The sequence below is a fragment of the Leptolyngbya sp. Heron Island J genome (assembly GCF_000482245.1).
Taxonomy (GTDB): domain Bacteria; phylum Cyanobacteriota; class Cyanobacteriia; order Phormidesmidales; family Phormidesmidaceae; genus Leptothoe.
In genome coordinates, this window is sequence record NZ_AWNH01000047.1 from 57672 (window position 1) to 102956 (window position 45285).

General features: G+C 48.6%; 41 protein-coding genes and 1 pseudogene (1 of these 42 cut by a window edge). 21 read left to right on the forward strand and 21 right to left on the reverse strand.

The window, feature by feature from the left end:
• Positions 1-3349: the 3' portion of a methionine synthase gene (metH, locus tag N836_RS53790; RefSeq protein ID WP_023073132.1), read on the forward strand. The gene continues 317 nt to the left of window position 1, outside the view; only the last 3349 of its 3666 coding nucleotides appear in the window; its start codon lies off the left edge, out of view; its stop codon occupies positions 3347-3349.
• Positions 3350-3515: 166 nt separating this feature from the next.
• Positions 3516-4610 carry a YihY/virulence factor BrkB family protein gene (locus N836_RS53795; protein WP_023073133.1) on the forward strand — a complete coding sequence of 365 codons (1095 nt, stop codon included), beginning with the start codon at positions 3516-3518 and terminating at the stop codon, positions 4608-4610.
• Positions 4611-4666: 56 nt separating this feature from the next.
• On the opposite strand, the gene N836_RS53800 is transcribed toward N836_RS53795, so the two are convergent.
• Positions 4667-5461 (reverse strand): MOSC domain-containing protein, encoded by a 795-nt coding sequence (locus N836_RS53800; RefSeq protein WP_023073134.1) that lies wholly within the window; start codon positions 5459-5461, stop codon positions 4667-4669.
• Between the two features lie 153 nt (positions 5462-5614).
• Between N836_RS53800 and N836_RS53805 the strand changes: the two genes are divergently transcribed.
• From N836_RS53805 to cysK, 4 genes are all read left to right on the forward strand, one after another.
• Positions 5615-6100: a 2TM domain-containing protein gene (locus N836_RS53805; protein ID WP_023073135.1), complete on the forward strand. Its 486-nt coding sequence runs from the start codon at positions 5615-5617 to the stop codon at positions 6098-6100.
• A gap of 410 nt (positions 6101-6510) precedes the next feature.
• Positions 6511-6879, forward strand: coding sequence for a (2Fe-2S) ferredoxin domain-containing protein (locus N836_RS53810; RefSeq protein ID WP_023073136.1), 369 nt, complete (start codon positions 6511-6513; stop codon positions 6877-6879).
• A 99-nt stretch (positions 6880-6978) separates the two neighbouring features.
• Complete coding sequence (locus N836_RS53815; protein WP_023073137.1) at positions 6979-7413, forward strand: RrF2 family transcriptional regulator; 435 nt, start codon at positions 6979-6981, stop codon at positions 7411-7413.
• Positions 7414-7434: 21 nt separating this feature from the next.
• A complete protein-coding gene (gene cysK / locus N836_RS53820) occupies positions 7435-8400 on the forward strand; it encodes a cysteine synthase A (protein ID WP_023073138.1) in 966 nt (321 codons plus the stop codon).
• On the opposite strand, the gene cobS is transcribed toward cysK, so the two are convergent.
• Complete coding sequence (gene cobS, locus N836_RS53825; protein ID WP_235071098.1) at positions 8383-9192, reverse strand: adenosylcobinamide-GDP ribazoletransferase; 810 nt, start codon at positions 9190-9192, stop codon at positions 8383-8385. The genes cysK and cobS overlap by 18 nt on opposite strands.
• Positions 9193-9541: 349 nt before the next feature.
• On the opposite strand from cobS, the gene N836_RS53830 reads away from it, so the two are divergent.
• From N836_RS53830 to N836_RS74180, 3 genes are all read left to right on the forward strand, one after another.
• Positions 9542-9919 carry a hypothetical protein gene (locus N836_RS53830; protein WP_327058706.1) on the forward strand — a complete coding sequence of 126 codons (378 nt, stop codon included), beginning with the start codon at positions 9542-9544 and terminating at the stop codon, positions 9917-9919.
• Positions 9920-9984: 65 nt separating this feature from the next.
• The gene (gene tgt / locus N836_RS53835) at positions 9985-11109 is read left to right on the forward strand and encodes a tRNA guanosine(34) transglycosylase Tgt (protein WP_031292873.1); all 1125 of its coding nucleotides are present in this window, start codon (positions 9985-9987) and stop codon (positions 11107-11109) included.
• A gap of 92 nt (positions 11110-11201) precedes the next feature.
• On the forward strand, positions 11202-11339 hold the full coding sequence (locus tag N836_RS74180) for a photosystem II reaction center protein K (RefSeq protein ID WP_023073142.1): 138 nt from the start codon (positions 11202-11204) through the stop codon (positions 11337-11339).
• A gap of 184 nt (positions 11340-11523) precedes the next feature.
• Here N836_RS74180 and N836_RS53840 read toward each other — a convergent pair whose 3' ends face one another.
• A complete protein-coding gene (locus N836_RS53840) occupies positions 11524-11985 on the reverse strand; it encodes a hypothetical protein (RefSeq protein WP_023073143.1) in 462 nt (153 codons plus the stop codon).
• Positions 11986-12350: 365 nt separating this feature from the next.
• Here N836_RS53840 and N836_RS53845 point away from each other — a divergent pair, with 365 nt between their 5' ends.
• Positions 12351-12989 (forward strand): tetratricopeptide repeat protein, encoded by a 639-nt coding sequence (locus N836_RS53845; protein WP_023073144.1) that lies wholly within the window; start codon positions 12351-12353, stop codon positions 12987-12989.
• Here the strand turns inward: N836_RS53845 and N836_RS53850 are convergent.
• Positions 12979-13191: a hypothetical protein gene (locus N836_RS53850; protein WP_023073145.1), complete on the reverse strand. Its 213-nt coding sequence runs from the start codon at positions 13189-13191 to the stop codon at positions 12979-12981. The genes N836_RS53845 and N836_RS53850 overlap by 11 nt on opposite strands.
• 92 nt (positions 13192-13283) lie before the next feature.
• Complete coding sequence (locus N836_RS53855) at positions 13284-14897, reverse strand: serine/threonine-protein kinase (protein ID WP_023073146.1); 1614 nt, start codon at positions 14895-14897, stop codon at positions 13284-13286.
• A gap of 542 nt (positions 14898-15439) precedes the next feature.
• Here N836_RS53855 and pheT point away from each other — a divergent pair.
• Positions 15440-17863, forward strand: a complete 2424-nt coding sequence (gene pheT / locus N836_RS53860) for a phenylalanine--tRNA ligase subunit beta (RefSeq protein ID WP_023073147.1) — start codon at positions 15440-15442, stop codon at positions 17861-17863.
• 42 nt (positions 17864-17905) lie between these two features.
• Here pheT and mrdA read toward each other — a convergent pair whose 3' ends face one another.
• Positions 17906-19720, reverse strand: coding sequence for a penicillin-binding protein 2 (gene mrdA / locus N836_RS53865; RefSeq protein ID WP_023073148.1), 1815 nt, complete (start codon positions 19718-19720; stop codon positions 17906-17908).
• A 384-nt stretch (positions 19721-20104) separates the two neighbouring features.
• Between mrdA and N836_RS53870 the strand changes: the two genes are divergently transcribed.
• The 5 genes from N836_RS53870 (at position 20105) to N836_RS75860 (ending at position 24690) form a co-directional block, all read left to right on the forward strand.
• Positions 20105-21226, forward strand: coding sequence for an ABC transporter ATP-binding protein (locus N836_RS53870; protein ID WP_023073149.1), 1122 nt, complete (start codon positions 20105-20107; stop codon positions 21224-21226).
• A 164-nt stretch (positions 21227-21390) separates the two neighbouring features.
• Positions 21391-22539: an ABC transporter substrate-binding protein gene (locus N836_RS53875; protein ID WP_023073150.1), complete on the forward strand. Its 1149-nt coding sequence runs from the start codon at positions 21391-21393 to the stop codon at positions 22537-22539.
• A 5-nt stretch (positions 22540-22544) separates the two neighbouring features.
• Entirely contained in the window at positions 22545-23462 is a 918-nt protein-coding gene (locus tag N836_RS53880) for an ABC transporter permease (protein ID WP_023073151.1), read from the forward strand.
• Entirely contained in the window at positions 23459-24268 is an 810-nt protein-coding gene (locus tag N836_RS53885) for an ABC transporter permease (protein ID WP_023073152.1), read from the forward strand. Before N836_RS53880 ends, N836_RS53885 begins: the two co-directional genes overlap by 4 nt.
• A 221-nt stretch (positions 24269-24489) precedes the next feature.
• Positions 24490-24690 carry a hypothetical protein gene (locus tag N836_RS75860; protein ID WP_152532143.1) on the forward strand — a complete coding sequence of 67 codons (201 nt, stop codon included), beginning with the start codon at positions 24490-24492 and terminating at the stop codon, positions 24688-24690.
• Between the two features lie 8 nt (positions 24691-24698).
• Here the strand turns inward: N836_RS75860 and psb35 are convergent, their stop codons facing one another.
• The 5 genes from psb35 to petP form a co-directional block, all read right to left on the reverse strand.
• The gene (psb35, locus tag N836_RS53890) at positions 24699-24914 is read right to left on the reverse strand and encodes a photosystem II assembly protein Psb35 (protein WP_023073154.1); all 216 of its coding nucleotides are present in this window, start codon (positions 24912-24914) and stop codon (positions 24699-24701) included.
• A 68-nt stretch (positions 24915-24982) separates the two neighbouring features.
• Positions 24983-27334 carry a PBP1A family penicillin-binding protein gene (locus tag N836_RS53895; protein WP_023073155.1) on the reverse strand — a complete coding sequence of 784 codons (2352 nt, stop codon included), beginning with the start codon at positions 27332-27334 and terminating at the stop codon, positions 24983-24985.
• Between the two features lie 154 nt (positions 27335-27488).
• Positions 27489-28505 (reverse strand): chlorophyll synthase ChlG, encoded by a 1017-nt coding sequence (gene chlG, locus N836_RS53900; protein ID WP_023073156.1) that lies wholly within the window; start codon positions 28503-28505, stop codon positions 27489-27491.
• A 51-nt stretch (positions 28506-28556) separates the two neighbouring features.
• Entirely contained in the window at positions 28557-29636 is a 1080-nt protein-coding gene (locus N836_RS53905) for a Get3/ArsA fold putative tail anchor-mediating ATPase NosAFP (RefSeq protein WP_023073157.1), read from the reverse strand.
• 102 nt (positions 29637-29738) lie between these two features.
• Entirely contained in the window at positions 29739-29939 is a 201-nt protein-coding gene (gene petP / locus N836_RS53910) for a cytochrome b6f subunit PetP (protein WP_023073158.1), read from the reverse strand.
• A gap of 160 nt (positions 29940-30099) precedes the next feature.
• Here petP and hisF point away from each other — a divergent pair, with 160 nt between their 5' ends.
• A complete protein-coding gene (hisF, locus tag N836_RS53915; protein WP_031292879.1) occupies positions 30100-30861 on the forward strand; it encodes an imidazole glycerol phosphate synthase subunit HisF in 762 nt (253 codons plus the stop codon).
• A gap of 157 nt (positions 30862-31018) precedes the next feature.
• Positions 31019-31324: a hypothetical protein gene (locus N836_RS77565; protein ID WP_152532144.1), complete on the forward strand. Its 306-nt coding sequence runs from the start codon at positions 31019-31021 to the stop codon at positions 31322-31324.
• Between the two features lie 88 nt (positions 31325-31412).
• On the opposite strand, the gene N836_RS53925 is transcribed toward N836_RS77565, so the two are convergent.
• Entirely contained in the window at positions 31413-32102 is a 690-nt protein-coding gene (locus N836_RS53925; RefSeq protein WP_161634973.1) for a peptidoglycan-binding domain-containing protein, read from the reverse strand.
• 232 nt (positions 32103-32334) lie between these two features.
• Here N836_RS53925 and N836_RS75870 point away from each other — a divergent pair, with 232 nt between their 5' ends.
• Both N836_RS75870 and N836_RS53935 read left to right on the forward strand, forming a co-directional pair.
• Positions 32335-33132: an ADP-ribosylglycohydrolase family protein gene (locus N836_RS75870; protein ID WP_152532145.1), complete on the forward strand. Its 798-nt coding sequence runs from the start codon at positions 32335-32337 to the stop codon at positions 33130-33132.
• Positions 33133-33610: 478 nt separating this feature from the next.
• On the forward strand, positions 33611-36127 hold the full coding sequence (locus N836_RS53935; protein WP_235071099.1) for an HD family phosphohydrolase: 2517 nt from the start codon (positions 33611-33613) through the stop codon (positions 36125-36127).
• A gap of 62 nt (positions 36128-36189) precedes the next feature.
• Here N836_RS53935 and N836_RS53940 read toward each other — a convergent pair whose 3' ends face one another.
• The 3 genes from N836_RS53940 to N836_RS53950 form a co-directional block, all read right to left on the reverse strand.
• A complete protein-coding gene (locus N836_RS53940) occupies positions 36190-37092 on the reverse strand; it encodes a metal ABC transporter permease (RefSeq protein ID WP_023073164.1) in 903 nt (300 codons plus the stop codon).
• Positions 37085-37864 (reverse strand): metal ABC transporter ATP-binding protein, encoded by a 780-nt coding sequence (locus N836_RS53945; RefSeq protein ID WP_031292881.1) that lies wholly within the window; start codon positions 37862-37864, stop codon positions 37085-37087. Before N836_RS53945 ends, N836_RS53940 begins: the two co-directional genes overlap by 8 nt.
• Positions 37865-37949: 85 nt before the next feature.
• A complete protein-coding gene (locus tag N836_RS53950) occupies positions 37950-38915 on the reverse strand; it encodes a metal ABC transporter substrate-binding protein (protein ID WP_023073166.1) in 966 nt (321 codons plus the stop codon).
• Between the two features lie 127 nt (positions 38916-39042).
• Here N836_RS53950 and N836_RS53955 point away from each other — a divergent pair, with 127 nt between their 5' ends.
• On the forward strand, positions 39043-39927 hold the full coding sequence (locus N836_RS53955; protein ID WP_031292882.1) for a Uma2 family endonuclease: 885 nt from the start codon (positions 39043-39045) through the stop codon (positions 39925-39927).
• 16 nt (positions 39928-39943) lie between these two features.
• Here N836_RS53955 and amt read toward each other — a convergent pair whose 3' ends face one another.
• The 6 genes and pseudogenes from amt to N836_RS53985 all read right to left on the reverse strand — a co-directional run.
• Positions 39944-42595 (reverse strand): ammonium transporter, encoded by a 2652-nt coding sequence (gene amt, locus N836_RS53960; RefSeq protein WP_023073168.1) that lies wholly within the window; start codon positions 42593-42595, stop codon positions 39944-39946.
• A gap of 187 nt (positions 42596-42782) precedes the next feature.
• A complete protein-coding gene (locus N836_RS53965) occupies positions 42783-43109 on the reverse strand; it encodes a low molecular weight protein tyrosine phosphatase family protein (protein WP_023073169.1) in 327 nt (108 codons plus the stop codon).
• 483 nt (positions 43110-43592) lie between these two features.
• A pseudogene (locus N836_RS77570) lies at positions 43593-43952 on the reverse strand (type II toxin-antitoxin system PemK/MazF family toxin).
• Positions 43942-44271 carry a hypothetical protein gene (locus N836_RS53975; RefSeq protein ID WP_023073171.1) on the reverse strand — a complete coding sequence of 110 codons (330 nt, stop codon included), beginning with the start codon at positions 44269-44271 and terminating at the stop codon, positions 43942-43944. Before N836_RS53975 ends, N836_RS77570 begins: the two are co-directional and overlap by 11 nt.
• A gap of 173 nt (positions 44272-44444) precedes the next feature.
• Positions 44445-44675 (reverse strand): hypothetical protein, encoded by a 231-nt coding sequence (locus N836_RS53980; RefSeq protein WP_152532146.1) that lies wholly within the window; start codon positions 44673-44675, stop codon positions 44445-44447.
• 34 nt (positions 44676-44709) lie between these two features.
• The coding region (locus N836_RS53985) for a transposase (protein WP_023073173.1) at positions 44710-45285 on the reverse strand (576 nt) is incomplete at its 5' end.

A 45285-nucleotide genomic window follows, 5' to 3' on the forward strand; every position in this document is an offset into this window, starting at 1 on the left:
CTGCACGGCTGAATTTTCTACACCTGAAAAGCCTCGTTTTGTGGCTGGTTCCATGGGGCCAGGGACAAAGTTACCTACTCTGGGACACATTAGCTACGATGAATTGCTGGCAGCATTTATGGTCCAGGCAGAGGGGCTATACGACGGCGGCGTTGATCTATTTATCGTCGAGACCTGTCAGGATGTGTTGCAAATTAAGGCGGCCCTGAATGCGATTGAGGCAGTCTTTGAAAAGAGAGGCGCTCGGTTACCACTGATGGTATCGGTGACCATGGAAACCACCGGGACTATGCTGGTAGGCTCTGATATTACGGCAGTGGTCAGTATTCTAGAGCCCTACCCCATTGATATTTTGGGTCTCAACTGTGCAACAGGCCCAGATCTGATGACCGAGCATGTGAAATATTTGTCGGAAACGTCTCCCTTTGTGGTTTCCTGTGTACCAAATGCGGGACTACCGGAGAATATTGGTGGTCATGCTCACTATAAGCTGACGCCGATGGAGCTGCGGATGGCGTTGCATCGGTTTGTGGAAGATTTGGGTGTGCAGGTGATTGGTGGTTGCTGTGGTACGCGGCCTGAACACATTGCCGCACTAGCGGAGATTTCGCAAGAACTGTCTCCGAAGACGCGAGAGATTAGAATATCGCCATATTTGACTGGGACAGACGCTTTCCTAACTTCATCTGCGGCAGGGCAGAGTCCACAACAAGTTCGCCCAGCGTTAAACTATACGCCTGCAGCGGCTTCGATTTATGGGGCACAACCCTATGAGCAGGATAATTCGTTCTTGATTGTAGGCGAGCGCTTGAATGCCAGCGGTTCGCGGAAGGTGCGGGAGCTGCTGAATGAGGATGATTGGGATGGGTTAATTGCGATCGCAAAACGCCAGGTTAAAGAAGGAGCCCACATCCTTGACGTTAACGTAGACTACGTCGGCCGCAACGGAGAAGCTGACATGCACGAGATTGTGTCTCGCCTCGTGACCAATGTCACCTTGCCACTCATGCTCGACTCCACCGAGTGGACCAAAATGGAAGCTGGTCTCAAGGTGGCTGGAGGTAAGTGTATCCTCAACTCCACGAACTATGAAGACGGTGATGAGAGATTTTTCAAGGTCCTGGAGTTAGCCAAAACCTATGGTGCAGGTGTCGTCATTGGCTGCATTGATGAGGACGGCATGGCTCGTACTGCCGAGAAGAAATTTCAAATTGCTCAGCGTGCCTATCGCGATGCTCTCGAATATGGGTTACCGCCCCATGAATTGTTCTTTGATACTCTGGCGCTTCCCATTTCAACGGGCATTGAAGAGGATCGAGAGAATGCTAAAGCAACTATTGAAGCGATTAACCAGATTAAGGAGAATCTGCCCGGTGCACATTTCATGTTGGGGGTATCTAATATCTCCTTTGGTCTCAGTCCAGCTGCCCGTATCACCCTGAACTCAATGTTTTTACATGAAGCAATGCAGGTGGGCATGGATGGTGCCATTGTTTCAGCCGCCAAAATCTTACCCCTGATCAAGATTGACCCAGACCATCAGAAGATCTGTAAAGATCTGATCTATGACAGACGAGCATTTGATGGCGATATTTGTACTTATGATCCCTTAGGAGAGCTGACAACACTCTTTGAAGGAGTCACCACTAAAGACGCCCGCTCGTCTGCATCGCTGGCAGACTTACCGATTGAAGAACGTCTAAAGCAGCACATCATTGACGGTGAACGCATTGGGCTTGAAGATGCATTGCAGTTAGCTTTAGACAGTGACTACGAGCCCCTGAAAATCATTAATACTTTCTTGCTCGATGGCATGAAAGTTGTGGGCGAACTCTTTGGTTCTGGGCAAATGCAGCTACCGTTTGTGCTGCAATCAGCTCAAACAATGAAGGCGGCGGTGGCATTTCTAGAGCCGCTGATGGAAAAAGAAGACGGCCAAGATGACAGCGGCAAGGGTAAGTTTCTGATTGCTACGGTCAAAGGGGATGTGCACGATATTGGTAAAAATCTGGTGGATATTATCCTCACCAATAATGGCTATAAAGTGATTAACCTGGGTATTAAGCAGACCGTGGATGCAATTGTCACTGCCTATGAGGAGCACCAGCCCGACTGTATTGCCATGAGCGGTTTGCTGGTGAAGTCCACCGCTTTTATGAAAGAGAATTTGTCGGTATTTAATGAAAAGGGAATTTCTGTCCCTGTCATTCTAGGCGGTGCGGCTTTGACACCTAAGTTTGTCTATGGTGACTGCCAGGATACTTACCAGGGCCAGGTGATCTACGGTAAAGATGCCTTTGCTGATCTCACCTTTATGGATCGACTGATGCCAGCGAAAAAAGAAAATAACTGGCAAGATAGCACGGGTTTTATCGGAGATTATGCTCAATACAATCAGAAAGGGCGTAAAGCGATTGAGCAGGCTGAAGCTGCATTAAATGGCGGTGTTACCCCAGCAGAAAAGCAAGAGCCTGAGGTGATTGATACCAATCGCTCTGAAGCCGTTGATATTGATATTCCTCGCCCCACGCCGCCTTTCTGGGGGACTAAAGTGCTCAATCCTGAAGACTTTGATATGGATGAGCTTTACTGGTATCTCGATCTGCAGGCATTATTTGTGGGTCAGTGGCAATTTCGTAAGCCCAAAGCTCAAACTCGTGAAGAATACGATGGGTTTTTAGCCGAGAAGGTCCATCCTATCCTGGCTGAATGGAAGCAAAAGGTTAAAGAGGAAAATCTGCTGCATCCCCAGCTAATTTATGGTTACTTCCCCTGTACTGCTGAAGGTAACTCTGTACACGTTTATGATCCTGCGGTTATTGAGCAAGGACTGACGCCTCAGGATTCTGAGCCCCTGTTTACCTGGGAATTTCCGCGTCAGCGCTCCATGCGCCGTTTGTGTATTGCTGATTTCTTCTTACCCAAAGATCAGAATCAGTTTGATGTTTTTCCGATGCAGGCGGTTACGGTTGGTCAAATTTCAGCCGACTATGCTCGCCAGTTATTTGCGGAAGATAAGTACACTGACTATCTCTATTTCCATGGTTTGGCAGTGCAAACGGCTGAAGCCATGGCTGAATGGTGTCACGTGCTGATTCGTAAGGAGTTAGGCTACGCCGATCAAGATCCCGATAATATACGCGATATGCTGGCCCAGCGCTATCAAGGCAGCCGCTATAGTTTTGGCTATCCAGCTTGCCCCAATGTGGCTGACCAGGCCAAGCAGCTAGACATTTTGGGGGTCGATCGGATTGGCATGACTATGGATGAAAGCGAGCAGCTTTATCCTGAAGAATCAACAACGGCGATCATTACATATCATCCTGTTGCTAAATATTTCAGTGCGTAAGCTGTGTCACAGCAAAAATTGTGTCCTTTTGTTCGTAGCCGCCAACAAAAAGTGGGTATGTTACAAATAAGTGCTGAGGGGTAAAAACGTAAGATTTCTACGATTGTTACTTGCTATCTAAGTAGAAATCTGTATTTTGAAGAAGTGTGTTGATTAGCTAGACGTTTTGCCAAACATTCCCCGACGAGAGACTGGTCCGCTGCACTCTGCGCTGCGTCAGACGCTATATACCACCTATTGCGAACAGCAACCGTTGCGACGGCTGTCTCGTACGTTTTCACCACTCGAATTTATTCGTTTTCTCAGCTATATCAACTTCCACACGATTCGAGCCGTGATGCATGCAACGCTGCGGCGACGATTGCCTAGCTTAGCCTCTGAAATGGCTTACAATGCCATGCTCGGCCTTTTTCCTGGCATTCTGGCGATGTTGACCGCCATTGGCCTGGTTAACTCCTTAGAAAATACGTTTAACCGCCTGGCTATGAGTCTGAGTGAAATTGCGCCAGGGGCGGTTACTGAGCTCATTCAGGATTTTGCGGCTGAGGTTACCCAAGGGGGGAATCGGGGGTTATTTTCCTTGAGTTTTGGTATTTCTTTGTGGGCGTCATCTGGGGCCATCAGTGCAGCCATGCGTGCCCTTGATGAAATCCACCAGATTCCTGTTGAGGAGCGACGCCCCTTTTGGAAATCGCGGATTTTATCGATTGGTCTGACCATCGGTACGATCTTGCTGCTCATGACGGCTTCGTATCTTGTCTTTATTAGTGCAGGTGTTATTAAGCTGCTGGCTCAGCAAAGTGGCGATACCGTGGGTGTATGGGTTCTGCGCGTTTGGGAATTACTGACATGGCCGCTGGCTCTGAGTATTGTGTCGTCTGCGTTTGCTTTTGTCTATCGCTTTGGTCCTAGCCGCTGGACCCGTGGCAAACCGTTGATGCCGGGAGCAGTTCTGGCCGCGCTTTCTTGGGCTCTGCTGTCAGCCTCATTCCGCATGTATGTGGCTCAATTTGGGAACTACAACAAGGTTTACGGTGCCGTTGGTACGGTGATTGTGCTGCTGCTATGGTTATTTCTGACCTCGCTGGTGATGCTGATTGGCGATCAGCTCAATGTCATTGTTGGTGAACTGATGCTCCATAGCCCTCGTATGCCCCTTGTCCGGCGCAGGCATCACGCTCCAGCACCTCCTGGTTATCGCACCTCAAACCATTTGCCTAGCTTGGATAAGTCGACAATTAACAAAGAACGGCATCGATGATAACGCCAAAACTCCGTCGGGGCATTGCATGCAATGCCCCGACGGAGTTTTGATTCCTATGCCAAAATCTTCACCGCATCACCCACATTCAACGTCCCTTCACTGTGGGCAATCAAATTCTGGCCAAACCAAATCGCATGCTCCCAACGGCGATAGGTGGCTAATGTCTTGAGGGGTTCTTTGCCTTGTTCACCTGTGGATTGCTCTACGCCTGGAATAGAGCAGCGAGAGCAAGCTTTAGCCACATCAAAGACAATGTCGCCGATTTGAATCTGCTGCCAGGTATCCTCGGCAAATGGCTCGCAGCCAGTGACCACTAAGTTTGGTCGAAACCGATTCATTGGCACTGGCTGTTCTAGACGATCATTTAAATCTGCTAGGGATGCTTCAGAGATGAGCAGGAACGGATAAGCATCCGCAAAACTGTTGGGTGTTTCAAATCGCCCATGGTCGCTGGGGCGATGGGTACTGTCAGGCATGTACGCTAGCTGAGCGTCAATGCCCAGAAAATTGCTCAGCCACTGAGCAGCCTGATCTCCCATGGACCAGGCGGTACATTGATCGCCCCACACCTCTACGGATAGTGGTTGGGCGGCGGGCACTGCTGGCAGTTCTAAGGAGGCGTCAGCTATACCGGCAATACTCAAATGTAAGGTCTCATCAACGGCTACCTGAATAAGCGCCATTTTTGGGAACTTACGCTGGGTTAGAAATTTGCCGTTGCGATCACACACCATCCAGCGGCGGTCATGCTGCAAGCCTCGACTCGTTACCTGCGACTGACTCAAACTTACTCCTGCCGCTGACTTAATGGGATACGTAGTCAACCCACTCAGCTTGATCACAGACATCGTAATTCTCCTAAAAGACGGTTATCCGACCAGCGAATCCCCTGGTTCAATCGTCCTAAAATTATCTATAACTTAGGATAGGACCTCGATATAGATATCACCGCTTTGGACGGTGGGCGTTGCCTACCCTACCCCCCCTCCTCGTAAAACACCATGGACAAGCTCTACCGAATGGAAGATGCTCAGCGGATCTTGCAAATTGCGATCGCGCAAGAAACCGAGTCGGGTGAACTCTCCCATGAGCAGCTGCTAGAAATTGCTGAAGAACTTAACATCAGCCCAACTGCGCTGCAGAACGCTGAGCAAGAGTGGCAAATCATGAAAGGCAAAGCCGAAGACCACCGTCTTTTCCAACACCACCGAGTACAAAAGTTACAAAGTCAGGCAGTCCGCTACGGCATTATTGTTAGCTTTTTAGTCATCATGGACTTTTTAACACCGGGTGGTACCTTCCTCGGGCACCTTGGTTTTTCCCTGTATGTTGCCTTGTTCTGGGGATTGGTTCTATCTCTGAAAGCCTGGCGTACTTCACAAACCTCAGGGGAACGCTATGAACGCGACTTGAACAAGTGGCGACGCAAGCGCAGTATGCAAAAGACACTCAATGGAGTGGTCAATCGTTTTTTAGGTTCAACTTAAGTATTTGAGTTGAACAACCTTTACAGACCTGGGCTAGTTCCATGGGGAACTCAACATTGCGGCTACCGCCACGGGTTTTAAGCGGATGTGAAGTCGCAAACAGAAGTGCGGCGGCGTTTACTTCTTGCCATAACCTGTTACAACGCTTACAACTACTACCTATCAGGGTAAACCAATATGCAAATCACCAATGCGCCTGATGCCGCGCACACCAGTGGTCAGGTCGATTTTTATGAATTTTTCTTGTAAATGTCAGTATTGCTTGCACTTAATGGTCAATCCTGCAATGATACAAGACACAAGGTTGGTTGTGTGTCCCCTTGATTTTCATTCAATAGCTGCGGGTATGATGGCTCTTAATAGTTAATATTCGCAGCCCCTAAGCTCTTGGCAGCCATGTGGCATTACGAATGAGTCAATTGCCAACTCCTGAATCATCAAATCAATCAATAGCCAAGCGTCGATTTATTCAAGTTTGTCAATATCGCAGCTGTCAACGTTTCAATGCGGCAGCCGTACTGGCTGAGTTAAAGCAGCATGCCAGTGCTGAGTTAATGGTGGCCGCCAGCTCGTGCTTAGGCCAGTGTGGTTCTGGACCGACGGTGAGAGTAGTACCGGATAATGTTTGGTATTGCCGAGTCAGCCCTAAGGACGTGGATGCAATTATTGAACAACATATCCGACAGGGAAGCCCGGTCAAACGGTTATTGCATCCCCGCTTCCATCCGGATTATGAGCGGCTGCTTGAACGTCTTAAGTCGCAGTCTACCGATTCATGAGATCTGTGCTTGGCCCCCATGCTTTAGAAACCCATTACAAATATCCATTCCCCAGTGGAGAACCGGAGTATACTTAAAGGGTTGCAGCCAAGCCGTCCTGTGGAACTCTCCTGCAAAAGTGAATATGCCCTTCTGGCCCTGTTAGAACTTGGCCTGCACTATGACAAAGGTGAGCCCTTACAAATTCGTCAGATTGCAGCCCAGCAAAATATTCCTGATCGTTACTTAGAACAACTGCTCGCTACTCTACGCCGTGCTGGTTTTGTCAAAAGCCAACGCGGTGCTAAAGGTGGCTATTTACTATCTCAAGCCCCCTGGAATGTCATGCTCCTGGACGTTGTGAATTGTATCGAAGGCCTAGAAAATAAGGACAATGCGAGCGATGCTGTATTGACGACGGAGCGCCAGGTTATACGAGGCTTGTGGCAACAGGTGCAGGCAGCCACCAGGGAAGTGCTATCTGCCCATACGCTGCAAGACTTGGTAGAACAGCGTAACGCCAAACATCAGGTGGATTTGATGTATTACATTTAGCGCGTCGGAAAATGGTTAGCTATGCGGATCGCCCAAAATATTACTGAACTGGTGGGTCGGACACCGCTAGTTAAACTCAATCGTATCCCTCAGGCTGAGGGCTGTGTTGCCCAAATCGTGCTCAAACTTGAAGGGATGAATCCCTCGGCTTCGGTCAAGGATCGGATTGGCGTCAATATGATTGCTGCGGCTGAAGCTGCTGGCAAGATTCAGCCGGGTAAAACCACGCTGGTGGAGCCCACGTCTGGCAACACGGGCATTGCCTTAGCCATGGTGTCTGCTGCTAAGGGATATCGGCTAATTCTGACCATGCCAGAAACGATGAGCGCCGAGCGTCGCGCTATGTTACGCGCCTATGGTGCCGAGCTAGAACTGACCCCAGGTAATGAGGGGATGGCTGGTTGCATTCAGCGTGCCCAGCAAATCGTGGCCTCCACACCCGATGCCTATATGCTGCAGCAGTTTCGTAACCCGGCGAATCCAGACATGCATCGCTCCACTACGGCAGAAGAGATCTGGCAGGACACTGAGGGGCAAGTTGATTTTTTGGTGGCTGGTGTGGGCACAGGCGGCACAATCACCGGGGTCAGCGAAGTGCTAAAACGGCGAAAGCCAGAGTTTCAGACTGTTGCTGTGGAACCGTCTAACAGTCAGGTATTAACGGGTGGAAGTCCGGGGCCTCACAAAATTCAGGGGATTGGTGCTGGCTTTGTGCCTGATGTTCTCCAGGTCAATCTGATTGATGAAGTGATTGCTGTGGATGATGATGATGCGATCGCATATGGTCGTCGTCTTGCCAAAGAAGAAGGCATTCTGTCAGGTATATCCAGCGGTGCCGCCTTGTGCGCTGCCATGAATGTGGGTTGTCGCCCGGAAAACGCAGGCAAACTCATTGTTGTGATTCAACCTAGTTTTGGTGAGCGTTATCTCAGTACGCCGCTGTTTCAAGATCCATCCTTAACGTCAGCGCTAGCCAACGCACGCTAACCCAACCAATACGGCCACCTCCACCCATTCCACCACGGCTCCGTAGGTATCACCAGTGTGACCACCTAACCTGTGGTTTAGCCAGCTTGCCACGAGCACTGCGCTACCGATGCCAACAGCGGCTGTTACCACCCCGTACTGCCAGGTAACCCACTTCATCCCCACACCGACAATCGTCAGTACCCCTAAACCCCCAGCGCAGGGCAGAGTATACCAAGGTGATGGGATGGCTTGTTTATGAAAGGCTCCTTTGCCCTGGGGTTTGAGATAGGCATAGTTACCAATGGCCCACTGCTGGCCCCAGCGCCCCCAAGCTGCTGCTGCTATGAGGGCAAACCAACGTGTGTGACTGATACTGGTTAGTGCGGCTACTTTGAGCAGTAGGATTGCGATCGCAACCATCGCACCAAAGGCCCCTGCATTACTGTCAGCCATCACCTGCAAGCGACGCTGGTCATCTTGTACTGCCAGACCATCCGCCGTATCCATGGCTCCATCCAGATGCAACCCTCCTGTCAGCCATAACCCTGCTAGCACCACCAAAACACTGCGGAGGAACAGCGGTATCCCCAAACCCAAACCCCAATCAATGGTCGCCTGACAGCCCCCTAAACCCGCGCCAACAATAGGAGCCACCCGTGCAATCTGCCCAAATTGCACAGGCCAATTTCGGGGCACTGGCAAACATGTGTAAAACAACCAGGCTCCATTGAGTAAAGCCCATTGTCGTTGCCCAGTCTGAGCAACCGCCTTGATCCACTGCCCCATAGCCTTCATACAAAGCTTGTTCATAAACATTTGAGCTACTTAACCCCGCCGAATTACATCTCTTCAAAATCCGGTGGGCAAGACTTAATGTTCAGTATTCTGGCTGAAGTCAGTACGGAAAGTTGCTGAAATAATATGAAGTCAAAAGGCAACAGCCTCAACGAGAGACGATTATTTTTTGTCTTGGGCGTTCCAAATATTCAGATTTCATCTATCTTGAAATATAGATTGTTAAAAAACTTCGGTGTCTAACGGGCCTAATACTGACCACACATGCCCATCTACCGACCCTGTTATGAGCTATCAACCTTCAACAACTTCCCTCCCAGCCCCCTGCCTTGTTGATATAGGCACCGTAATCAACAAAAAAGATATGGTGCGTATTTTGCAGCATCTGGGACGTGTCCGGTATATCCATAACCAAGAAGGAAAGCTTCTAAGAGAAGGGGAAGGCTATGTAGTCGAAGTCTTTAGCGATCCTCAACAGGCAACTCTGGTCGCCAATAGCAGCCTCTATCTCAACGTAACAAGTTTTGACTATTTAGAGATGGGACAGCTAGACGACAATCAACCCTATTTTGATTTGATTCAGGACAACCGCTGTCTGCGTATTTTGCCATTATCTAATCCATTGACAGAGCATAATAGCTGCAGCATTAACGACGCTACTCTGGAAGCCATGCTAGCTGAAGCACTCACTGCCCGGTGGGATGCTTGCTTGGATGACGATAACAATAATTTTGCCAGCTAGCTGGGTCTGCTCGCTGAAATCTGGTACGGTTTTCCAGGACAGCACGTTAGGACAGCACTTATCTGTTGACTACTGACCATTTCTCTTTCGAACACCAGGCATCCTGTTCCCATACCCAGGCCAGAGCAGGTACATTTCATACTCCCCACGGCCCCGTCCATACGCCAAGGTTTATGCCAGTGGGCACCCTGGCTAACGTCAAAACCGTCACTCCAGCACAGTTACAGGATGCAGGAGCCCAAATGGTTTTGGCAAATACCTATCATCTGCATCTACAGCCTGGTGAAGACTTAGTAGCCGCCGCTGGTGGTCTGCATCGGTTTATGGCTTGGTCTGGACCCATCTTGACTGATTCGGGCGGGTTTCAAGTTTTTAGCCTGAGTAAAATTCGAACAATTTCTGAGGAGGGCGTTATCTTTCGTTCTCCTCGCGATGGACGCGTGATTCACATGCCTCCTGAGGAGTCTATCCGCATCCAAAACCAGCTGGGGGCGGATGTGATTATGGCATTTGATGAGTGTCCCCCATATCCGGCGCAACGGGATGCCGTAGAAGCTACTACCCAGCGCACCTATCGCTGGCTAAAGCGTTGTATCGAGGCTCACCAGCGTAGCGATCAGGCATTGTTTGGCATTGTGCAAGGCGGCGTTCACCTCGATTTGCGTCAGGCCGCAGCAGAGCAGCTGGTTCAGTTAGAGCTACCAGGCTATGCCATCGGTGGCGTTAGTGTTGGTGAACCTCCAGAACTCATCGAAAAAATTGTTCAAGCGACTACACCGCTGCTGCCCCCGGATAAACCACGCTACCTCATGGGGGTTGGCACTTACCGAGAAATGGCCCAAGCCATTGCTGCGGGTGTGGATTTGTTTGATTGTGTGATTCCTACTCGTTTTGCCCGCCATGGCGCAGCGCTGGTGCAAGGTGAACGCTGGAATTTGAAGAATCAGAAGTTCCGTCGAGACCTGACGCCCTTAGACCCAACTTGCCCCTGTTACACCTGCCAAAACTTTACTCGGGCCTATCTATGTCATTTAATCCATAGCCACGAGATTCTAGCCTATACACTTCTGTCTATTCACAACATCACCGAGCTGATTCGGTTTACGCAGGCTATTCGTGAATCAATTTTACAAAATCAGTTTGCAGTGAAATTTCAAGCGTGGCTAGAACCCTCTAACGATAAAGGTTAGACAGAATATTAACAAACTTTAGCGGGGACCACAGCATGTTAAGATGTGAGTCAATTATTTAAGCAAACCGTCGCCGACTTAGAGAGGTTTTCATGGACGCGGTCCTACTGTTAGCTAAACTCCCCGAAGCTTATCAGGCATTTTCTCCATTGGTAGATATTCTGCCAATTCTGCCTGTGTTCTTTTTGCTACTAGCCTTTGTTTGGCAGGCATCTGTCGGTTTTCGCTAAGGTCAGATGACCTTAGCAACTAGCTTTGGTAGCCAAAAATTTTGACTGCTAAGCTCTGGTATTGATTTTTGTTGCGATCGCAGCATTTTCCTTAGGGAAATTTGCTGTATTCACTTGGTTTTTAAAACTTTTCAAAGAAGGGGCAGCTGAAGGGCTTGCCCCTTCTTTATTCCAGACGCACACCTCAAAGTGTCATGTGAGTATATTTATGCTGCTTTACATTATCGTCAGCAGTTACTCGATTTGCGGCATTCAAGATTCGCTTTTTCTCAGTAGAAAAGTTGATTTCAGAAAACACCTGACCACAGGGGAGTGTGGCTTGGATGTCCTCTCTACTCTGATAAGTTCTTACAGCTGCCAAAGTGCGCTCTACAAAATCTTTGCAGAACTGTACGTCCTTCGTATCGACGGGTAAATTCGTTAATATTGGTTGCTGATCTTTTAATAGATTCCCCAGCTGTAAGCTGTATAGAGCCTTGTACGAGGTAGGTACACCTTTAGTCAGCGCTTCAAAATAAGCAGAAGGAACAGGTTCTAAAATTTTTACTGGCACCAAATTGCCATCTTGCTTAGTGAAGCAATGGGCTAGGCCAACAATTACGTAGTCGCTATCCGAGAGTGCCATTGGTGGAGAAGGGAGAGTCATAGTAGCCCGAAGCGATTTTTTGATAGCTTTAACGCCTTCAATCCTAACGTTTGCATGCTAACGGACAAGAATTTACGCGCTAATCCGTTATAAAACCCCATGCGTTGTAACGTTTGGCAATCCTTAGGTGATTTTGAGCAGCCATGCCATCAGGGCGGATATTCCTAACCGGCGTTAGACTCTACGGACAAATACTGAATAACTGCATGCCGAGCGGCAAACACTCCGTTATTTCCCGGTTGGGTTAGGCATAATCACCATGCAACCATTTCGTTAATGGCGTTGTTCTAGCGATTGGCAATACCGCGATTGTAGGGTAACAGCTATCTCCGACCAGAGGCCATGAATTATAGGGAGTATCTACGATGCTGTCATCTACATCTAAACCATCTCAAACCAGGCACTTAGGTATTTTCCCAAAAGCAAGCATTGACCAACAGCTTAAGCAAAGCCTGCATCAAGCTATTCAATATCAGGACTATCCCAGAGCCATTCTCTTACTCAACTACTTCATTATCCAAGAGCCCAAAAACCCCGACCACTATATCAACCGGGGCTTAATTTATGCTCACTACCAAAGCTGGTCTCAGGCGATGGCCGATTACAATCAAGCACTGCAGCTTAATCATAACGAAGGCCAGATTTATGCCAACCGAGCCAAGTGTAACGCTGCTTTAGGGCACTGGAGTGAAGCACTTGCGGACTATGATACTGCTATTGGCCTGGACCCGGACAACATCAATGCCAGAGTCCACCAAGGCATTCTTTTTAGAGCTTTGAGCTTGTATGACGATGCTATTGTCTGCTTTGGCCTAGCACTCTTTATCGGAAATTTGAGTGCAGATATCTATGCAGAAAGGGGACGTACGTATCAATTAGATGGCCAGTGGAACTGTGCAATTAGTGACTATCAAAGAGCCTTAGAGATCCTAGCAGAATCTCCAAGTGAATCTCTTCAGTCGCAAATTCAGGTCTGGACTGCAGAATTATTGCCTAATCAATAGAAATAGTCTGAGGACCCTTACCATTAGTGTCGTCATCATCGTTACTCTGGTTAGAGACATCGGCACCTTGGTTTTCCAACCAGCTTTTTACTGGATCATCATTCAAGTTGAGCTTCAAAAAACCAGACGCGAACCCGCCTAAGAAGGCGACAGGCTGCCCCAGAATTTCTTGCATAATCGGGGTGAGCTCATCAAGAAACATAGAATTAACAGACTGCCACAAAATACCTTAGATATCCTAACGCGGCACCGGAAAAATCGGGAACCAATGAGGCCAAATCATGGGCAATATCTCTAGCGCAGTCCCCGACGCCCATTGGGATAAATAGTGGACCAGTTGGTTTTAGCGACACTGAGTTGAGCTTCAGTGAGATTAGCGCCCGTCAAATCTGCGCCGCATAAATTGACGCCTTTGAGGTTAGCGCCTGCCAAATTACTACGGCTCAAGTTGGCTCCTCTCAGATCGCTATTTTCCAGATTTGCCTGCCCCATGTAGGCGTTCGATAGCTTGGCATTTTTCAGATTACACTGACGCAAATCAGCTTTGCTGAGATTAACGTTTGTTAGATCCGTTCCTTGCAAATTGCAGTCCCTGAGCTGGGCACCGGCAAAACTGGCACCACTAAGAGACATTCGCTGTAAATTTAGTCGAGATAGTGGCTGCAGTGAGAAATCACGATGCCCTCGGCCATAGGCCCTTTGAACCGCTTCCGGGGTGATTTTTTTACCATTTCCAGAAAACGGTCCTGACTGGCTAGAACTACTGGATAGTAAGTTGCCAGCAGGGCGACGCGGCGCAATCGGCGATGGCTTAGTATTTTGACGCCGCTCTTTACGGGCACGAATAGCCGCTGCCATGCGAGCTGAGGGCGATATACCCGATTGGGAATCGTCTAATCCTAAGACAGATGCTGTATCTTCGCTGTTAAACGAGGGTTGACTAACGGGTTCTACATCCTTAGGAGCGTTGGTGGGGATCGCCATGTTTTGGGCCAGACTGTCTAAGTAAGGCTCCAAATCAAGATCGCGCAAAATTGCATCAGCCGAACTGTATCGATGTCGGACTGAAATTTCTAGCATTTTGCTTAATACACCGGCAAAATGATCGCTCACTTTGACGTGCTGTTGCCAAAGAATTTCTCCAGATTGTGGATCATAGGACATTTCCTTAGGTGACTTTGCCGTTAGCAAATATAGGCAGGTCACACCGATGGCATAAATGTCGCTGGCATACACTGGCCGCATAGCCATTTGTTCTGGTGGGGCATAGCCGGGAGTACCTACGGCATAGGCTGTCAGAGCTGTATGCCCTGATTCTTCGCTGGCTTTAACCGGATTGACTTTGTCTTTGACAGCACCAAAATCAATCAATACCAGTCGCTTATCGGCATCGCGTCGAATCAGATTAGCGGGCTTAATATCACGGTGAATAACCTGATTACGATGGATATACTGCATAACTGGCAGTATTTCACTCAAAAATTGCTTGGTCCCGGCTTCGCTGAATGCACCACGGGTTTTGACTTCTTTTTGCAGCGTAGAACCGTGGATGTACTCTTGAACTAAAAAGAAGTCCGTGCGGGCTTCAAAGTAATCTAGCAGACGTGGCAGCTGTGGATGGTTCCCGATTTTGCCAAGGATTTTGGCTTCACGAGCAAATAAATCGCGAGCCATCTGCATGACATGAGGAGCTTCAGCTGTCGGCTGGAGCTGCTTGATGACACAGGGTGGACAACCTGGTAGGCCTTCATCATGGGCCAGAAATGTAGTGCCAAAACCACCTTTACCTAAAGCACCACTCACACGATAGCGATCGCGCAACAGTAGGTCTGTGCCGCAGGCAAGACACTGTCTTGCTGTGGACGGATTCTTAGGGCTAGGACACTCTGAATTAATGCAGTAGGTCATGTAGCTTTAGCCACCCTGTTCACATCAATATGACTGGGGCTATGGTTAACTATGGCACGACATCCGACACAACTGGACAGGGAACGACCCGCTATTACTGCTCCCTAGAGAACAGAATTGATTTGGGTTGACTCCAGTAATTTCTAATTACTTCGCATTTCGCAACCATCAGTCATGAGTAATGGAATAAGTAAGATTCTTCTAATAGCTTAATTTTATTTCTGCTGTTTTAAAGATTTCCATAGAGTAAATCCTCTATGGAAAGTGGGGAAGCCTTAAAGCAATCTTGCCCAACGTCTCATCCCAGTAGATGCCAACGGTTTCATTTATTATCTTTATTATCTTATCCAATTGTTTTTGCCGCCAGTGGCAATTTAAGAATTGGTGCTTTTAGAATAGAGTGTCTAATCTGCTTGAAATGGTTACTATTGAGAGCATCCTCTGGGCTGACACGACGCAGTTAAACAAACAGCCGAAAGCGGAGCTTCAGCGGTAGAATAATTTGGTTCTATTGCCATCTATACTCTTTTAACCCAGGCTCCATGCGCATTTCTGTCAACTGGCTCAAAGAATTTGTCGATCCGAAATTAACCCCAGAAGCCATTGGCGATGCTTTAACAATGGCAGGGTTTGAAGTTGAAGAGATTGAGGAGCGCCGTAGCTGGGCTGATGGTGTTGTCGTTGGTAAAGTCCTTGACCGACAGCCCCACCCCGATGCTGACAAGCTGAGTATTTGCACCGTCGAGATTGGTGATGCTGAGGCATCGACGATTGTCTGTGGTGCTGCCAATGTGCGGGCAGATATTTTTGTGCCTGTGGCTAAGGTGAATACCTATCTACCCCAAGTGGACCTCAAGATTAAACTGCGTAAGGTTCGCGGTGTAGCGTCCTCAGGCATGATTTGCTCGTTAGCAGAGCTAGGGTTAGCTAAGGAGTCAGAGGGTATTCACATTTTTGAAGCGCCTGATTTAAAGGTGGGTCAAGATGTACGACCGCTGTTAGGTCTAGACGATACGGTTTTGGATTTATCCTCGACGGCAAATCGAGCGGATGCTTTGAGTATGGTGGGCATTGCCCGCGAAGTTGCTGCCATCACGGGGGCAGAACTAACACTACCGATTCAAGATGCAACGAAACCTGCTAACGCGAAAAGCCATGTTGAGATCGCACTTTCAGAGCCCAAAGCCTGCCCTATTTATATCGGCACCACATTAGAGCAAATAAAAATTGGCCCATCTCCTGCTTGGCTGAAACAGCGCCTGGAAGCCTCCGGCACGCGCTCTATCAATAACGTTGTCGATATTACTAACTATGTATTACTGGAGTGGGGGCAACCGCTCCACGCCTTTGATCTAGATCGTCTGACCCGGGGAACCGACACCACCGTCAGCGTCCGGTTTGGCAAACCGGATGAAACCCTCACCACCCTGGATGGCCAGGAGCGCCAGCTTAAGAACCAAACCTTGGCCATTACTGCCAATGATGTGCCAGTAGCTCTTGCTGGTGTGATGGGAGGTGAAGATTCTGAGGTCCAGGAGGATACTCAAAACGTTTTTCTAGAAGCCGCATTTTTTGATGCCGCGGTCATCCGACGTTCGGCTCGGAGTCAGGGGCTGCGGACTGAGGCCTCAGCCCGGTATGAGCGGGGAGTCAATCCCGCTGAACTAGAGCTAGCTGCCAAGCGCGCTATTCAACTCATGGTAGAGCTGGCCGATGCCAAGCTTACCTACCAGCAGGATGAACGCACTGAGGTAGGGAAAATTACCCCTACCCGTACGGTTGGGCTACGCCTCAAACGGGTGCAGCAGATTTTAGGCAATTACATCGCTGAGGATGGCACGGTCGCGACCCTTAGTGCGGCTGATGTCGAAGATACCTTGGTCCGGTTAGGATGCAGTTTGACAGCGGATGGTGAAGGGGCCTGGATCGTTACGGTACCGGCCTATCGCTATCGTGATCTGGAGCGCGAAATTGACCTGATTGAAGAAGTTGCTCGCCTATTCGGCTACAACCGTTTTGGTAACACCTTGCCCCAGCAAACATCTCGTGGGCGACTGTCACCAGAGGCTGCCTTGGCACGTCAGCTTAGAGCAGCTTTTCGCGGTGCTGGTCTGACTGAGGTACTACACTATTCTCTGACAAATCCGGCTCCTCAACGGGTGGTTTTGGAAAATCCCCTATTTACCGAATATTCTGCCCTACGTTCGGACCTACTCTCCGGCTTAATCGATGGCTTTCAGTCCAACCTGGAGAACGGCAATGGCCCTCTGAATGCGTTTGAAATCGGCCACGTTTTTATCAATGAAGCGGGTCAGCTCAATGAATATGAGCGTATCGGCGGCATTCTAGGCGGTAACGCGGCTAATGGCCAATGGGGTGGAACCACGACCCCTATGACCTGGTATGAAGCCAAAGGTGTTTTGGACGCTGTGTTTCAGCAGGTGGGACTGACGGTTGACTATCGCGCCGATAGTGAGGATGAGCGTCTCCATCCAGGGCGCACGGCTTCTTTGTGGGTGCGGGGGCGTACGCGGCTGGGTACCTTTGGTCAATTGCACCCACGCCTGCGTCAGGAGCGGGATCTGCCGGAAGAGGTTTATGTATTTGAATTGAACTGGTCAGCGATCGCAACCTGTCTAGTCAGCGACCGCTTCCGTGCTCCCAAGTTTAAGAGCTATTCCACCTATCCAGGGTCCGACCGCGATATTGCCTTTTATGCTCCTTTAGATGTATCGGTGGCCGATCTAGAAAAGTTGATTGCCCGCACGGGCGGTCAGCTATTGGAAACCGTCACCTTATTTGATGAGTATAAGGGCCAGGGCGTTCCTGACGGTCAGCGCAGTCTGGCCTTTCGGATGCTGTATCGCGCTAGCGATCGCACCCTCACCGATCAGGATATCGACCCGTTGCAGGACAAAATCCGCGCGGCCTTAGAGAAAAAGTTTAAAGTAACCCTGCGGAGTTAGTAAAAAATCTGGAATAACCAGACTAATTTTCTATGTTGCAGGCTACGACGATGGCTCAGTGTCGTTGTCCTTTTTCTGTGGCCCATTGAAATAAGCTTCCAATACTTGTTTCGCCATGGGGGCGGCAAAGGAGCCGCCGCCGCCGCCGGAGTGCTCACCAAACGTCACGACTAAAATCTCAGGATTTTCGAAGGGAGCATAGGCTCCAAACCAGGTATGGCTTTCAAAGGGGGGAGCTTCTGCGGTACCGGTTTTACCCGCAGGTGTGGGCAGTGTCGGCACATTCAAACTGGTGGCTGTACCGCTAGTGATCACCTTGCGCAGACCATCTTGAATCACTTTGATGGTTTCAGGTCGCATTTCCAGAGATTCTTTCCACTGTTTTGATTCAGCGCCATCCTGCAGTAGATGGGGGATAACCCGATAGCCATCATTAGCTGCGATCGCAAACATGATCGCTGTTTGTAGTGGTGTTACCTGCATGTAACCCTGGCCAATGGTCATATTGATGGTATCTCCGAGATACCATGGTTCTTCAATTACTTCCTGTTTCCAGGCCTCATCCGGCACCAAACCGGGGGACTCCTCCGTCGCCAGTTCAATCCCCGTTTTTTCTCCTAGCCCGTATCTACGCATCCACTCAATCAGCGGTTCATGCCCCATCCGCATCCCCACCTGATAGTAGAAAGTATCGCTACTCCACTGCAGCGCACCCGCAAAACCTAAGGGGCCAAAACCGGCATTGTTCCAGTCCCAGAATAAGATGCCACCAGCGTTGATATTGGGAAAGGTAGGTAAGACGGTACTGGCAGGAAACGTTCCCGATTCAATCGCTGCAGTAGTGGTAATAATTTTGAATGTACTGGCGGGGGGGTAGGCCTGCAGGGCACGATTCAAAAACGGATTGCCACGGCTGTTGAGCTGCTCCCACTGAGCCTGGGTAATCCGCGTAGAAAAAATATTTGGATCAAATGTGGGCCGACTGACCATGGCCAGGATCGCGCCATCGTTGGGGTCCATCGCCACGATGGCACCAATAGTATCGCCTAAAGCCTTTTCGGCGGCCTTTTGCAACTCCAAATCTAAGGTAAGGCGGATATTTTGACCCGATTCCGGTGGCTTTTCTCCTAGGATGCTGAGAACATTACCGGCGCTATCTACTTCTACCTGCTGACCACCCCAGACACCGCGTAACATGGACTCAAATGATTTTTCAGAGCCCATTTTGCCAATAATGTCTCCCAGGCGATAGCCCTGACCATCGCTGCCCATCCGGTCAAATTCTTCTTCGTTAATTTCGCCCGTATAGCCAATGACATGGGCCGCCAGATCACCATTGGGATAATTACGGATGGCCTCTGCTTCTACCCGTACACCGGGCAGCTCTGGGGCATATTCAGCTAGGGCTGTGGTCTGGGCCGGGCTGAGGCCACGTGCGATCGCAATCGATTGTGTCGACTCATATCCAGCCGATTCGATCCGTTGTTGAATTTCCTCTGCTGGAATGTCGAGCAGCTGAGCTAGCCGCTTGACCACTTGGTCACGTTGATCGACTGGCAGCGCAATTGGCCAAATCGAAACAGAGTGAGACAGTCGACTGCCAGCTAAAATTTTGCCCTTGCGATCGAATATTGTGCCCCGTGCCGGTCGTCTCGGCAGTAGTAAAATGCGGTTTTCTTCAGCCAGTTCACGGTTGCGATCGCCTTCCACTAGCTGCAAATAAAACAGCCGACTACCAATGCCGCCTAGCATCACCAGCGACAAAAAGAGCATCATGATGACCGATTGGTACTGGCGACCAACGGTTCGTCCGCCCTTTTTTTCAACCTTTGAAGAGGAGTATTGAAGAAAGGCCATGATTGACGACGCTGGAAGATCCTAGGTAGATGGGCAAAATTACAAATAGAGCTTGGGTAGTTGGGTAACACCCTTACAAGCATGCTTTACCCATTTACACATGCCTAAACTCACAATTCAGAACTGAGAGGCTTTTTATTCTGGAAATCCAATATATTCCAAAATAAAGCTTAAGCTTTGATTAGTGTAGCTTCTCCGGCTAAATTCCATGAGACTCAAACCGCTCAAGGCCCTCATTTCAGGGGACACCCAGTATTCTCTAGCGAGCTGTGGTTTGCACACAAGCCCCTATCACTATGACTGACTCCCTACGTTCAATTAATTGGGATTTTGAGCTACTGACCGTAAAATAATGTAAATGGACAATCACGAGGATTGCATCCTATGGCTCAAACCATCTCTCCGCCAGTAGCAGACGCAACAGTGGCATTGGATGTAGAACTCAAAGATGTCGTCAAAACCTTTGGGGATGAGACGGCAGTTCAGGGACTCAACTTACAGATTCGGCAAGGTGAGTTTTTTAGCATTCTGGGACCGTCAGGCTGTGGTAAAACCACCACCCTAAGAATGATTGCTGGCTTTGAGACCCTCACCTCTGGGCAGCTGACCATTCAAGGACAGTGCATGAACGGCGTTCCCGCCCATCGACGTTCAGTCAACACCGTCTTTCAAAGCTATGCATTGTTTGACCACATGAGCGTATGGGACAACGTTGCCTTTGGCCTCAAGATCAAAAAGGTTCCTAAAGCTGAGCTGCGTCAACAAGTAGGAGAAGCCCTGACCCTGGTGCAGATGGAAAGCTTTGCGAGACGATTTCCCAGCCAACTCTCTGGTGGTCAGAGACAGCGGGTGGCCTTAGCCCGGGCCTTGGTGAATCATCCGGCAGTCATGTTACTGGATGAACCTTTGGGGGCGCTGGACTTAAAGCTGCGTAAACAGATGCAGGTTGAACTTTCAAATCTGCACAAGCGACTCGGCATCACTTTTATCATGGTGACCCACGATCAAGAAGAAGCACTATCGCTGTCTGATCGGATTGCCGTTATGAAAGACGGCTGCATTGAACAAGTGGGTTCTCCCAACGAAATTTATGAGCACCCCTCTACTGCATTTGTCGCTGATTTTATCGGTGATACTAATCTGCTCTCAGGGCAGATTCAGCAGCAGCCCCTCACGCTGGTGACGTCCAATGGACTGCAGGTGGCCATTTCGCCCTCATCTACTGACGTGAGTAAGCTCAACGGCATTGAATCAATAGATATCAGTATTCGTCCCGAAAAAATTCATATTAGTGCCCAAGCCGGAGCCGCCAAACCTGCAACCCACGACAACTGTTATCCGGGTGAAGTTAAACATACCCTATACACAGGTCCCCACATTCATTGCATTATTGAATTAACTACAGGGGAACAATTGCGAGTGCTACAACCCAACCATATGGCCTATCGACCAGGCACCCCAGTACATGTGTCCTGGGCATCCCCTGACTGTCAGGTTCTGGTTTAATGTGCTGCCCTTGATCAAGGTTATCTACCAGTCAGGCCACCTCTGGATTTAAGGTATAACTCTTACCCATAAGGATCGGCATGAACAAATTCTTATTTCCTAATAGCCTAAGGTCATGGGGTGGTTCTAAAGTATTCATGGTGTCTGCTTAGAGGAGAAAGACTGTGCCCCGCCGACTATCCCGCAATTCATCGTTGTTTTCGCGTACGTCCCGTCGTCGTTTTCTGCAAGGCTCTGCAGCAGCCCTGGCTGGAGTGGGGCTATCCAACTGCCGTCGTACCATTGGTGAGACCACAACGGCACCGGACAATACGTCTCCTAGTGATGATCCCCAAGCATCTGGTACTCTGCACATTTACACGTGGGCTGACTACACAGACGATGAGCTAGCCGCACAGTTTACCGAAGCTACCGGAATAGAGGTCAAAATTGACGTCTATGATTCCAATGAAACCATGTTGGCAAAAATGCAAGCTGGTGGCGGCGATAACTACAGCGTGATCTATCCGTCAGACTATATGGTGACTGAGATGATCGGTCTAGGCATGCTCACCGAGTTAGACAAGGCGCGTCTGGTGGGCATGGACAAGATTCGCGAGAAGTGGAAGAGCCCTGTCTACGATTCTGAGAATACCCACAGCATTCCCTTCAGTTGGGGGACTACTGGGCTGCTCTACAATTCCGAAGTTTTAACAACGCCACCCACAGATTGGGACTACTTATGGGATAACCGGGATGTGCTCTCTCGAAAAATGACTCTGCTGGATGATGTCCGAGAAACAATGGGCGCAGTCCTAAGCTCTCTAGGCTATTCCTACAATGCGACTGATCCTGCTCAGCTGGAGGAAGCCTATCAGAAGCTGTTAGATCTCAAGCCCTCTCTGGCCTCTTTTAAGTCCTTTGGCTGGCAAGATGAGTTGCTCAGTGGTGATTTACTACTGTCCATGGTTTATTCGGTGGAAGGCATCCCGGTCAGTCTCGAAAATCCTAACTTTAAGTATGTAATTCCTGAGAGTGGAGCTTCGGTGTGGACAGACACCATGGTTATTCCGACATCCGCTCCTAATGTGGACGCTGCTTACGAGTGGATCAATTTCAATCTGCAACCTCAGGTTTCCAAGGAAACAGTGGAGCGACTCTTCTTTGCCACACCCAATGGAGAAGCCATGGCTATGCTCCCCCAAGATCTGTTAGATAACAAGAATTTGTTCCCCCCTGAAGATGTCTTGGCTAAGGCTGAAGGCATTGCTCCTGTAGGTGAGGAAGCCAATGCTCTTTATGATGAGTATTGGACTAAGGTTACTAGCGCCTAGGGCAGATGGATAGAGGGATTAAACCAACAGCGGCCTTGCCAAAAGCCATCAGTTTAGCTGCTGTTGGGCAAAGGGTGAGGGCTATTGCTAGGCCATTGGGGCTACTGGGGCCAGCCGGTGTGTGGCTACTGATGCTGGTAGTGCTCCCCACCTTACTAATCGGGGAGTTGAGTTTGGTGCCTGGTCTAAGGCCAGGCCAAGCAATTGAGAGCTATGGCTTGCTCAACTATTTGAGAATTTTAGAGCCGACTTATTTGCAGGTTTTACGGCGCTCGGCTACGTTTGCGACCGGCACAACATTGCTATGTTTAACCCTTGGGTTTCCGGTGGCTTACTGGCTGGCGCTGATGGCCCCAAAACGCTGGCGTAACTTGCTATTGGTGTTGTTTATTCTGCCCCTGTGGACCTCTTCTCTGTTGCGTACCTATGCGTGGATTACCCTACTAAGGCCATCAGGAGTGATTAATTTGGTGTTGAGTACCGTCGGGCTCCCGACCCAGGATTTGATGAATACTCACTGGGCAGTTTACATCGGGATGACTTACAGCTTCTTGCCTTACATGGTGCTGATTCTGTATGCCTCATTGGAGAAGTTAGATTTACAGCTGCTGGAGGCTGCTGCCGATTTGGGAGCTAACCCCCGTATTGCTTTTTGGCGGGTGACGGTGCCTCAGACTTTGCCAGGAATTGCTGCAGGGTGTCTGCTGGTCTTTGTTACTAGTCTGGGGGATTTTGTGGTGCCAACTCTGCTAGGCGGACCCACAAGTATGACTATCTCTCGGCTAATTTATAACCAGTTTTTAGGCGTCGCTCGCAACTGGGGCTTTGGATCTGCGTTGAGTATGGTGCTGATTTTGATGGTGAGTTTAGCGATCGCACTATTGCTTAGATATGGCGATCGCAACCCTGAGATTTACTCATGAAACCTGCTGTTCCCGCGAACCAACAATCTGGCAGACGTCTGCCCTCATGGCAGGCTATTCTGACCCTGGCCATGTACAGCTTCATGTACATCCCGATTATTATCTTGGGGGTGTACAGCTTTAATGAATCTCGGTACGGTGCCATTTGGCGGGGGTTTAGCTTAACCTGGTACCGCAAATTGCTAGGGGATGAACGGCTGTTTTTTGCCCTGGGCGATAGCCTCAAAATTGCTCTGTGTGCGGTGGCTGTGTCTTCAGTGCTTGGTACCCTGATGGCTGTCGGTCTTGCGAAATATCGTTTTCCAGGCAAGTCTCTCTACGTCGGCGTTTCCTATCTGCCTTTGATTATTCCAGACATTGCGATCGCAGTTGCTACTCTGGTGTTTCTGGCTTCGTTGGCTATTCCATTAAGTTTATGGACTGCGATCGCAGCCCACATGGTATTCTGCCTTGCCTATATCGCCGTTGTGGTTTCTAGCCGTCTCAAAGGACTCGACCCAAATTTGGAAGAAGCTGCTTTAGACCTAGGAGCTACCCCTACCCAAGCACTGATTAAAGTCCTGATTCCACAGCTAGCCCCAGCGATTTTGTCCGGTTGTCTGCTGGCATTTGTACTGAGTATGGATGATTTACTCATTTCCAGCTTTACGGCAGGAGGGGCTAATCCCCTACCCATTGAAATTTTTAGCCGTGTTAAAACCGGGATTAAACCTGATATTAATGCCCTGAGTGTCCTGTTAATCTTAGCTTCAGGGCTGATTGCTGCTCTTTCAGAATATTTCCGCTATAAAAGCGAGCGGCTCTAAATACACAATGATGGGTCTCCAGTGACTGCTCCCAAAACTATTGAAACTATTGTCTTGTCAGAAGCAAATCAAATCACCTAAAAAGGTGGCAAAGATCACAAAAATATGACTTGAGAATCACGGTCAAAGTCTTGCCTGGAAAGCATATTAGGGATAGACATAAAAGCTCTCTTCAACGACTTTATGACTCTTATCCTGTAGTTGTCCCTGGAGTAAGTGCCATGCTAAGTAGCAATGCAAAGACTCAATCCCTTGAAAGTCTCATGCAAACAATCTTGACTCGCCGTCGGATTAGTCGAGAAACTCAGCATGTGCTCATGGACTCCCTCCTGGGCAAAACTCAGTTAAATAGACATGAACAAGCCCAGGTACAAGCAATATTTGAGGCCATTACTCAAGGGCGACTGCGGGTCATTGACTAACGTTCTGCCTACTTACTGTCAGTGCTGTCGCCTTCACCATCTTGGCCCTCAACATCTGGAATAAAGTCGGGTCGGGCCGCATCTTCCCAGCCAGGAGGGCGTTTGGAGTTATACCAGGCCAGAGAGCCAATTCCGACTGCCGCCAAGAATCCTACAACGTAGACAAGTTGGAAGTAGTACATAGGAATGCCAGACGCACCTGCTTCCCCGAATAAAAATGCCATAAACAGGTTTATCCTCTGCTAGCGAATGTGTTTAAGTGGGTATACCGTATTTTTAAGTTATTTATAGTTTACTCTGCTGGTGGCGCTGAATCTACTGGCGCAGGGGCGACCGGTGCTGGCGCAGGGGCGACTGGTGCAGGAGCCACCGGAGGAGCCGGGGCCGCAGGCGCAGGTGCTGCTACCGGGGGGGCAGGTTCTACTGGCGCAGGCGCTATTGGGGCCGCAGGCGCAGGCGCGGGCGCTACCGGAGCCGGGGCCGGCGCTGCTGAGGTCGGGGCCGGCGCTGGGGCCGATACCGATCGACCCCCTGATGTCGCAGGGGTTGGACGACTAGTCGGGGCAGGCTCAGTTGCCGCAGTTGGCGCTGGAGTTGGGACTGGATCAGGCGCAACAGGTTCAGACCGTTGGGGCGGTGGAGCTGGCGACTCGGACTGACTGGAAGACCGGCTGCCTGCTTTGTCTGCAACCACTTTCCCAGGTTTGATCGGCTTTGCTTCAATAGATCCCTCACGACCCGACAATCGCGGTAGCTCTGGAAATTTTTCTACTGGGAGATCATCGATAAATTGGGAAACAAACTCCTGCCATGCATGGGCCGCTGTACTGCTGGCACCTCGGGTCGGGCTACTATCGTCATTCCCAAACCAAACCCCGACTACTAACTGAGGAGTAAAGCCAATAAACCAGAGGTCCCGGTTTTTCTCAGAAGTCCCGGTTTTACCAGCTATCTGTCGACCACTGATGTAGGCATTGCTGCCGGTTCCTCCTTCAACAACACTGCGCATCATCCAAGTCATGATGGCCGCTGAGTCCTCGTCAATGGCAGTCTCAGGTTCGTCCAAAAACTCATAGAGAACTTCGCCAGCGCGGTTGGTAATACGCTTAATGCCGTGGCTATCAATATGCTTGCCGTTTGCCGCTAGCGTGCCATAGGCACTGGTCAGTTCTAACAAGTTGACTTCAGAAGAGCCCAGGGCTAGAGAATAGGCGGGCAGTAAATCTGACTTAATGCCCATGCGTTTTGCCAGGTCAATGACTGGCTCAAAGCCAATATCTACCAGCACTTTAACGGCTACGATATTGATGGATGAGGCTAGGGCTTTTCTCAGCTCAACATTGCCACTGAAACGCTCGCCGTAGTTTTTGGGTTCATAGCCGTCAACTACATAGCGGGCATCAACATAGTCCTTGTAGGGGGACATTCCACTTGCGATCGCAGCGCTATAAACAAAGGCTTTAAATGTAGATCCGGGCTGTCGCTGAGCTTGAGTTACCCGATTAAACTGACTTTCTTCAAAATCAGTACCCCCCACCATGGCATGCACCTGGCCTGTCTTAGGATTCAGCGCCACAATTGAACCCTGCTCAAACCGTTGCCAGGTTCCATATTCTTCCAGGACTTCTTCAAGGGTTGTTTCAGCTGCCCGCTGCCATTGGGGTTTGAGGGTGGTTTCCACCACTAACCCACCCGCTTCAATATCCTCTTGAGAAATCAGCTTAGGTAGCTGTTTCTGTACATAGATAGTGAAATACGGAAACTCACTGTACAAAAACTTGGGCTCATTAGGTGTGGTTGCCACCTCACTCCGGTAAGCAGTATTCGCCTGAGCTTGGGAAATCACACCATTGGCTAACATCCGGCTAATGACCTTATCTCGCTGTTGACGAGCCGCCTCTTCATCCACCAGGGGTGAGTAAAAACTGGGCGCTGGAGCCATACCAGCAATGAGTGCAATTTCAGATACCGTCAGCTCTTCCACCGACTTACCAAAGTAAATCCAGGCAGCATCAGCCACACCATAGGCACCTGCCCCCAGGTACACCAGATTTAAATATCGTTCAAGGATCTTTTCTTTACCCAGCTCCTTCTCCAATTTGTAAGCCAACAGGGCTTCTCGAAACTTACGCTGGAAGCTTCGATCTTGATCGAGAAAAATAATTCGAGCCACCTGCTGGGTAATCGTACTAGCACCCTCCACTAACTGACGATTACGCAAATTAGAATTTATGGCCCGAGCAATGCCTTTGTAGTCAATGCCATTGTGCTCATAAAACCGACGATCCTCAGAAGCAATAAATCCTTGAACCAGAGTGTCAGGAATCTTGTCATATTCAAGATATTCCTGAGTTGCCGGTCCAATTTTCTGGAGTACGCTGTTATCGTCTGCCTTGATGGTGATGGTACCTGTACGCGCAAACGTCAGCGCATCAGATACATCAGGTAAGTTGGCATCTGCTTCCTGCCAAAAGCGATAGCCACGGGTAACTGGACCAGCTATCCCCGCTCCTACCAATAGAGTCAGCCAAAATAAAAAGCTTTGATATAAAGGCTTAGGCTGTTTCTGCTTAATGACCCGAGCAGTTGCCACTGCAGCTGGTTTGCGCCGATCGCGTTTGACTCTACCAATCCAATTCGCCACGTTAAAGAAACCCTTACCTAACCCATCGTTTTGGAAATGGTTAACTCGCTAGCACATATTAATTAGCTGTGCGGCAAGCCTTTGCACCTGAAATTACACAAATCTAGGTTGACACATATCTTGATGTATCTGCAAAAGGCTATCAAAAACCGGCCTAACTCAGCAAATAATCAGTATGGCCAAGCGCTAAACCTAAAATCAACATGCCGAGCACCAAAAATGGCTGAGCACTGGCTTGATATTTCACATCGTTTGCCAGTGGATCTCGTAAAAAGTACATGTCTTGAAAGGTGATCTGCGGAATAATCATCAAGATCAGCAGCACCGCATAAAGATTTTTATGAATAGCGATTAGATAGGCGGCCATGCCCGCTTGAAAAATATCGATCATGAGAACACAAATCCAAGCAGCTGTGCCTACTCCAAACATTACGGGCAGCGATTTCAAACCCAAGGCCTTATCGCCTTCTACGCTCTTAAAGTCATTGACTACAGCAATGCCTAACCCAGCCATGCTATATATCAGTGTTAAAACTATGACTGTCGGATTAAGTTGACCAAATAAGGCATGACCGGCCCACCAGGGCAATGCAATATAGCTAGCCCCCAACGCATAGTTACCTAACCATCCGTTTTGCTTGAGCTTGAGCGGTGGCGCAGAGTAGATGTAAGACACTAGCGAACCACCGATGGCCAGGGCTGTCAGGATAGGAAAGTCATGATTGGCCCAGCGATCTAACCCATAAGAAACAGCGATACCACTGAGTAAGAGCACCCAAATTTGTACCTGCACTTGTCCTAGACCAATTGCGCCCGAAGGAATCGGTCGATAGGGCTCATTGATGGCATCAAGCTCGCGATCGTAGTAGTCGTTAATGGTCTGGGTGTAGCCAGTTAGCAAGGGGCCAGCCATCAACATACAAGCTAGGGATGCCAACAGATGGTCAACGCTCCAGACAAAATGCCCCGAGGATGCTGCTCCACAAAGCACTCCCCAAATCAAAGGAATCCAGGTAATCGGCTTCATCAATTGGAGACGGATTTTCCAAATGGACGTTTCACCATCTGAAGCGCCCTTCATACCCAATAGTTGCCGCGCCTTGGAGCCCTCTGATGTGGATGCTGGCTTGTCATCGGAACTGGATGTCACTGAAGCAGGATTGTCAGCCATGGCTTAAATGCTACTAGCGGTAATATTAACGACAATGGTTTAGTAAATAGCCTATCCAAAAGACAGGATGAGGTAGTCAGCTTGAAACTTAGCTCCTGTCACCGGACGCCCCTGAAGACCATCAGGCAGTTTTAGATTACGACGCTGGTCGCCTGCCTCAATGGTGACCTCTGGCCCATATTGAGTTAATTGAATCTGCTTTTTGTCAAAGCTAGGCAAAAACAGACGAACCGTGTTGGTGGATAAATCAATATCTACGGGAGCTGGGACTGAGGGGACAGCTGTATAGTCGGGCAAAGCATCAATCAAGGACGACCAGTTACCCTGGGGCAGAACATGCACGGGTAATGGCTCAAACTCTTGGCTGCCAGCAGCCCGGTTGAGTAAAATGCCAGCGACTGTCATTTCTATCTGTTGGGCGGCCCCCCACAAATAGCGGGCTGTTGCGATCTCGCCCGGTTCTCCACTAGATACCAGATAGGCCCGAACCCGCATGGGATTTTTGACTGCAGCAATACCCTGGGTTACCCAGTTTGTTGTTTCCGCTACTTGGGGTTGATCAAACACATCCCCCGACATGCCGCTACTGAGTACGGCCCCAGCAATGGGCTGCACAAATGGCATCACTGCCTTAGAAAATTGCGATGTCTGAAATACTTGCTTAAACCGACGAAAATACCAGTCGATACCAGCGGGCATCCCCCACATGCGCAGACTGGCCTGATTGCCAGGGCCATCGTGGACGATGACATCATAGTCACCACAGGCATCATATTCCCGCAGGGCATTCAAAGTCAGAGCTTGATCCATGCCCGGTAGCAAACTCAGCTCCTGGCCGTACACTGCCTTAAAGAAAGGGTCGCGCAGGTATTTAGCTTCCAGTTCTTTTAATTGCTGCCAGTTTTGCTCTAGCAGTTGCGTAAACTGCAGCTGCATTGCCCATAAGTTCAGAGCTACTGCAGCCGGAGTTGCTGTCACGTCATGCCCTAGCAGCAGACTAAATGCAGGGCCTGCATCCTCACTGACTAGCAAGACACGCTGACCTTGGGCTGACAGCTTTTTAGCGGTTGCGATCGCGCATGTTGAACGACCGCTGCCCCCTTTACCTAAAAACGTAAGAATTAACGCCATCAGCAAATACTACAGAATTAGCGTGGTTTTACCATCTGTCTCAATATAGGGCACCTGTATTGAGGTGCCCCATACACGTTAACCACTCAAACAAAACCTGGTTTAGTTGGTGAGTTTCAGCTCATCTTCAAAAAACCAGCTTGAAAATTGATCTGAAAATTCAACTACAACGCCAACACCACTGCCGTCCACCATCTTGAACTTTGTCACCGTACCTTCTTGCCCTAGACGCTTGGCAACGTTACCAGACACCCGATCCCTGACCCGTATCACCTTTACCTTCTGTCCGATATCCAATGCCATGCTCCAATCTCCTCCTCTCTGAGTAAAATTGACGGGTATATTAAGAATTAAAACTAACCCTCAGTTTATCAGTGTCTTGCGCTTTGTAAGCTATCCTGAGGAACTGTTGCTGAAGCTATTTCAGCCAAATTTTATAAATGATCAATCTACGGAAGCACCTATGCTGGCTAAGCGAATTTTGCCCTGTCTCGATGTCAAAGCAGGTCGAGTTGTAAAAGGTGTTAACTTCGTAGAACTAAAAGATGCAGGTGACCCCGTTGAGTTGGCACAAGCTTATAATCAGGCTGGAGCTGATGAGCTAGTCTTTTTAGACATCACAGCTACCCACGAAGACCGCAGCATAATTTTTGATGTTGTTCACCGCACTGCTGAGCAGGTTTTTATTCCACTCACCGTAGGAGGTGGCGTTAATTCAGTTGACACCATCAAACAACTTTTACGTGCTGGGGCTGATAAAGTTAGCATCAATTCTGCAGCTGTCCGCAATCCCGATTTTATCCAAGCTGCTAGTCAGCGGTTTGGTAATCAGTGCATTGTCGTTGCCATTGATGCCAAACGTCGACCTGACGCATCAGGATGGGACGTTTTTGTGCGAGGCGGTCGGGAAAATACTGGACTAGATGCCACTACCTGGGCGCAAGACGTCGTCGCCCGAGGGGCTGGAGAATTGCTGGTAACCAGTATGGATGCCGATGGCACCAAGGCTGGTTATGACTTAGAACTAACACGCACTATTGCCGAAGCTGTCAATGTTCCAGTGATCGCCTCTGGGGGAGCTGGAACTTGCGACCATATTCACGAAGCACTTACCGATGGCAAAGCAGAAGCTGCCTTATTGGCTTCACTGTTGCACTACGGTGAGCTGACCGTCGCAGAAATCAAAACCTACTTAGCCAATCAGAAAATTAATATTAGGCCTTGACCCACAACTAAGTTCAGTCAAGTCTTTAAGTCTGGGCGTGTCAGGCAATCCAGTAGAGTGATTGTGAAAAAAAACTGCCAATTAAGGCACTTTTATGATAGCCCTGTTACAATATGTAAAAGATAATCGTGATTCTTTAAGGCCTAATTTTTTATCGATGACGCTTCTAATCATAGCCATCGTTACAGGTTTAGTTTTTTGGGCCCTTCGTCTCATGGATCGGGCCTTAGTCAGTCAGGAATTTTCCCTCATGCTGGCAGGTTTTTTGGTGGCCTCAGCCGCCGCTGCCATGGTGGGTGTTTACTTTCTGATGAGTGATTACATGGTGTACATGAACCAGAGCAGGTTTCTATTTCAAGAGCAATCTACATCTGGATTTGTCATCCTTGATGATCAATTGTCATCGGAGCCATTCTCAAGTCCTGAACCGTCGAATATCAATATTGCTAGCCTACTTAAATAGCTGACATCTCTGGGATTTCCCTGTCTGTGGGCAATCTGCACCGTGCTAATCAGCCTAGCTTTAATGCTTGGTTAAGCCATCACCTATATCAATCAAACAGTGCCAGCCAGGTGGCTGGTCCAACAATGCCATCAACACTTAGTCCAGACTGACTTTGAAATTGTTCCACTGCTTGCTGAGTCTGTTCTCCAAATACCCCATCAACAGGGCCTGTGTAGAGATTTAAGTCAGCAAGACGAGTCTGTAAGCGGCTGACATCTGCTCCAGAGTCATCCAATTTGAGAATGGGTAGATTCCCGGCTGTTGCAGCAATAGCATCGTCAGCGGCTGGCTCACTACTGGAGCTGGAGCTAACGTCGCTGTCTAAGGCAGGGGTGGAATTCGGCTGCTCACTGCTAGAAGACGTTTGTGGTTCCTGGGCCTGCGTCAAAGTGGTCGGTGTCGGTAAGAGTCGCTGCCATGTTAAAGGCCCGACAACGCCATCAGCCATTAACCCGGCATCAGTTTGAAATTGACGTACCGCCTCCAGCGTCATTTGCTCATAGGCACCATCAACTTCACCAGAGTAATACCCCATCAGGGCTAACATGGCCTGCAAACTTTTGACCGCGTCCCCCGTACTACCCAACCCTAACACCTCTTCGGCCTGGGCTATTAGCACCTCTTCGGCCTGGGCTATTAACACCTTTGATGTCGTGTTTAATTGCTCTTTGGGTTCTAAGGATGAATGATCAGGTTTCGCTAGTCCTACTGTCGCCATCCCCCCCGAAACAGCCACTAAAAGGCAAAGATGTGAAATCCTATATGAGCCCCAACGTTTCATGTGAAAAGATCACCATAATTTTTAGCGTCAGCGTAGACCATTTTGGTTTAACACCTAGCCAAAGCTAATCATTAAGATGGCACAGCATGTCTAATGCGTCCAGATAAATTGATATTTGTAGGTATTACGGGTTGATTTCCTAGAAGTGCCATGTCTGGTTTCAGGATCTACTCAGCCATTCTCTATCATGCCAATTCTTTCAACCGCCGATAAATTTCTCGGGAGCCTGCTGGGGGCTTATATTGGGCATTGCTATGTAACTCGGCACCAGAGGCAATGGCCACTTATTAGCGAAAGTCATCTCTACCAGTCTTGGCTATCTAGTATGCAGCCGCCGATTGTACTCGGTCCCCATTCCTCAGAAACAAGTCTGATAGCCGCATTGCCCTGGTTATTACACTGCTGCGACGATCCTACAACTCGGCATCATTGGTTGGCTCAGGCGTTAGCAACAGTGCCTTCTGCAGAGACTAATCCCACTGTCACTGTCATCGATACGCTTTATATTCTGGGGGATTGTTTAGAGTGGTTGCTTCAGTATTCCCCAGATACCCACGAGCCACATTTCTTATTGTGTGAACATCTACGACAGCGATGTATTCATTATCCATCAGCCCTTATGCCCCATCTCAATCTGCTGATTGAGAATTTAGATACAGAGGAATTCGCCACGAATGCTCAGGTCCCATGCCAAGCAAGGACATTGTGGCCAATGACGTTAGCTATCAGACGCTGTCTCAGATATCCGGAAAATCTAGCGTTAGCATTGGTCAATCACTCGACAGATATACCGACGACCACAATCATTGGTTGTCTACTCGGAGCATGGGGGGGGATATCTGCTATACCTGTGCCATGGATAATGGCATTCACCTACGACTCTAGACAAGGTTTACGTCAAATGGCTCAGCAACTATATCGTAGCTGGGCTGGGAGCAACGTCGTTACCGGCGGGGTCGACGAGATATTCCCGCTAGATTTATAAGCTCTCGGCGTTCTCTTAAAGAGAGCTGGCTATAATAGCAGCATGGGTATGCTAAGCATCTTCCAGCACTGTCTGCCAATTAAGGTCGAGGATGAGCAGGGTTGTACGCTAAGGCGAATACGTTGGCCAAAGCTTTTAACACTGTCACATCCAGCTGGGCACTGCATTATTGTTTAAAGTAAATTTTAAGCCTGAGTCTTAGGATTCAGATATGTTCTTTTAGAGTGTTTACAGGTAATTGCCAAAACATGACCTAAAGGAATATGGCAAATCTCCTGGTTAGTTAGCCCTAATAACCTAAAGCGTTGACTTTCGATTGTTTGAGACATCTAGGGTATCTCCAGGGACGATTACATGTCCCCCTTCACCTTTATCAGGTGTCTAGCGGTATTAGGCCAGTCGTTCAATGGTGTTTCACGCCAGTTGAGCTCAATGGCAGCCTTGGTTGTTGAGGCCTTTCATGCAGTCGGTGACATTCATGGTCAAAGCAGTTTGGCAACGTTTGCGTACATCGGTTGGCTGGTGCAAGACTCAGTTGCCGCAAGTTTCTACATCATTACGTCAAAAATCTAATACGTCGATTCGGCAGTCTACTAAGTCGGCCAACCAATCTAAGGGGCTGTATGCCGTTTCCCGTCATACCCCCTTTAATCAGACTCAGATTGCTATTTTATTGACAGTCTTGTTGCTCACGGCAATTCTGGGGCAAAGATTTTATAATCAGCCTGCCCTCAGTGCAGGTACAGTAGCAGCTGATACCTTCATTGCTCCCTATAATGCTACGCTCCCGGACCTGGTCACGACTGCGGAAAATCGCCAGGCAGCTCGGAGCGGGTCACTCATCGTTCTACAAATTGATCAAGAAAGGACCAACGCCATCCTGGAAGAGGCCAAGAGCATCTTAAGTCAGGGCAGCATTTTACGTCAGCAGGCGGGTAATATCCCTTATCTACCACCTGCTCAGTTATCTAGCAGAACTCAGCGATATCTACGTCAAGCGCCAGCTCAAGATTGGGAAGACCTGTGGGCATTAGCGCAAATGCCCACGCTGACTAGTACCGTGTTGCAACAGGGGACCAATGGTTCGCTACAGATACGTCTGAATAGCTTGGGTGCCAACCAGCGTATTGCTTTAAATGAATTATTACGTTTACGGGAGCGAACGCCATCAATTTCAATGGCAACTGTTCGTAGTCAAATTGATGGCAACCGCCAAAAGTATGCCGATGCCAAACCTGAACTACAGCAGCTGATTACCCGCGATGGAGTACAGCCGCTGGACTACCGCCTGTTCGATTTGAGTGATAACGATTGGAAAGCAATTCAAGCTGCTAGTCGTTTGGTGCTAGATCGAATGTTGGCTCAGGGGATTCATGAAGGGATGCCTGCTAGCTTATGGCAGCAGGCAATAGATAGCCAACTCCAGGAAACCTTAAAGCTCGATGTTCCACCTGGTATTAATCGCGATGAATTCAGCGATCAAGAAACCATAGCTAAAGATATTACTGCCAAACTGCTCAGTTCTGTTTTGCGGCCTAATTTAATTGAAGATCAAGAACAAACTCGGTTGCGTGCTGAGCAGGCGGAAAATGAAGTGAAAACGGTTACGGTATCCGTTGAGCAGGGTGATGCCATCGTCAGAAAAGGAGAGACCATTACCCAAGGTGACTTTGTTTTGCTCGATCATTTTAATTTGACCCAGCGTCGGTTGAATTGGTTCGGTTTTACTGGCTTTGGGGCGTTGGTCAGTATGGGTGTTGGCGCATTGTTATGGATTGATCACTGGCAAAAAGGTAGTCTACGACAGCGTGATCATATATTGGTACTTTGTTTGATTGTCAGCGTAGCAGGCCTGATGGCTCTAAAGATTCCTGGTCTAGGACTCCCGGCGGTGGGTCTATTGTTGGGTAGTTTTTATGGCTATATTTTGGCGACAGTCACAATTGCCTTATTGGTGGTCTTGCTGCCAGTCGGTGGTTCGGTTTCTGTCTTGCCACTGTTTGCAGCGGCCTGTGCTGCTTTGGTCGGAGCTTGGATTGCACCGCGCTTGCGATCGCGAGAAGAATTTGCCCTGTTAGGCGGTGTAGTCGGTCTCACCCAAGGCGTGATTCACCTGGTGCTCACCCTGATGTTTAATAGTGTATCCGCTACAGTTTGGTACACCATTATCCGTGACTCGGCTCTATTTGGTGTTTACGGCATCGCCTGGAGTATCGTTGCGTTAGGGGTGAGCCCCTATCTGGAGTCCGTCTTTGATTTAGTTACCCCCATCCGTCTGGCAGAGCTATCAAACCCTAACCGTCCCCTCTTAAAACGGTTAGCCGCTGATGCCCCCGGCACCTTTCAACACACGATGTTTGTAGCTAATTTGGCCGAAGCTGCGGCCCGTACTCTGGGGCATAATGTTGAACTTGTTCGGGCTGGCACCTTATATCACGACATTGGCAAGATGCATGATCCGCTAGGGTTTATTGAAAACCAAATGGGAGGGCCGAATAAACATGACTTGATCAACGATCCATGGGTTAGTTCCGATATCATCAAAAAGCATGTCACTGAGGGGGTAGTCATGGCCCGTAAGCACAGATTGCCTAAGGCAATCCAGGCCTTTATCCCAGAGCATCAGGGAGCAATGTTGATTAGCTATTTCTATTATCAAGCCCAGGAAATTGCTAAACAAAATCCGGAAATGAAAGTTCTCGAAGAAGACTTTCGCTACGATGGCCCGATTCCCCAATCCCCAGAAACCGGCATTGTGATGTTGGCTGACTCCTGTGAAGCTGCGTTGCGATCGCTCCATAAGGAAGCCTGCGCTGAAGAAGCCTACGCCATGGTCAATAAGATTTTACGCGCCCGTTGGAAAGACAAGCAACTGGTTGATTCTAGCCTCACACGTAAGGATATGGATGTCATCGCCAATGTCTTTGTGCAAGTGTGGCAGCAGTTCAACCACAAGCGTATTGCCTACCCGAAGGGGGCGTTGGCGGCAAAATAAGAGGATAACCTTGAAGTTTGCGGCTCGAATAACATAAACAATTTTTTTGCCAGGTTTAGAGCTTAAAACTCAGGTTCTACCTGGATTTTGCGCTTTAGCTTTTGCCCAAGGATGCCGTATTTAGGCGCAAAAATCATAGTGAGTGCAAACAGTACGGTCATGAGCACAACGATGCTGCCACCAGTGGACACATCCAGGTGATAGCTCAGATAGGTGCCCATAACACAGGAAATAACGCTGGTAGCAACGGCAATAGCCAGCATATGATCAAATCGATCGGTGAGTAAATAAGCAGTTGCTCCTGGTGTCACTAGCATGGCCACCACTAGCACGATACCTGCTGTTTGCAGGGCAGCCACAATGGTCAATGCCAACACTGATAGCAGCGTGTAGTACATCATCTGCGTATTCAGACCAATGGCTTTTGCATGATTAGGATCAAAACAAAACAGCAGTAAATCCTTACGACGCAACAGAATAATGGCTAATGTAGCGATACCTGCGATCAAGGTTTGAATAATATCTGACTGTGAAATCCCCAATACATTGCCAAACAGAATATGAAACAGGTCTATATTGCTGGGAATCTTGGTGGCTAGCACTAAGCCAAATGCAAAGAAGCCTGTAAAGATCACCCCAATGATGGCGTCTTCTTTGAGCCGAGTTTGCGATTTCACATAGCCAATAATCACGGTGGCCCCAAAGCCAAAGACAAAGGCTCCCAATGCAAAGGGTAATCCCATGGCATAGGCTACAACCACACCGGGGACGACCGCATGGGATACGGCATCGCCCATGAGAGACCACCCTTTTAAGGTGATATAGCAGGACAGTACTGCACAGACGATGCCCACAAATGCGCTCACCCAAATGGCCTTCACCATAAAACCGACCTGGAGTGGCTCAATTATCCATTGCCAAAGAGGGCTAAAAATGCTCCCATTGGTGGCCAATAAACTATTCATAGCGCGGCTGTGTAGAGAGATTTGCTGTTGATAAACTGCTTAATGGCAAACCGCCGAAGGTCAGGGATAGATTGTCTTCGGTGAAGGTTTCAGCCGTGGTGCCTTCAGCTAGAACGGTGCGGTTGAGGAGGATGGTGTGATCGCAAAACGTAGAAATTGATGCCAAATCATGGGTAGACACCAAAATCGTGTGCTCTTCCTCCCGCAACTGCAGCAATAGGTTCACAATCCGTTTTTCCGTCTTCACATCTACCCCAGTAAATGGCTCATCTAGCAAAATCACCCGGCTATTTTGCGCCATGGCCCTTGCCAAAAAGGCTCGTTTTTTCTGGCCTCCTGACAGTTCACCAATTTGTCGATGACGAAAATTCGTCATCCCAACCCGTTCCAAACTTTCCGCCACCTGACGACGATCCTCCCGCCCAGGAATACGCAGCATATTCATGTAGCCGTAACGACCCATCATCACCACATCTGCAACACTGACTGGGAAATTCCAGTCCACATCATCGGCTTGGGGCACATAAGCTATCAGCTGGCGCTTTTGCGCCATTTTTACCGAAAGACCATCAATATGGACCCGTCCCTGGTTAGGGTTGAGAAACCCCATGATGGTTTTGAACAACGTGGATTTACCGCCACCATTGGGACCAACCAACCCTGTAATCGTGCCAGGTTGGATGTAACAACTAGCATTATTCAAAGCCAGCTGGGCATTGCTGTACATAACGCTGATGTTCTCGACGGTGATGCCAAAAGTATCTGATCTCATCTTGGGGTATGGGTTAGAAGGACGGAGATTGAGAGGACAGAAATAGCGAAACAACGCAGGGTGAGCATTGCTCACCCTGCAAAAACTATGGTGATAACAGCCCCTCGCTAATCACCTGAACGTCGTATTCCAAAAGATCCAAAAACGTAGGAACAGGACCATCTGCTGTAGATAACGAGTCGACATATAAATTGCCGCCAAACTTAGCTCCGGTAGCACGAGCAACCTCTCGTTGGCCTTCATCACTAACGGTGCTTTCACAAAAAACTGTGGCAATATCGTTGGCTTGAACTTTTTCGATGACCCCCTGAATCTGTTTGGGAGTAGACTGCTGCTCAGCATTGATGGGCCAGAGATAGACCTCTTCAAGCTCGTAATCACGCGCTAGGTAAGAAAACGCGCCTTCACAACTCACCAGATAGCGCTGATCGATAGGCACCTGAGCTAGATTGGCCTGTAGCTCGTCGTCAATTGCTTGCAGCTGCTCGCTATAGGCAGCGGCATTGGCGTTGTAGATAGCTTCGTTGTCAGGATCGAGCTCTACAAACGCCTGACGAATATTTTCTACATAGACCAGCGCATTTTGAGGTGACATCCAGGCATGGGGGTTCGGCTTCTCTGTATAGGGGCCTTCCGAAATAGCAATCGGTTCAATCCCTTCCGTCAAAATCACTGACGGTACATCTTGCACATTGCCCAAAAACTGCTCAAACCATCGCTCTAGGTTCATGCCGTTGTAGAGAATGAGATCAGCATCCTGAGCTTTGACTAAATCGCTGGGGGTCGGCTCGTAACCATGAATTTCAGCACCAATCCGAGTAATAGATTCTACTTGCAGCTCGTCCCCCGCAACATTCTGGGCCATATCTGCCAGGATCGTAAACGTTGTCAGTACAACCTTTGAATCATCTAAAGCGTCAGCGGTTGAATCCTCCAGGGTGGTTGTGTTTTGTCCACAGCTAACCACGCCTAACGAGATCGCAATACTTGATGCCCAGAAAACTTTAGATGATAAAGACTTGAATGGTGTTGACCACTGTTTACTGCTCATGCCCCTTGTTGGTGGGTAAAGCCCACCCTCCTATTTCATAATTGTTTCACTTTTCATAATCATCTCATAATTTTATGGCAATGTGGGGATGGGCCGCTTAAAATTTGGTTAGAACTTTTGTCGCCCTATGTCTGGTCTAGAGCTCAGGTTTCAACCAGGAAATACTCTTCCACAAGTCGATCCGCCTCGTTCGCCTCGTGAGACGCTGCCAACGATGTACGACTTGCCGAGCGAATATCCAGAGGAGCCTGGTTTGCCTGACGAATTTCACGATCTGCAGCCCCAGTTGCTGAGCCGCACACTATATTTGTCGAACTACAGCCGTGAGAATTGGTTTAGTGCATCCGATTTAAATCTGTATTACGACGTTAATCATGCCCTGTGGCACAAGCGGCCAGATTGGTTTTTGGTAGTAGGCGTACCGCGACTGTATGAAGGTAAGACCCTTCGCCGCAGCTATGTTACTTGGCAAGAGGGAGCCTCACCTTATGTAGTAGTTGAGTTTGTGTCCCCAGGCACAGAACCAGACGATCTGGGCCGCTTTTATCAGCCAAAGACATCACTATTAGCAAAGGCAAAACCTAAGGCTCTGGACGCTGCTGACGAGCAATCACCACCTGGCAAATTAGAGATGTACGAGCGTTATTTGCGAGTGCCTCATTACATTGTCTATAGTCGCCACAGTCAAAAACTAAGATATTTCCGTCTGCAAGGTGGTGTCTATGAGGAATGTTCGTTGCGGTCGGGAAATTGTGCTATCTGGCTAGCGGATTTAGAAATTGGTTTGGGAGTTTGGCAAGGTGAGTTTGAGAATATCCCTGGGCATTGGCTCCGGTGGTGCAATCAGGATGGTACCTGGCTTCTGACAGATACCGAACAAGAGCGTCAAGCCAAGGAACAGTCTCAGAGTCAGCTGCTTCAGGCCGCTCAAAATCTGCTAGCTACCGGCATGTCTTTGGCGCAAGTGACTGAGCTATTGGCGCTATCTGATGAACAAGTGCAGCAACTTTGAGATGCCTTAATATGTTTTAGCCGTGTGTGGAACGATTCAGCTGTGCAATGGTTTTGGAGTGCGATCGCAACGCAAGCGTCTTAGGTAAAACAATCTGAAATTTACTACCCTGGCCTAGGACTGAATGGCAGTGCAGCTCACCACCATGCTGCTCCACAACGATTTGATGACTGATCGCTAAACCCATGCCTGTGCCTTCACCCACAGGTTTGGTCGTAAAGAAGGGATCAAAAATCTGCTGCTGTAAGGCTCTGGGAATGCCTTCACCATTATCAGCAATAGTGATCACGACACTTTGTGGCTGATCCTCAGTCGTAATCGTAATGATGCCTGTCTCGTGGGTTTCCAAAGCATCAATCGCATTATTCACTAGGTTCAAAAAAACCTGGTTCATCGCCCCTGCATAGCATTCAATCTTAGACACAGGACCATAATGCGTATTCACCACAATTTTGGGACGTCTGGCCGTCATGTTTAAACGATGGGCCAGCATCATCAGAGTTGTATCTAATCCCCCATGGATATTGATGGTTTTCACATCTGATTCGCCAAAGCGAGCAAAGTTCTTTAGAGACTGAACAATCTCTCGAATACGTTCTGTGCCGGTTGTAATCGACCCAATTAATTTTGGAAAATCTTTTCTGATATAGGGGATGTCTGCGTTTTCCACATCCTTTTGTAGCTCAGGTGGTAGTTCCACTGCTTGCGCCTGATAGTGGCTAATTACAAGCAATAAATCTTCCACATACGTCATTGCATGCTCAAGGTTGCCATAAATAAAACCTACGGGATTATTGATTTCATGGGCGATACCGGCCACTAACTGTCCTAAGCCCGCCATTTTCTCACTTTGCAATAGCTGAGCCTGCGCTTGCTTTAAGTCATAAAGTGCTCTTTCCAGCTGCTTTGCAGTTCTACGCGCTTCCAACTCAGATGTCATCAGAGCCGCTTCTGATTCCTGGCGCTCGGTGATATCCCTAACCATGATGGTCAAAAAGTTGGTAGCCCTTAACTGAGAATCAGTGACTAAAACCTCAATGGGAAATCGTCGGCCCTCGTTGTGTATACCAACCGCCATATAGGCTTCCCCTGTACGGCAACCCTGTTGCAAAAACTGTTGCAAGGATTGAAAAGCGGCATCTTGTGACTGAACCAAGTCTGTCTCGATTAAGGTGGTTAGAGGATGCCCAATCGCCTGTAACCATTGACAACCAAAGATTTTTTCAACAGCCGGATTTGTACTTTGCAGGATCAAGGTGTCAGGATCAACCGTCAAAATACCGTCCGCTGCCGTCATGATAATCGCATTCGTTCTGGCCGTAGACTGTTCTAGCGCATGCACTACCTGGTTATACCAACGGCTAATTTGACCAATTTCTGTCAACGCACTGGCAGTTACTCGTCGTTGTAAATTGCCAGTTTTCGCATGGGTTTGCATCGTTTCAAACAAATTCTGAAACTCATTACGGGCACCATGCTCTGAAACATTTAAGCCTATATACTCCTGCTTATGAGATACCCGCAGCGACACGTACCGATTAAGCTGCCATAAGATCAATAACGTCACCGTAAACGACCAGAGGCCACAGGCCAAGACGCCTGACACTTGAGCCGCAAATTGTCCCCAACGGTCCAGCCCCGTTTCTAATCGTTCTAAATCACTAAATAAAGCAACTGCCAGAGTGCCCCAGATTCCTGGACCAAGATGTACAGGAATGACCCCTACAGCATCGTCAATGCGTAATTTGTCTAGCAGGGCATCAACCCCTAGCATTACCAGACCCCCGATGCCCCCAATTAGCACTGCACTGCTCGAAGATACAGCATGACAGCTAGCCGTAATTGACACCAATCCAGCCAGAGAGCCATTCATCACGGCCTTAAACGGCAAATGGTTTTTCTGCACCATGAGGGACCATGTCAAAGGGGCAGTCAGTCCGGCAGCCCCTGCGAGCAAGGTATTCACCAAAATTTTGGGCACCTGATCATTGAAGGCGAGTGCACTGCCGCCATTGAAGCCAAACCAGCCAAACCACATTAGTAGTGCACCTAAAAAGGCTAGGGGCAAATCTGAACTCGGTGCTTGCTGATCAAAGTTCTGTCGAGAAAAGCGTCCAAGCCGGGGGCCAATCACCAAAACAGCAGCTAAGGCGACCCACCCACCCAAGCTATGAACAATTGTAGAACCGGCAAAATCAATAAACCCCTTGTGGGTTAACCAACCAATTGTTTCAGCTTTATCTAAACCCCCCCAAACCCAGTGACCAAATATTGGATAGACAAAACCGGATATCAGAACGGCACTAAATAGATATCCCTTAAAGGTCATACGCTCGGCCACTGCTCCTGACACAATGGTGACAGCAGTGCTGCAAAACATTGCCTGAAACAGAAAGAAAATGATTGGCCAACTATCAGTCTGGTTAAAATCGGGCAAAAAATTACTAACCCCCAACCAGCCATGCAGGGATGTCCCAAACATCAATCCGTAGCCGAATGCCCAAAACATCAGGATGGACAGTCCAACATCCGCAATATTTTTAATGGCAACATTGATGTTGTTTTTCCGTCGAGTCGAGCCAGCTTCCACACACAAAAAGCCCGCTTGCATCAGAAACACCAGGCTAGCGCTCACAATGACCCAAAGCGCATCCAATGACAGCGACATGTTGATGAAGAGCTAGGTATACACTTACACAATTCTCCAGAGCATCCTGTTAGTCCGGAGAGCAGATTGGCTTTTAGTACTCATGGCGGAATTTCATTGATCCAATGGGAGATACTAACTGGCTACGGACAAGCCTCTGGAGAGAGTTATTCAGCTACTGGTACTGTCCGATGAGCAAGTGCAAAAGCTATGAGAGACCGAGATAGGCCCCCACGGAATATTGCAATAGTTCCACTAGTTCTGGCTCCATAAATTGATACTTATCTGGAATATCCAGCACGTGGATAGATTTGTGGCTCAGCAAATGAGTGAATTTATCTTTGAGCCGATCTTTGTGCTTTTGCTCCATAGCAAAAATGGTATCTGCCCATTGAATATCTTTAGCAGAAACTGTTTTACGTGCTTTAGGGCTAGTGCCTGCCGAGCGCACAGAAATAGCTGGGTGTTTTGACCAGACTTTTTCGGCAGTAGGACTACGCCATTGGTTACGACTACAGATGAATAAGATATTCATGCTATCTCAGTAAGTCGGCTAGTTTGGGTGTATCAAAATCTGTATGGGTAATGTCCTTGCACTTTGCTTGATCTCTGGCCATGACCGATAGCCAATCTGGTGATATATCCTCGCGAAGGTTCTGCCCCCGATAATTCGTGTGTGAGTTTAAGTGCATGGCCGTCATTGGTGTGCCGAGGTCAACTGCTACGGTATCTGACCTATGCCCACCATCTACACAAGCAGCAAAACCGTAAAGCAGAGTAAGTTAATCGATTCGTAACGTAGTTAAGGCTTTCCGAAAACTACAGTTGGTTTGTGATGTACATAACTGCTAGAGATTTCTCCACCTTTATATCTTCAAAGGCTGTATCGCTCAATAACTGGTGGACATTAGCTAGCTGATTATTAGGGAACATCAAAAAGCTTCAACAGAGCTTCCTTGGTGCCCAGCCGGAGGCTAGACATCTACCAGGAGTCTCTAGCTCCAGTAGAAAATAAAATTTAAAGCAACATCTTTCCCAGACCTTTAGCAATAGGCTCATAATCCGCGTCACGCAAACTGCCCAAATACTTAGTTATACGCCGAGTATCCACAGCTCGAATTTGATCCAACAAAACCACTGAATCTTGCTTTAGATTTCCTGTACCCGCTAATAACACAGGATAAATACTTGGATTCACTTCAACCCACTAACCTATTTGAGTCGTCATCGGTGCAACGACTGCCAGCAAATAACGTGTCTCGCCTGGAGGTATCCCAATAATCAAAGCTGGGCGGATTCCCTGCTGCTCATGCATTGAAGGGTTCTGGATTGGAAAGGCCACCAGAACGATATCGCCTTTGCGTAAATTACGCTTCATCTTCAGTCACAATCATCATGCCTTGTCCTGGCACATATTGAACTGGCAAGCCTTCAGGTATGCCTTCTGACCCCCAATCATATGCTGGCATCGGCTCAGTTAGCTCTGCATCTAACCATTGCTGAGAAGCTATATCTAGTTCTTGGGAAATGCTCTGCTCTTGCATTTCTTGTGCGGAGAGTTCAGTTGTAGGCACTGTATCAGCTACAGCCTGAACCACCAAAACGATCTCTAGACTTTTATTCTGTAGGTCGATGGGAATGTCAAGATGTAGAATTCCATCCTCACCCACATAAGATTTAAGGGTCAGCGTTTGCATACCATTCCCAGCAACAAGACAAAATCAGCACTCTTCCATAGTAACCAGTCACTACAGAATTAGGCCTTAAGCCCATTGCACTAGCTAAGCATAATGTCTATCAAATGATTATCAGCTGCTCGGATCAGGTAACACATTTAGCAAAAGATTGACCCGCACCACACTAACGCTGCCTAAAACACCTCTTTAGAAGTAGTCCTAACATCTTCAATGGTTTCAACTCCACGAGAGCTGAGCAGCTCATCTATAGATGAATTAGTAGCAAAATAATCATAACCATCATTAAAAAACACCGTTGCCACGGGAACCGGCTGTGCTCCCGTAGGACCAATCCCCGTCATATATTCCGCAATCACAATGATATCTGGCCCTGCCCCATCACTATTTACATCTTCAAATGCCACCGCGTCCACATCCCCTTAAAGGGTGACAACGTAGCTATAAAGTCTGTTCCATAAGGGATAGAGCGAGAAATCCACGTTGAAAATAGAGCCGTTTATGAGGCTTGAGTGCAATTAATCTGAAGGCCCATTCAGACCATATTTCCATGGCAACTATCCACCGATGTCCATACAGACCCAAACTAAAATCACTTTGATGGGGAATCTTAGTTGAGTAGTTTTTGATACATCCAGCATACTCATCTATCCGTAATTCTTGCATCCGTTGACCGTGCATCGTGGCAAGACTATAGGCCAGCACAATCAACACCACCAAGGCTAGAAAACGTCGGTCGTTCACCTTGGTATCTTCCAGGTGATAACCTCCGGTTTTGCAATCTTTGAAAAATTGTTCAATCCCCCACCGACATCGGTAAACCGCTAAAGTTTGTTTGAGAGTTGGGAGATTTGTCAGGATATACCAGGGGGCTTTCGGTCCCGTCTTGCGGTACTTACGTTTCCAATAAACAGCCAGATTAAAGGGACCTAATCCATCTCCTTTGTTCCCTCTAATGCCAACATAAAATTTAGACATCCCAGGCTTAAATCCTTGGTCTTTGAGAACTTGGTATTC

Bases quoted from the DNA above. Each gene is read 5' to 3' on its own strand.
- N836_RS53905 (WP_023073157.1), bottom strand. From the start codon at position 29,636: ATGGCGTTAATTCTTACGTTTTTAGGTAAAGGGGGCAGCGGTCGTTCA.
- N836_RS53840 (WP_023073143.1), bottom strand. From the start codon at position 11,985: ATGACTCTCCCTTCTCCACCAATGGCACTCTCGGATAGCGACTACGTA.
- N836_RS75860 (WP_152532143.1), top strand. From the start codon at position 24,490: ATGCTAAGTAGCAATGCAAAGACTCAATCCCTTGAAAGTCTCATGCAA.
- mrdA (WP_023073148.1), bottom strand. From the start codon at position 19,720: ATGGCCTTTCTTCAATACTCCTCTTCAAAGGTTGAAAAAAAGGGCGGA.
- N836_RS53955 (WP_031292882.1), top strand. From the start codon at position 39,043: ATGTCTGGTCTAGAGCTCAGGTTTCAACCAGGAAATACTCTTCCACAA.
- N836_RS53945 (WP_031292881.1), bottom strand. From the start codon at position 37,864: ATGAGATCAGATACTTTTGGCATCACCGTCGAGAACATCAGCGTTATG.
- N836_RS53800 (WP_023073134.1), bottom strand. From the start codon at position 5,461: ATGTCTGTGATCAAGCTGAGTGGGTTGACTACGTATCCCATTAAGTCA.
- N836_RS53935 (WP_235071099.1), top strand. From the start codon at position 33,611: ATGGTCAAAGCAGTTTGGCAACGTTTGCGTACATCGGTTGGCTGGTGC.
- N836_RS53950 (WP_023073166.1), bottom strand. From the start codon at position 38,915: ATGAGCAGTAAACAGTGGTCAACACCATTCAAGTCTTTATCATCTAAA.
- psb35 (WP_023073154.1), bottom strand. From the start codon at position 24,914: ATGGCATTTTTATTCGGGGAAGCAGGTGCGTCTGGCATTCCTATGTAC.
- N836_RS53830 (WP_327058706.1), top strand. From the start codon at position 9,542: ATGGTGCGTATTTTGCAGCATCTGGGACGTGTCCGGTATATCCATAAC.
- cysK (WP_023073138.1), top strand. From the start codon at position 7,435: ATGCGGATCGCCCAAAATATTACTGAACTGGTGGGTCGGACACCGCTA.
- N836_RS53940 (WP_023073164.1), bottom strand. From the start codon at position 37,092: ATGAATAGTTTATTGGCCACCAATGGGAGCATTTTTAGCCCTCTTTGG.
- N836_RS77565 (WP_152532144.1), top strand. From the start codon at position 31,019: ATGACGCTTCTAATCATAGCCATCGTTACAGGTTTAGTTTTTTGGGCC.
- N836_RS53845 (WP_023073144.1), top strand. From the start codon at position 12,351: ATGCTGTCATCTACATCTAAACCATCTCAAACCAGGCACTTAGGTATT.
- petP (WP_023073158.1), bottom strand. From the start codon at position 29,939: ATGGCATTGGATATCGGACAGAAGGTAAAGGTGATACGGGTCAGGGAT.
- N836_RS53975 (WP_023073171.1), bottom strand. From the start codon at position 44,271: ATGCAAACGCTGACCCTTAAATCTTATGTGGGTGAGGATGGAATTCTA.
- amt (WP_023073168.1), bottom strand. From the start codon at position 42,595: ATGTCGCTGTCATTGGATGCGCTTTGGGTCATTGTGAGCGCTAGCCTG.
- pheT (WP_023073147.1), top strand. From the start codon at position 15,440: ATGCGCATTTCTGTCAACTGGCTCAAAGAATTTGTCGATCCGAAATTA.
- N836_RS53885 (WP_023073152.1), top strand. From the start codon at position 23,459: ATGAAACCTGCTGTTCCCGCGAACCAACAATCTGGCAGACGTCTGCCC.
- N836_RS53870 (WP_023073149.1), top strand. From the start codon at position 20,105: ATGGCTCAAACCATCTCTCCGCCAGTAGCAGACGCAACAGTGGCATTG.
- N836_RS53850 (WP_023073145.1), bottom strand. From the start codon at position 13,191: ATGTTTCTTGATGAGCTCACCCCGATTATGCAAGAAATTCTGGGGCAG.
- N836_RS53805 (WP_023073135.1), top strand. From the start codon at position 5,615: ATGGACAAGCTCTACCGAATGGAAGATGCTCAGCGGATCTTGCAAATT.
- N836_RS74180 (WP_023073142.1), top strand. From the start codon at position 11,202: ATGGACGCGGTCCTACTGTTAGCTAAACTCCCCGAAGCTTATCAGGCA.
- N836_RS53810 (WP_023073136.1), top strand. From the start codon at position 6,511: ATGAGTCAATTGCCAACTCCTGAATCATCAAATCAATCAATAGCCAAG.
- N836_RS53855 (WP_023073146.1), bottom strand. From the start codon at position 14,897: ATGACCTACTGCATTAATTCAGAGTGTCCTAGCCCTAAGAATCCGTCC.
- N836_RS75870 (WP_152532145.1), top strand. From the start codon at position 32,335: ATGCCAATTCTTTCAACCGCCGATAAATTTCTCGGGAGCCTGCTGGGG.
- N836_RS53965 (WP_023073169.1), bottom strand. From the start codon at position 43,109: ATGAATATCTTATTCATCTGTAGTCGTAACCAATGGCGTAGTCCTACT.
- hisF (WP_031292879.1), top strand. From the start codon at position 30,100: ATGCTGGCTAAGCGAATTTTGCCCTGTCTCGATGTCAAAGCAGGTCGA.
- N836_RS53880 (WP_023073151.1), top strand. From the start codon at position 22,545: ATGGATAGAGGGATTAAACCAACAGCGGCCTTGCCAAAAGCCATCAGT.
- chlG (WP_023073156.1), bottom strand. From the start codon at position 28,505: ATGGCTGACAATCCTGCTTCAGTGACATCCAGTTCCGATGACAAGCCA.
- cobS (WP_235071098.1), bottom strand. From the start codon at position 9,192: ATGAACAAGCTTTGTATGAAGGCTATGGGGCAGTGGATCAAGGCGGTT.